This window comes from Deefgea rivuli DSM 18356, assembly GCF_000620145.1.
Lineage (GTDB): Bacteria > Pseudomonadota > Gammaproteobacteria > Burkholderiales > Chitinibacteraceae > Deefgea > Deefgea rivuli.
Genome location: NZ_KK211083.1, coordinates 114,597 through 170,461 on the forward strand (window position 1 = coordinate 114,597; position 55,865 = coordinate 170,461).

Consider the following 55,865-nt stretch of genomic DNA (forward strand, 5'->3'; position numbering starts at 1 on the left):
CTAGGCGAAGCCGGTCAAAAACAGTCTGAAACACGCGGTGAAGGTTTCGAGCTGCGCACCGATCAGCAAGGCGCAATTCGCGCTGGCAAAGGCTTGCTACTCACGACTGAGGCGAAAAGTGGTGCAAGCGGCCAGCAACTCGACCGCAACCCAGTCAACAGCCAGCTCGAAGCCGCATTTGAACTGGCCAACAGCCTCGGCGAAGTCGCCACCAAGCAACTCGCCGACAGCATAGAAACGGGGGATAAAGACCAAACCATCAAGCCGGATAATTCAACAGGCGAAAAGAATAAAACCGGCCACCTACACCAGCACGTTCACGCCAGCAAAAGCTGGAGTGCAGGTAGCAACACCGACCTTGAGAGCAAAACTAAATCTGAAGATCAAACCGGCCAGCAACAACTCTTGCTCATCCACGGCCAAGACGGCCTCGCACTGACGACGCCAAATAGTCTGACTCAAACCGCAGGCACAAACCTCGATCAAATCGCGCAGCGCGACAGCAACCAAACCACTGGCCGCCGCTGGATACACAATGTCGGCCAACACATCAGCCTATTTGTGAGCGGCACCAAAGACAAGATTACGATGAAGCTGATTGCGGCGAAAGGCAAGGTGCAAATGCAGGCGCAGAGTGATGACATCGAAATCACTGCCGATAAAAACGTCAAACTGACCGCCATCAAAGGCCAAAATCGCTTTAACGCCAAACAAGAAATCCTCCTCACCGCCGGCGGCGCGTATATCCGCATCAAAGGCGGAAAAATCGAACTGCACGCGCCGGGGAAAGTGAGTTTTAAGGGCGGTAAGCATGATTGGAGTGGGCCAGCCAGTATGAATCTGCCGTTCCCGCAGTTTCCAAATTCGGTTTGTAAAGAATGTTTGCTCAATGCCGCAAAGCAAGCGAATCCGCTGGTGGCTGCCAAATGAAAATACAGGCCGTTCTCGCACACGCAACACCCGAGCAATGTATTGATGTCTTAAATCAACAGTTGCAACAAATCGATTGCGTTTATGTGGATGCCATCATCGATCAAGCTCAGTTAGATGGTCGGCAAAAACGGCAATTGCTTAAGCATCCAGAATTACGGGCACACAGTGTCCTTTTGACTGATTCAGCGCATGCTGATGCGGCAGATATGGGGCCGATTTTGCTGCGCTATGTCGCCAGCACCTCGAGTTTAGAGTTATTAATTAACAGTCAATTTGAATCAAAAAATCTGCTGGTATTAGTGGGGACGGGTGACTTCTTTGAATTAGAAGCGCGTTTAAAAATTAGTTTGCATGCCGAGTGGAATAAAGGTGTAACAAAGGGAGTCTTGCGTTATTACGATCCTCGCGTCATTACTGCGGTCGCACACTGCCTTATGCCAAATTGCCAAGAGTTTCTCTTTGGCTGTGCAGAGACTTGGTATTGGATTGGTCGTGATCAACAGTTGATGTCCCTGTCTGAGTCATCTGGACGTGTTCGCCATGATTTGCTTGCCATTAGCTTGGATGAAGAGCAAGTGCAATACCTTTCCGCATGGCACTTGGCTGAGGTTTGGCGATTGGATGAAGCGTTGATTCCCGTTGATGTCGGTCTGCAAAGCCAAGAGGAAATGATGGCTAAGCTGGTGCAGGCTCATTTAAGCGCCGATCGAGCGCAATTGTGGCAACTTGAAGCGCGCCGTGAGCATATTTATCAACAGCTTAAAGACTTAGCTTAATAATGATGGGTATTGCCATGGATCTACTTAAATATATGCTCTCCAGAGCAATACAGGCTAAGTTGTGTCGGCATTCTTTTGTGCGATATAGCATGATCTCCGTGCTGATGCTAAGCGGGTGCAGCGCGACACCTAAAATTCAATACACCGGCGTGCCGACCGAAGTGGTGCAGACCGACACCAAAATTAGAATTTCAAGTGCAAGTTTTAATGGGGAAGGCATGAGTGCGGGTGGTGGACAAACGTGTTGTGTATGCATTCCAGCGCAATGGCAGGCGGGGCAAACAGTAGAAATTACATGGACGGTTGATCCTAGCCCAGGCCTCAATCCTGGTGGCGTGAAAAAACCGGCTTATAACGCAAATGGAACGAGCAACGACAAAGTCGACGATTGGTATCGGATTCACGAAGCGCAATACACCCAGCACAGGAAGACGATTACTTTGCCGAAGTATCAGGAAATTTGTACGATGCGTGTCGTTTTTTTACCTTGTACATGATGTGGCGGTGGTGATTGATTGTAATGAGGTCAATCAAATTGGAAGGAATTTACCAGGCGGCCAAGCGTGGGAAGTGGAGTATGCACATCGCGTCGGAGGGGATTTGTCATGTCTAAAACCATAAGTCGTGCGAGTGATCAGCTTGCCCCTACATTTTCATTCGAAGGCTATTTGCCGACTGATTTGAATGAGGTGCTGGCGCAACGTCGCAAACAGCAGGCAGAAGTTACTGGATCGTGTATGGCCAAAATTAACCTTTATTCTTGTGGGTATAGGCTTGTAGGCCAATTATTTAATTGGCTATGTATTGATACCCTAAGGTAAAGCTGTTTATCTTATTTAAGAAAACCACTTTTTAAATTTTCTGAGTCTTGTTATGAATATGTTCTCCCTGCGCGCAGTGTGTCTTGTGCCGATTTTAATTGTACTCAGCGCATGCAGCGCGACACCGAAAATCCAATACACCGGCGTGCCGACCGAAGTAGTTCAAACGGATACGAAAATTCGGATTACAGATGCGAGTTTTAATGGTGAAGGCCTGAGTGCGGGCGGTGGGCAAACGTGCTGCGTACGCATTCCAGCGCAATGGCAGGCGGGGCAAACAGCAGAAATTACATGGACGGTTGATCCTAGCCCAGGCCTCAATCCTGGTGGCGTGAAAAAACCGGCTTATAACGCAAATGGAACGAGCAACGATAAAGTTGATGATTGGTATCGGATTCACGAAGCGCAATACACCCAGCACAAGAAGACGATTGCTTTGCCGAAGTATCAGGAAATTTGTCTTGTGAAAGTAATTTTCTTACCTTGCAACGATGTCACTACCATTATTGATTGCAATGAACTCAATCGGATTGAAAATAATTTGCCGACGGGAGGTCCGAATAGAAAAGTCGAGTGGATCCGTGCCGCAGGGGGGGATTTATCATGTCTAAAACGATAGTTGCTTCTAGCGCACAGCTAGCGCCTGTATTCCCAGCTAAAGGCTATTTGCCGACTGATCTAGCTGAAGTACTGGCGCAGCGCCGTAAGCAGCAGGAAGAAATCAGCGAGTCGTGTATGGCCGCGCGGGCGGAAGGAAAGGCTGCGCCTTGTGATCAGGTGCTAAATATTAGTTTGTTTTTTGATGGGACAAATAATCATCAAGAGTCGGATAGTAAGGCGCAACCACGTAATACAAGTAATGTAGCGCGACTATTCCATTCCACGATTAACGATGATGACGCTGTTAAATGTGGCTATTTTACTTATTACGTGCAAGGCGTCGGCACTCAGTTTGTCGAGATTGATGAACAAAAACCTGATCCTGATGGCCTGAAATACGCCAGCGGAGGCGAGCGGCGGATCTTGTGGGGAATGACGCGTTTGATTGATGCGTTACGTCGAAGTGTGGGGCTAGGTATCTTTGATCTTCTTGCGGCAAAGGCCTTGATTCGCAAAATGGAAGTAACAGAAGTGCAAGCCAGAAGCCAGCGCGGCAATGTGAATGAATACCGCCGGGCCACGACAAAAGAACGCGTGGCAGCAATGACAGAGGCCTTGGCCCCCATCGAGGCACAATTGCAGAGTTATACGCCTAAGGTATTGAAAATTAAGTTATTTGTGTATGGATTTTCGCGTGGAGCTGCCGAAGCGCGGGCTTTTGTTGGGCGTTTGGCTGAGGTGTGTGGTAAGGGTTTGCTGGGTACGACTCAGATTCCAATTTCGATTCAATTTCTGGGTTTGTTTGATACGGTTGCGTCGGTTGGGCTTGCCAGTGTGGTTGGTGGTGCCGAAGGACATATGGATTGGGCCGATGACAGTATGCAGCTGCCCGATGATACTAACTTGCTACAAGTGCATTCGTGCGCGCATTTTGTGAGCGCGCACGAGCAGCGCCTGTGTTTTCCTGTTGATTCTGTGCGAAAAAAAGATGGCTCTTATCCTGCCTCGGTGATCGGTGAGTGGGTTTATCCGGGCGTGCATTCAGACGTTGGCGGTGGTTATCCGCCGGGCGATCAGGGTAAGGCGATGGGTGAGCAAGGTTTGCTCATCTCGCAATTGGGTTTGCATCACATGTATCGTCTGGCTTTTGCCGCAGGTGCGCCGCTGCAAATTAAACGGAATGATGCATTTAATGCTCATCCTGACAAATTGGCAGTGATAGAAAGTTGGCGATGGATGGATGACCACACAGAAAAAGAGTTTGACCTGAAAAATCAATTAATCAGTCGTTTTAATCGTTGGCGAGCGGTCGCTGGTGGTGATGCTTCAGTGGATGAGTTATTAATGCGCCAAACTGCACAACTGACTGCGTGGCGAATTTTGCGTTATGCCGGCGGTTTGCGTGATGCGAATAACCGCATTCAGCCGAATGGGCAAGGGCAAAGCCAGGCCGATTATTATCGCCAAGCCAAGGATGACCCAGAATGGCTGATTGAGCAGCAGAAGAAGGAATGGGAAAAACAGAGTAAAGCCCCATCAACTAATGCTGAACCGGTCGTTTTGAGGAATCCACAGGATCCAGAGCAAACCGCACCATATAAGCCCAATAAAGCCAAAACATTTGAGCCTGCACGCGATCAAACCCAGCTACGCGAGGCGGCGGATGAATTTGAAAAGCATTACCTAGGCCAGTACCGGCCACAATCATTTACCGGTGGGCTTGCCTCGTTTGCGCTGGGATTTACTCGCGTTTTTAGCGAAGATTGCGGGAGTGAATATGGCGACCTTAGGGAGGAAGGTGAGGAGCAGTATGCCGAGCTGATTAAGCCAGAAAACGCTGAGCTAGTCGCTTTTTATGACAACCATATCCATGATTCACGCGCATGGTTTATGCATTCTTCCTTAAAGGCGCGTGAGCCCAACGGCAGTTATTTCCGTTATCGAACGATCTTCTATTCGGACGGCAATACCAATAAAAAGGAAGTGATTTGTAAGGCGCCATCCCGCAAACAACAAGCGCAGAAATCAAATGCAACTCAACACGCGGAAGTAATGTAAAGGCTTAGTTGCTTCTCCACTTTGAGGTTCATTTTTCTGCTGTCGCTTGCAGGGGCAATTTATGGCATTTGGCGGTTGCCGAACAGTATTTGAATTTTATTTTCTGCGGGGAGCCAATAAGCATCGTGATCGGTATGCCTATGCCAACAAACAATACTGCATATCATTCGGATGATGGTCGATTTTGCCTAGCCAGCAGCTGCCGCCTAAGCGTAGGCCTTGTTCTGGTTTGAGCTGTGCGGTGGGGACGTCACGCTGATCGAGGATCAAGGTAACATCGCAAGCCAGACCGTGGCCGAGGGTGAATTTTAAAAAGGCTTGCAGCGCTTTTGCGCCGTCGCCGCCAGCTTGTAGCGCGTCAAATTGCGCCCAGCGTAGCGGGCCTAATTTTAAATTGAGTTTGGTTTGTCGATCCCACACGCGATCGCCCGCAAAGGCCGAAATGCCTAGCTCGCAAAATTGACCGCCGAGCTGGCTTTGTTCTGCGCTGGGTAATTTCATCCACTGCCCAGCAAATTGCGCTAGCTCGGCGCGAAAGCCAAAAAAGCCTTCGATTAAAGTGGTTAATGCTTGCGCCGAGATTGGTTTTTGGCTGAGCAGCCCTGCGTAATAAATAAACAAACTTTCATCTTGTTGCGCGCCTTGCCCCATTTGTGAGCGCAAGGCGGCCAGACCCATGCCGCCCAAATCGAGCAGATTGCGGCTAAATCCATCGGGTTCGCCGCTTTCGACATGCAGCCAAAAGCGATATTTCTTCCACGCGGCATAAAACAAAGCCACGGCGCGGTGGCTGAAAATATCTAGAAAAGCATGCAAAGTTGGATCGCGGAACTGCTGGCGTCGCTCGATTAATAGCTCGGTATAACTGGTCGGCAGCACGCCGCTGGGGCCGGTGAGGCCCATAAATGCAATTTCTAATTCATTCAGCGCGCCGTCTGTCGTCGCCACATTGCTGTAGCGCGTCATTTCGCTGGCGGGGAAGGCTAAATTGGCAATCGTCCGAAAGCGCAGGCGCTCAGGCAGCGGGCCGCGACGCTCGCCGCGCTTTTTGGCGGTGAGCCCTAAAATCCGTACCGCTTGAAAAAAGCGGTAGGACGTGGGATTGGCAAGCAGCTCTTCTTCTAAATGACGAGGGCTTCGCCGGCTCGGGCTGGCCATGTGGCTACGTCCTCATTTTGATGTTTGGTTTTCACGCGCAGGCGCGTAAAGCTATTGGGCGCGCAGTACAGCGCAAAGAAACGTTCTAACACGCTGGCAAATAAATACACGCTGCCGCCGACGTAATAACTTTCGTCGAGCGTTAAAACGATCTCGGTGCCGCGCACAAAGCCGGCAAAATCGCGCCCCAATACGCGAGTGACTGCGGGCGCGCTGGCGATTTCGCTGATGCCTTGAATTTGTTTGGTATTCACTGCTGAATCGGTTTGATTGTACAGAACCAGCATTTCTTGCAGCGCCGAGCGTCCAGATTCAATCAGCGATAAATAATTGAGCGATAGATGCGAAATCAAACGCCATTGCAGGCCGCGTTTTTGTGGTGGGCGCAAGCTGGCCGTCGGTTTACGCAGCAGGCGAACGCGCTTGACGACTGAATGCCCAGGCAAAGTGAAATCGGTATGCTGGCCTGATTGATTACCACCAAATGGGATCATTTCCGGTAAATCACGATTGCTACAGAGCATTTCAATACTTAATACTTCGGCACTCGGGCGCACCGGATCGAAATCTAAATCGACCAAATGCAGCTCTAAATCAGTGCCTTTATCATCTGGGCGAGGCGAGGCTTCGCGGCTGGCGTGCCAATAAAATTTAGGCCCCGCTTGATCCACTCCGTGGCGGATTGCGTAAAACGGCAACACTTCTTCGCTGCTTTCATTGCTGCCGGTTTTTTCGACGCGAACGACTTTACGTAGCTGCATCACTTCAAACGCTTGCTGTTTGCGCGCATCAGCGATGACGGGATAGCTGGCTTTTTGGTGCGTGACGCGGATCGGTTCGCCTTGGTGCACAAACAAATTCACAATCGGCGTGCAGCCTAATTTGAAATGCGTAGCCTGCAAATGGTGCAATAGTCGAGCGTGGCGTTCGGTATCGGGCCAACGTTTAATCAAGCACTGGATCACCAGTTTGCCACCACGAATGGCGCGCGTGACGGAGGCTAATTGCTGCAATTCAACGAATAAAAATTTATCGGGGAAACTAAAATATTCGGTCAGTAAACGATAGCCTAAGAACGAGCGCTCATCGTATTCCAGCATGCCTTCGTCGCGGCCAAAGCCGACGGGTTGCAAGGCCGATGCGGGCAAGGAGCGCGTGACGCTCGGATCATCACTGCCATCACCGACGCGCACGCTCAGCGTATCGGAGAGTAAAAGTTCATACACCAAGTGCATCAGTGCTGGTTCACCATCCAAGAAAAAGCGCAGCGATTGCAAATCAATATCCGCAATCGGCAGTCCCGCATGGGTATCTAGCTCAAACGTTAATATGGCTGCGGCATCGGGGGCAATACGTCGTAGGCGTGTTGAGCTACTACAGAGTTCGATTTTGGCGCTCGTGAGCGAGAGCGGATACAGATCGACTGGATAACACGAGCGAAATTTGCAGGTAATGCCCTGAATGGCGGGCGCATGCACCGCTTGGCCACGCGCAATCGTGTAGCGCTTGGTGATTTCTGGGCGGGCGGGATCGCACTCGTATTGCACAATGCTGGACGATGGAATTGGGCGTAAATAATGCGGATACAAGACATCCAAAAAGCTGGCTGCGACTTCTGGATATTCATCATCGAGTTTTTTGTGGATTCGCGACGCTAAAAAGGCAAACGATTCAATCAAACGCTCGGTGTGCGGATCTTCACATTGATCGCCTTCTAATTGCAGGCGGCCTGCAATTTTGGGGTAGCGGCGGGAAAATTCACCCGATAATTCGCGCAATAAGCTCAGCTCGCGCTCGTAATACGGTAGTAATGAATCTAGCATGCGGGCACAGCTTCCTCAGATAGAGCAACTTCCGTGCAATCAGGCTCATATTCGAGCCCGCAGCGTGTTGCATAAGGCTGACATTATCTGCTACTGCTGCGTAATTATGAAAGTTTTTGTTACCCTGAGTGAGTAATCTCACTCGCCTTGCACAATTGTGTGATTCACAATAAGGCGCTTGGGCCGCAAGCCAGACTTTTTGTTAGACAAGAGCTTTAATCGATATGAATATTCCAGAAAAATTAGCGCTACTTCTTGCACCGATTAGTGCCGATCAAGTCGCCGGCCAAGATCTTGGCTATTCGCCATTGTTTGACCAAATTCGCGAAGCGCGCCGTGCCGATGATCCAACGCTGTCGCAAGGCGAATGGGGGCAGCAGCTTAAAACGGCCGATTGGAACAAAGTCATTCAGCTGTGTGAACAAGGCCTCAGCCAGCAAAGTAAAGATTTGCAGCTCGCCGTTTGGTATGGCGAAGCCTTGGTTAAAACCCGTGGTTTTTCGGGCGCGCAATTGGCTTTGCAGCTGCTCGACGGCATGCTTGAACAATATTGGGAAACGTGCTATCCCGAATTTGATGCCGATGATTTAGACGAGCGCGTGGGCAAATTAGAGTGGTGCAATAGCCAGCTAGGCATGGCGTTACGTGAAGTGCCGCTCACTGATCCGCATCATGGCGGCTATCACTGGCACCACTGGCAGGAATCGCGCGATGTTGAAAATATCGGCCTGAAAGATTATCAAGCCAAAGAACACGCTATTGCTGAGGGCAAGCTGTCTGGCGATGTGTTTAATAAAAGCGTGAATGCCAGTGGCTCTGCGTGGTTTCATCAGCTGCACGCGCAGCTTGAGCAAGCACAAGCTGCTTATCAAGCTTTTGATGCACGGATAGACGCGCGCTTTGCGCATGCCGCGCCCGGCTTGGCCGAGCTACGCAATGCACTCAATGCCTGCCAAGAAGTCGTTAACCGCCTGCGCCTGCAATGGGGTGAGCCTGCTCCTGCCGCGCCAGTTGTACCAGTTGCTACGGGCAGCCTACTCACTGCACCAATCGCCTCTAAAGTAGTCGAGACTATGTCCAATCCTGCCGCCCCCGCACATCACGCCCCGCAAGCTGTTTATACAGCTGCTGTCGCCCATGGCCCAATTCAAAATCGCGCCGACGCAGTGCGCCAGCTGCAAGAAGTTGCCCGATATTTCCGTCAGCACGAACCGCACAGCCCAGTGGCACTACTGGCCGAGCGCGCGGCAAAATGGGCGGAAATGAGCTTGGAAGAATGGCTCAGCTCGGTGATTAAAGATGATTCGACTTTGGGTCAATTGAACGAGTTACTGGATATTCGGCGAGATGCTTAAGCGCAGGCGTGTCGCTGTGGCTAGTTATTTTCTAGTTATTGAATCCAATAAGCCTTGATGTTGGCTTTAAGGGTATATCTATCTAAACAATGTTGGATAAGCTCTGGGTAGATATACCTACAGCACTATTTTTGCATCAGCAAACGCGCTGCGTGTTGGCTACACGAACTTGGCGTAGTGTTAAGTTGATTCGGCAAGCTGCGGTGGCAGGGTGAATGCCGTCTTTGACCGTCAGTACGCCGTGATAGCGCAATCTGGATGCGCCGCCAAATACGATAACGTCGCTGTGAACGAGCGGGACTCGCATTGCTGGATCGCTGCGCTGCAGGCCGCCCCACAAAAAAATCGCGGGCAGGCCGAGTGAAATCGACACAATCGGCGCGCTAAAATTACCTTCGTTTTTATCCTGATGCAGCCCCATTTTTGCGCTTGGCGCATAGCGATTGATGAGGCAGGCGTTGGGGGAAAAATCCTTAAATCCCGCCTTCGCGGCTGCATTTTTCGCTAGATCAAGCAGCGCTATGGGTAGCGCTGGCCATGGCTGACCGCTGAGTGGGTCAAGCGCGCTGTAGCGATAGCCGTTCTGGTCGCTGATCCAGCCAAACTGGCCGCAATTACTCATCGCCACCGACATCACTCCACTGGGCGTGAGCATCTGCCTAAATGGTGCTGCGCGGGTAATGTCGTCAACACAGCCAAGTAAATTGCGCGCTGCATCCAGTGCAAAACCGCGCAGCAAGAGCGCGCCGTCGCTGAGTACCGTGTTGCGCATTGCCGCATCGTCGGCAAATAAATCATTCGTCATCGAGGGGGGGCATTGTTGAGTTCATGGCTTAAGGTTACAGTTGATGATGTTGCGCCATGCAAAATAATCCCCAAAGCAGGCCTTAGAGCTGAATGCCGCTTAGATTGATTGTTGTGGGTATTACTCTGTAGCCAATTATTAACAAGATCTATATTCACATACCTAATCAACAATATGAGCGGAGCCTTCATGTTTTGGCCTCGCATTCAAGTAGCGCGCGTTTGCGTTCGATTCCCCAACGATACCCTGATAAGCCACCGTCATTGCGCACCACGCGATGGCAGGGAATGGCGACTGCCAGTGGATTGGCGGCGCAGGCTTGTGCGACGGCGCGGGCTGATTTGGGCTGGCCGATTTGGCGTGCAATCTCGGAATAACTCGCCGTGCTGCCGACGGGGATTTCGCGTAGCGCTTGCCAAACGCGTTGCTGGAAGACGCTGCCGCTAATATCCAGCGGTAGATTTAGCCCCAGTTTAGGCATGTCAACGAAACCGACCACTTGCGCCACCCATTGCTCAAACGCGGTATCGCCACCGACGAAATCAGCTTTAGCGAAACGATTTTGCAAATCTTCAATCAGCATTTGTGCATCGTCGCCCATCAAAATCGCACAAATCCCGCGCTCGCTGGCAGCCACTAAAATCGCGCCCAGCGAGCATTCGCCAACGGCGAAATGAATTTGCATTTTGGTGCCGCCAGAGCGAAACGCAGCGGGTTTCATACCCAGCATTTGATCCGATTCGGCATAAAAGCGGCCGTTCGAGTTATAGCCCGCCGCATACATCGCCTCGGTGACATTGCTGCCGCTGCTTAATTGCTGCCGCACTTTGCTGGAACGATGCGCGGTGGCGTAGGCCTTGGGCGTGATGCCGGTGATCGCTTTGAAAATGCGGTGTAGATGAAAAGTGCTTAACTGCGCCAGTTCGGCTAATTGAGCCAAACTTGGCGGCGTGTCGGCTTGCTCGATATGGCGGCACAGGTCTGCGATGAGTTCGGCGTATTGCTCAGTCAGCGGCGCTTGCCTTGGGCGGCAGCGTTTGCAGGCGCGAAACCCTGCTTGTTCGGCGTCATCGGGCGTAGTAAAAAATTGTACGTTTTCCGGTCTAGGCGTACGTGCGCCGCAGGAAGGGCGGCAATACACGCCGGTCGTTTTGACCGCGTAATAAAAGTCACCATCGCGCGTTGCATCGCGCCCAGTCACCGCCAACCAGCGCGAGTCGCGGAGGGTGTCAGAAGCAAGTTGGGTCGTTTGCTTAGGCATTAAGTTATTCCCTGGCAGAGAGCGAAGTCATTAATCCCTACTTTACACCGCTAGCAATCGGCAAACACTCCGATTATTGCTTTTGAATTCACAAGTTTTTAAGCGCTGTTACAACGCGCTATTTAGCTGTCTGTGAAGTAAGCTTTATAATGGGTATCTCTATGTAATCCCTATAGAGTAATGGCTACGTGGTAATACATAGTTATGGTATTGATGTGTATTTAGGAGAGGAAATCAGGACGCAAAAAAACCTAAGCTTGAGGCTTAGGTTTTTTTATTGGTTGCGGGAGTAGGACTCGAACCTACGACCTTTGGGTTATGAGCCCAACGAGCTGCCAACTGCTCCATCCCGCGTCTGTACTGGGTTTCTGCTGAAAAATACAACGTGCAGAAACTAAAAAACCACCGATCCAATTAAGCATGAATCAGTGGCTTAGAGTGTTTGGTTGCGGGAGTAGGACTCGAACCTACGACCTTTGGGTTATGAGCCCAACGAGCTGCCAACTGCTCCATCCCGCGTCTGTACTGGGTTTCTGCTGAAAAATACAACGTGCAGAAACTAAAAAACCACCGATCCAATTAAGCATGAATCAGTGGCTTAGAGTGTTTGGTTGCGGGAGTAGGACTCGAACCTACGACCTTTGGGTTATGAGCCCAACGAGCTGCCAACTGCTCCATCCCGCGACTGTTTTGCTGCTCTACAAACTTCGACTTGGCTTGCGAAGTAGGTCTGGTTGCGGGAACAGGACTCGAACCTGTGACCTTCGGGTTATGAGCCCGACGAGCTGCCAACTGCTCCATCCCGCGACAGAGAGGCCGAACTATATAGTTGATACTGCGCTGCGTCAATGCTTTTCTGTATTTGCTTTGTCATGGACGGTGAAAAATAGATTAAATGACAAAGACTTAGCGCAACGGTGGCCTTAGATTGTTCCGATTTCCTCTACGCGGTGGCAGGCGATCATGCGGCCAGCAAACGGTCGCAATGCAGGAACTTCAGCCTTGCAATGCGCATTGGCATACGGGCAGCGTGTGTGGAAAGTACAGCCTTGTGGTGGATTGATCGGTGAAGGTAATTCGCCGATCAATTTCACTTTCTCACGCCGATTTTCGGCGCGGATCGCCGGTGTTGCCGACATTAAAGCGCGTGTATATGGATGCAAAGGCTGCTCGAAAATACTCGTTTTCGGGCCATATTCAACGGTGCTGCCAAAGTACATCACCATCACGTCGTCAGCGACGTGCTCAACGACGGCGAGATTATGGCTAACAAATACATAGGCCGTGCCGAGCTGATCTTGCAAATCCATAAACAGATTCAAAATCTGCGCTTGAATCGACACGTCGAGCGCCGAAGTTGGCTCGTCGGCAACGAGTACCGCCGGTTGCAACATCATCGCGCGCGCAATGGCGATCCGCTGGCGCTGGCCGCCAGAAAACATATGCGGGTAGCGATGATAATGTTCAGGGCGCAGACCAACCGTTTTGAGCATCTCGTGAACGCGGGTTTTGCGCTCTTCGGCGCTCAATTCGGTATTGAGTAGCAAAGGTTCGCTGAGCATATCGCCGATTGTTTTGCGCGGATTTAAGCTGGCAAATGGATTTTGAAACACCATTTGCACTTTTGGACGCAAAATTTTCAGCGCGCTTTTACCCGCTGTCGCGATATCGATGTCATCAATCATTAAATGACCCGATGACGGTTCTTCGATCAGCGTGAGTTGGCGCGCCAGCGTCGATTTTCCACAGCCCGATTCACCGACGACGGCGAGGGTTTTACCGGCAAAGAGTTCAAACGACACATCGTTCAGCGCTTTGACCGTGGCGGTGCCTTTTAAAAAACCGCGCCCGACGTGGTAATGCCGAGAGAGGTTTTTGGCAATCAGAATGGGCGTTCGAATAGTATCACTCATGGCTAGGTATACCGTCAGAGTCTAATGGTGTAAAGCAGCGCACGCTGGTACATGCTATGGGTACTAGCGGTGGCTTTTGCTCAATACAGGTTTGATTGGCGTATGGGCAGCGCGGGCTGAGTAAGCAGCCGACGGGTCTATCGTATTGCCCCGGCACAACACCGGCGAGCGTAGCTAAGCGGCGCGCGCCTTTGCTGTGCTCTGGAATCGAGCTGAGCAGCGCTTGTGTATACGGATGGCGCGGCGCTGCGAATAGCGCGTCGGTTTTGCTGGTTTCGACGACTTCACCGGCGTACATAACGACCATGCGCTCGGCGATTTCAGCGACGACGGCCAAATCATGGGTGATTAAAATCAGCGCCATATCATTCTGCTTTTGCAGATTAACCAGCAGCTCCATGATTTGTGCTTGCACTGTCACGTCGAGTGCGGTGGTCGGCTCGTCGGCGATCAACAGTTTGGGCTTACAGGCAATCGCCATCGCAATCATCACGCGTTGGCTCATGCCGCCGGAGAGTTGATGTGGATAAGCATTCAGGCGTGATTTGGCGTCAGGGATTTCAACTTGCTCTAGCAATTCCAAAGCGCGTGCGGTTAATGCGGCACCGCGCAGTGGGGTATGTTGCTTGAGGGTTTCCATTAGCTGGTAGCCAACGGTATACGCTGGATTTAAGCTAGTCAGTGCATCTTGGAAAATCATCGCAATATCACGGCCAATGATTTGGCGTTTTTGCGACGCTTTCATCCCGATGAGATCTTGCCCTGCAAACGTCAGCGCGTCGGCAGTAACAATGCCGGGCGCGTCAATCAAGCCCATCATCGCCAGCATCGTGACCGATTTTCCTGAACCTGATTCGCCGACAATCCCGATGATTTCGCCAGTATTGATGCTTAAATCAAGGCCAGAAACCGCACGGAAAGGATTGCTGCCACTGCTGATGTTGCCGAATGTCACATTCAGATTGCGGATGTCTAATAAACTCATCTTATTGACCTCACGCCAGTTTTTTCAGTTTCGGGTCGAGCGCATCACGCAGCCCGTCGCCCATCAAATTAAGTGCGATGACGGTAATCAAAATCGCAATACCGGGCATGGTCACCACCCACCATGCGCTTTCGATGTAATCCCGAGCTGATGCCAGCATCGTGCCCCATTCAGGTAGCGGCGGCTGTGCGCCCAAACCCAAAAAGCCCAGTGCGGCGGCATCCAAAATCGCCGCAGAAAATCCCAGCGTGGCTTGCACAATTAAAGGCGCCATGCAGTTAGGTAATACGGTATTGAACATCAGGCGCAATTGGCCCGCACCCGCCAAACGACTGGCAATCACATAGTCTTTGTGCAATTCAGTCATCGCCGATGCGCGCGCTAAACGTACGTAAGAGGGTAGCGATACAATCGCAATCGCCAACATCGTATTGGTGAGGCCTGGGCCTAAAATCGCAACAATCGCCACCGCTAAGAGCAAAGACGGTAAGGCCAGCATCACGTCCATCAGCCGCATGATCGCATCGCCAATTTTGCCCGGATAAAACGCGGCGATTAGGCCGAGAATCACGCCGGGAATCAGTGACAGCAAAACCGAGACCAAACCAATGGTGAGTGATAATTGCGAGCCATGCATAAGGCGCGACAAAATATCGCGGCCCACTTCATCGGTGCCGAGAATAAATTTCCAAGAGCCGCCTTCTAACCACGCTGGCGGAGTTAGAAAAGCATCACGGTATTGCTCGATAGGGCTGTGTGGCGCTAGCACAGAGGCAAATACTGCCACTAAAACTAAACAGGAAAAATACAGCAAGGCGATGAGTGCGCCGCGATTGGCGCGAAACGATTGCCAAAATTCAGCTAGTGGCGATGGATGTGAGAATTGAACTTCAGTAGTAGGTGTAGAGGCTATGGTTTGCATTTCACCTTACCTCGCGTGACGAATGCGCGGATTGATAACGCCATACAGGATATCAACCAGCAAGTTAACAAAAATAATCATCGTGGCGATGAGCAAAATACCACCTTGGACGACGGGATAATCACGGCGCGCAATCGAATCGATCAGCCATTTACCAATGCCGGGCCAAGAGAAAATGGTTTCGGTGAGTACCGCGCCAGCCAATAGCGTGCCGACTTGCAGGCCAATGACGGTAACGACAGGCATCAACGCGTTGCGTAGTGCGTGAACAATAATAATGCGCGAACGCGAAAGACCCTTCGCGCGTGCCGTACGGATATAGTCTTCGCGCAGCACTTCCAGCATCGATGAGCGTGTCATGCGAGCGATGACGGCCATCGGGATCGTTCCTAAGACAATCGATGGCAAAATTAAATGCATCACTGCTGATTTGAACGCGCCTTCTTCACCTGATAGCAAAGTATCAATCAACATAAAGCCCGTGACGGGCGGGATGTCATATTCCAATGCAAGGCGGCCTGAAACAGGTGTCCAGCCCAGATGTACTGAAAACAGCATAATTAGGATTAGGCCCCACCAGAAAATCGGCATCGAATAACCGGTGAGCGCTGCGCCCATCACGGTATGGTCAATAATCGTGCCGCGTTTCGTTGCCGCCAGCATGCCAGCGGCCAAGCCACAGACGACGGCAAATAGCATCGCACAGACTGAAAGCTCAACCGTGGCGGGGAATAATTTGAGAAATTCGGCAAAAACCGGTTCGTGCGTGACGATGGATTCGCCCAGATTGCCATGCAATAACTTGACGAGATAATCCCAATATTGCACGTACAAGGGTTGATCCAGCCCCATGCGTTGCATCGCGGCGCGGTAGAACTCGGGATCAAGTCGGCGCTCGCCGACTAAGAGCAAGACGGGATCACCCGGAATCATATGAATCAGCGCAAAGGCCAGTAGCGTAATACCCAAAAAGGTAGGAATTGCGACTGAGATGCGCTTGAAGATAAAACTAAACATAAGCACTCTCCCCGTGAAAAGTGGCACGGGCTTAGATAAGGTTTAAGTCAAAGTATTGCGCCTTTGCCGTACTGAATGTACTGCTTGTGGCTTAACTTAGTACTTAAAAGGTGGGAATAGCCCAGCCTGTGAAAGGCTGGGCGGAACTGCTGGTTACGTTAAAGTTTTTGCAGCGCGACTTATTTTACTGTGACGCCATAAAATGAATTTAAACCAAACGGACTCACTTTAAAACCTTCCACTGATTTGCTCACGGGTTGATACACCGTTGAATGGGCGATCGTCGTAAATGGCAATTCACGTTTGAAGACTTCTTGCGCCTTTTCGTACAGCTTGGTGCGCTCGGCTTGATTGGTTAGCGTGCGGGCTTTGACAACAGAATCATCGAATTCTTTATTGCACCAACGTGAGTAATTGTTACCACCCACAGCTTCACAGCCCAGATTTACGCCCAGCCAGTTATCAGGATCACCATTGTCGCCAGTCCAGCCAATCATCAAGGTGTCGTGCTCGCCGGCTTTAGCGCGCTTGATGTATTCGCCCCATTCGTAGCTAACGATTTTGGCTTTAATGCCCACTTTGGCCCAATCGGCTTGAATCATTTCGGCCATTAATTTGGCGTTTGGATTGTAAGGGCGTTGCACTGGCATTGCCCAAAGCGTGATTTCAGTGCCTTCAGCGACGCCCGCTTTTTTCAGCAAGGCTTTCGCTTTGACTGGATCGTAAGGCGCGTCTTTCAATTTTTTATTGTAAGACCATTGCGTTGGCGGCATTGGATTGGTCGCTGGCTGGCCTGCGCCTTGGTAGACTGCGGCCAAAATCGCTGGTTTATTGATCGCCATATCAAGCGCTTGGCGAACTTCCAATTTATCCATTGGTTTGTGCTGCACGTTGTAGCTAAGCCAACCGAGGTTAAAGCCTGCTTGTTGCAGTAAGTTTAATTTTGGATTGGCTTGAATCGCTTTCAAATCCGCAGGGCGCGGGTAAGCCATCACTTGGCATTCATTTTTTTGCAATTTTTGGTAACGAACTGAAGGATCTGTCGTGATGGCAAAAATCAGTTTATCCAACTGGACTTCGCCTTTGCGCCAGTAATCAGGATTACCGTCATAACGAATGCTGGCGTCTTTTTGGTACGATTTGAAAACAAATGGGCCAGTACCAATCGGCTGCGTATTGATCTGGTTGGCTTTGCCGGTTTTGAGTAATTGATTTGCGTATTCTGCGGAGTGGATAGACGCAAATGACATCGCCAAGTTTTGCAAGAAAGCGGCATCAACGGTTTTGAGTTTGATGCGAACAGTATGCGCATCGACTTTTTCGATGGCGACAATATTGCTATCCAGACTCATGTCAGAAACATAAGGGAAATCAGCGGGCGCGGCTTTATTAAACGGATGATTTTTATCAATCATGCGCTGGAAAGTGAAGACAACGTCTTCGGCATTAAATTCGCGCGTTGGTTTGAAATACGGCGTGGTGTGGAACTTCACGCCTTTACGCAAATTAAATGTATATGTCAGACCATCAGCCGATACATCCCATTTTTCTGCTAAGCCAGGGCGAATTTGCGTTGAGCCGCGCTCGAATTCAGTTAGGCGGTTAAAAATCGTTTCGGCAGAAGCATCAAAATCGCCACCAGTCACTTGGCGAGTTGGATCAAAACCGGAGGGACTTGCTTCGGAGCAATAAATCAAAGTCTTATTGGCAGCGAGCGTCGTGCCAGCAAGCAAGGCTAGCGTGGTGGCTAGCATCAATTTGCGCAGTTCAAAATGCATTGAATATTCTCCGAAATAATAAAAAAGGCCGTTAAATGTTTTTAATTTAACGGCCATGCTAAAGGCTAAGGGGCAGTGCCCAAATCGGGAATATCCCGCACACGCTCAGTATTTATGACTTACGTCAAGATGCAGAGCTACGGTTTTTTCACTCAATCAGTTCCTTGTAAGCATACCAAGTTGCATGACCAAGCAGCGGGAAAATGACAATTAAGCCAATTAAGTAGCTGGCAAAACCAATTGCGGTCAGTCCCACTAAAATCGCTGCCCACACGGCCATTGCTGGGATATTTTCGGTGACTGCGCGCAAACTCGTCATCATCGCGGTGACGCTGTCGATTTCTCGATCAGCCAATAATGGAATGGACACGGCGGTTAGCGCAAAAACTAAGCAGGCCAAAACAAAGCCTGCTGCTGCCCAGATTAATGTAAATGGCAGCATTTCGCCAAGCAGTGTGCCGATAATTGAGCTTGAGCCGATTGGCTGACCAGAGAACATTAGCGCAAATAAAATCGCAGATGCACGCTCCCAAGCAATTGCAATCATGGCCAAGATAACCCCTAAAAAGGCCAATTGACCGCCGTTTTTATACAGGTCATGAAGTGATTGTGAAAATGAAGTTTCACGCCCTTCATCTCGCTCGCTAGTGAGTTCATAAATCCCAGCAGCACCTAGCGGAGCCATCAATAAAAAACCAGTGATCGCGGTGGTTAAAAGATGAGCATTGTTACCTGAAAGTAGCAGTAGCATTGCTCCTATAAACGCAATCAATAAGCCATACATTAGGCTGGGTAATGGGTGTTTGATCATATCGGCATAGCCCATTTTGAGCCACATTAAGGGGCGATCGGCGGTGATTTTCCGTGTCACTGGTAGTGTGAAATGCTGATCGAGTTCGTTTAAGTGTAAGTCCATGATGAGCCCTCCCAAAGGCTGCACGCACTGCGTGCGATTTATTTTTGATAGCTGGACTTGGTCTGAATTTCTATATTTTCAGATAAGCGGCCATTGCTGCGGTGCAGCAACTTGCCAATTAATTCAATGACTTGCGTGTTGGGAAAACTCGGCTACTGTGAAAGCACAAGTCAGCTGGGGGATTTGAATGCGCTGGAGTCGATTGGGAGTAGGGGCTGTACTTGCGGCACAAGAGGCTTGGGCCGGGGCTATTTGGACTTTTCAGCCGCCAGTAACGGGGATCGCGCGGCAAATTGAATCACTACACACTTGGTTAATGCTGGTTATTTTTGTGGTTTTTTTCTTAGTGTTTGGCTTTATGTTTTATGCCATTTTGCGCCATAGAAAATCGCTAGGGCATGAAGCCAAACCTTTTCATGAAAATACATGGGTTGAAATCCTGTGGACCTTGATCCCCGCCATTATTTTACTCGGCATGGCGTGGCCTGCCGCCAGCGTGATACTGGCGCAAAAAAACACCCGCGACGCCGATTTCACCATTAAAGCCACCGGATTTCAGTGGTTTTGGTCGTATGACTATCTAGATCATGGTTTTGGTTTCAAAAGCAAACTTGCTACGCCACGCGAGCAGATTGAGAATTTTAGAGGGACTGCTGAAGAGAAAAATAGGCATTACTTGCTGGAAGTGGATGCGCCGCTGGTGGTTCCCGTTGGCAAGAAAATTCGCATTCTAACGACGAGTAATGACGTTATTCATAGCTGGGGAATTCCTGCGTTTGGCGTTAAACAAGACGCGATTCCTGGTTTTATTCGAGACACTTGGTTTAAAGCTGAAAAAATCGGTACTTACCGTGGCCAGTGCGTTGAATTATGCGGCAAAGATCATGCTTTTATGCCGATTGTGGTCAATGTGGTTTCTCAAGCCGATTTTGCCAAATGGACCGCACAGCAGCAGGCGCTCGCTAAGGCCGCCAAAGATGATCCCAATAAAGTCTGGTCGCGTGATGAGCTGATTGTGCGCGGCAAGCAAGTTTACGAGGCCAATTGTGCGGCGTGCCATAAATCGAATGGCGTGGGCGGCGGAGCGTATCCCGCGATTGCGGGCTCTAAAATTGCCACAGGCGCTAAAGCTGCTCATATCGAACTGGTGTTGGTGGGCAAAAATGCCATGCCAAGTTGGGTGGCATTGTCAGACGTGGAGTTGGCGGCTGTGCTGACCTATCAGCGAACCAGCTGGGGCAATCAGGCCGATATCGTGATGCCAGCAGAAATTCGTGCGGCGAGAAAATAAGGACGGATGATGAGCTCAGAGACTTTGCAGCATTCCGATCACGAACCGCATGCCGAAGCCCATCATGGCGGATGGCGGCGCTGGCTGTATGCAACCAATCATAAAGACATTGGCACACTGTATTTGTGGTTTGCTTTTACGATGTTTATTACCGGTGGCGTGATGGCGCTGGGAATTCGTGCTGAGCTATTCCAGCCTGGATTACAGTTTTGGCAGCCCGAGTTTTTCAATCAGCTCACCACGTTGCACGGCATCATTATGGTGTTCGGCGCGATTATGCCTGCGTTTACTGGGTTGGCTAATTGGATGTTGCCGCTGATGATCGGTGCGCCGGATATGGCATTTGCGCGAATGAATAACTGGAGTTTTTGGTTGCTGCCGCCGGCTGCCGCGCTACTCATTATTTCATTATTTGTACCGGGCGGCGCGGCGGCGGGCGGCTGGACTTTGTATCCACCGCTGTCGATTCAAAGCGGCATGGGTATGGATTTGGCGATCTTTAGCATTCATTTGCTGGGATTGTCGTCGATTATGGGCTCAATTAACATCATCACGACGGTGCTCAATATGCGTGCGCCGGGGATGACTTTGCTGAAAATGCCATTGTTCGCGTGGACTTCGCTGGTCACGGCGTATTTGCTGATTGCCGTTGCGCCGGTATTGGCCGGCGCGGTGACGATGCTGCTGACGGATCGGCATTTTGATACGCATTTCTTTAAAGCCGCTGGTGGCGGCGATCCGGTTTTATTTCAACATATTTTCTGGTTTTTCGGTCACCCCGAAGTCTACATTATGGCCTTGCCTGCGTTTGGGATTGTCAGCCAAATCATCCCAGTATTCTCTCGTAAGCCGCTGTTTGGCTACGTTTCAATGGTATACGCCACCTGCTCGATTGCGATTCTGTCGTTTATGGTGTGGGGGCATCATATGTTCGCCGTGGGGATGCCAGCGACGGCGCAGCTATTTTTTATGTTTTTGACGATGCTGATTGCCGTGCCAACCGGTGTGAAAGTGTTTAACTGGATTGCAACGATGTGGCAGGGCAGTTTGACGTTTGAAACGCCGATGCTGTTTGCGATTGGTTTTGTGTGTCTGTTTACCGTTGGAGGCTTCTCGGGGCTGATTTTATCGATTGCGCCTGTCGATACACAAATGCATGACACTTATTATGTGGTGGCGCATTTTCACTATGTATTGGTCGCTGGCGCTCTATTTAGCTTGTTTGCAGCCGTATACTACTGGCTGCCAAAATGGACCGGCTATATGTATCACGAAGGTCGCGGCCAGTTTCATTTCTGGTGGTCAATGATTTGGTTCAACGTCACTTTTTTCCCAATGCATTTCTTAGGTCTGGCCGGCATGCCGCGCCGGATTCCCGATTATGCACTGCAATTCACCGATTTTAATGCTATCGCCAGCGTGGGCGCGTTCTGTTTTGGGATCGGGCAAATCTTCTTTCTATTCAATGTAATTCATACCATTCGGGGCGGCGTCGGCCCCGCACCGGCCTCGCCATGGGAAGGCGGCAATACTTTGGAGTGGGAGGTGGCCTCGCCAGCGCCGCATCATACTTGGGAAACGCCGCCTGATTTAGCAACAGTTCAGCGCGGATTGCGTTCGCAAGCAGTGGAGCATTAAGCATGAGTAGCAATCAAAAAACCGCATTAAAACTGGTTTTACTGGCCGCTGTATTTTTTGCGCTGGTGATTGTTAGGCAGATTATTTTGAATGGGTAATTGGCTCTATTCGTTAAAAATAGTTGCCTAGCTGAATATACCTTTAGAGAACACATGACTAATTTGGCGCTACGTAATCAGAAATTGGCGATTAGATTGGCGGTCATTGCGCTGCTGATGTTTGGTTTTGGCTATGCTTTATCGCCGATGTATGGGGCTTTTTGTAAGGCATTAGGCATTGATCAAGCGCAGGCGTCGATTACGCAATCGGGCGCGGCATTGCGGCTGGAGTTTGATACCAATGTCGCCAGTGGTGTACCGGCGACGATTCAGGCTTTAGATGCTGTGCAAATGGCAAAAGCCGGTGGTGTGGTGAAGGCGCGATTTTTGCTGGTGAATACGTCGGATCAGCCACTTAAATTACGCGCGATTCCTAGCTTTGCGCCTGTTCGTGCAGCAGGGTTGCTGCAAAAACTGGAATGCTTTTGTTTTGATGAATTAGTTTTACAAGCCAATGAGCGGCGGGAAGTCACTGTGGTGTTGCTGGTGGCTGATCAGCTTCCTGCCGAAATGGGCGCAGCGACTTTGTCGTATAGCTTGCAAGCGGTCGAGGGCACGTCATGAGTTCGCCTTTGGCTGCAATCAAAGCCGTTTTGGCTGGATTTTTTGGCGTACAAAGCCGTCGCAATGCAGAGAAAACACCGATTAAACCGATTTATTTTATCGTTGCTGGTGTGATGTGTGCGGTTATTTTGGCCTTGTTAATCATGAGTTTGGCGCAGTATCTCGTGGCGCACGGAGGTGGGCAATGAATGTAGAGAATGGCGTTCACGATGCACATTATTATGTGCCAGCCCCATCGCGCTGGCCAGTGGTGGGGGCAATCGCTTTATTTTTTCTTGGATTGGGCGCTGCATTTAGTATTAATCAGATGAGCATCGGTAATTGGAGCTTGTTGTTCGGTTTTGCGATTTTGTTGTGGATGCTGTTTGGCTGGTTTGGCGATGTGATTCGTGAATCTGAAAGCGGCAGTTATGGTCAGCAAGTCGATTATTCATTTCGTTGGGGAATGAGCTGGTTTATTTTTTCTGAGATTATGTTTTTTGCCGCATTTTTTGGTGCTTTATTTTATACGCGGCTAATTTCAGTGCCTGAGCTGGGCTTTTTTAGCGATACGCAAAGTTTGCTCTGGCCGCAATTTCATTCTGATTGGCCGCTAGCGACTGGCCCGAAAACGTCAAGCTATCAAACGATGGCGGCAATGGGGCTGCCTGCGATTAATACGGCGATTTTACTGACGTCGGGAGCGACCTTAACATGGGCGCATTGGGCGCTCATAAATGAAAAACGTGGGCAATTGAGCGCAGGCCTTGGCATTACGGTGCTGTTGGGAACGCTGTTTTTAAGTCTGCAAATGTATGAATACCATCATGCATGGAGCGAGCTGCACCTGACTTTGTCATCAGGCGCGTATGGCGCGACGTTTTATCTGCTGACGGGTTTTCATGGAATGCACGTGTTAGTCGGCACGCTGATTCTGGCTGTGATGTGGTTCCGCGTGCAAAAAGGGCATTTCACACCGCAGCATCATTTTGGTTTTGAAGCCGCGGCGTGGTATTGGCACTTTGTGGATGTGGTGTGGTTGCTGCTGTTTATTTTAGTGTATTGGCTGTAAGAGCATGTTTTAAAAGTGCTGCGCATCCCGTGATAACGAGTCGGGCGGTACTCGGAATCCTCATGTACAAGGCGTACATTCCGGTTCCTGCGCTCCGGCCTCGTCGTTCTGACGGGCGCTCGCTACTTTTAAAGCATGCTCTAAGAATCAAAAGTTAATAAACCGTAATTACGCTTAAAGCAAGATATTCACCGCTCAGGCATTTGGTCGAATCCAGCCCATAAAGCCAGCTAGTATAAGAAATAGAAACAGCGCGATGGATAATCCTACGCGCCAAGTTAATGCTAGTAACAGGCCATGCGAAGCACCGCGGATCAGCCGAGTTAAGGCTTGTCCCATCAGCAAGATGATGGCAAGGAGCACAATGATGACGACGATTTTCATATCTAACCCTCCAGCTCATCAGACTAGGCCAAGTCGCCAGATTTTGCGCAAGCGTCAATACGCGGCTTTATTTTTCTTGGCGGCTTTGGTGGCGCTCACTGCGGTGCTTGGTGTTTGGCAATTGTGGCGTGCGCAGCAAAAACAGACCTTGCTCAGTGAAGTTGCCGCGCAGCAAGCCTTGCCAGAATTACGCTGGTCGCAAGGTATTCCGCCGCCTTGGCGCTTATTACAGCTCGAAGGTCAATGGCTTCCTCAGGCCGAAATCATGCTTGATCAGCGCGTATTGGATGGCAAAGTGGGTTATCACTTGATTACGCCGTTTCAGCTTAAAGACGGCCGCATTGTGATGGTGAACCGTGGCTGGTGGTCGCCTAGTGAACGTTTAACGCCGCCACCCGCTGTCGGCACGCCACGGATTGTGGCTCAGCCTTGGCCACGTTATATCGAATTGGGAGATACACCGATTCAAGGGCGAGTGTTCCAGAATCTAGATTTAGGCCGCTTTGCCGCGTGGGCGCATTTAGCGGTGCCGACTGTCTACGGCATTGCCAGAGACGCGCCGCTGGGTGTACGGCCGTTGAAAATGGATCAACCTTTTGTTGTCGAGCGCCATTTGGCGTATGCGCTAAGCTGGTGGTTGATGAGCGCGTTTGGCGTGTTTTTGTGGTTGCGTTTTTATCGTGCGACAAAGGCGGGGTATGCTACTAAAGACTAAATCTAGATTGATCTTGCTGGCAATACTTGGCTTATGTATTGCGCCTATCGTGTTAGCGCAATGGCTATGGAGCAATGGGCAGGTACAAGGAGGGCAGAGCTATGGGCAGTTGCTGGCGCAGCCTGCACTCAGCCGCGATGCACAATGGCGTTTGGTCGCGCACGATCCAGCGGGCTGCACGGCGAGCTTGCACAGTTTGGCGCAAAGCGCGCAGCAGTTGCAAATCGCACAAGGCAAAGAGCGTGAGCGTATTCGCAGCGTCGCCGCCTGCGACAGCACCTTGCCGCAGCAATTCTCAGTGGGGCTGTATTTAATTGATCCGCATGGCAATGCGGTTATTTTTTATCCGCCAGAGCAATTAGCGCAAGTCCTTGGGCGGCAAAAAGTGATCCGTGAGATCGGCAAAATTCTGAAAAATAACCGTGGTTTAGGCTAGTTGATTCCTGCTAATTCTTAGGCAGGAAATCCGCTGCATCGTTTTTGAAACCTAATTTGAATGCACGGTGATTAAATGCAAATTAAATGGCTGTTTGCAGTGGTGATTGCTTGGACTTTTGGTCTTTTGATGCTCGGCGCGTATGTGCGTTTATCCGATGCAGGCTTGGGTTGTCCGGATTGGCCAGGATGCTACGGACAGCTGACAGCGCCGGATGAAGCGCATGAAATCCATCAAGCGCAGCAGCAATTTGGTGGCGAAATTGTCCCGCATAAAGGCTGGAAAGAAATGATTCATCGCTATGCGGCGGGTATCTTGGGTGTGCTGGTGCTGGCGCTCACTGTTGTTTTGTGGCGGCAGCGGCAACGTTTGGGCTTAGCGCCGTGGCTAATTGTTTTGCCATTGGTGGTGGTTGTGTTTCAAGCCCTACTGGGAATGTGGACGGTGACCTTGAAGCTGATGCCTGGCGTGGTGACGGCGCATTTGATTGGTGGGATGACTTTGCTGGCGCTTTTGATTGCGCTGGCAGCGCGCTACTTGGGACGCCCAATATCTGTGTTAGCCAATTTACGGCCTTGGTTTTTTGTTGCTTTATTGGCGGTCATAGTACAAATCATCATCGGCGGTTGGGTTTCGACCAATTACGCGGGTTTAGCGTGCAATGATTTTCCGCTTTGCCAAGGCCAAATCACCGCTCCGCAAGGTTTGCTGGCCGCGCTACGACCCGATAGAGAACTTGGCCGTGATGTGGCAGGTGAACTGCTAACTATTGAGCATTTGGCGGCGATCCATTGGCTGCACCGCGTCGGCGCTATGCTGGTGCTGGCCTTGGTCGGCGTTCTAATTTATCGCTTGCGTAATGTGCAACCTCGCTTGGCTTGGGCATTAGCTGGCGCATTATTGCTGCAAGTGAGCTTAGGGATTGCGAATGTGTTGGCCTCATTGCCGCTGTCTTTGGCGGTGGCGCATAACGGCGGTGCGGCACTGCTGCTGGGCATCCTTATTTATGGGCTTACGTTGACACCGCGTAGCGCACGCTCTAATCAATCAGCACCTCATTTTCAGCCTGAAATCGCTAGGAGCACACCATGAGTAGTTTTGCGCTGATTGCATCCAATTGCGGTGCTGATTTATATCGGCTAGGCAAGCCGCGCGTTGTCGCTTTGATTGTGTTTTGCGCCTTAATCGGCATGCTGCTGGCCGTACCCGATGTGGCACGCTGGCAAGTGATGATCGCAGCGAGTTTGGGAATTGGTTTGGTGGCGAGCGGCGCGGCGGCGGCCAATTGCGTGTTTGAGCGTAAGCGCGATGCTTTGATGGTGAGAACGCACCTACGCCCTTTGCCGCAAGGAACGATTTCATGGCAACTGGCTGCGGCGTACTCGATATTTTGTACGGTAGTCGGTCTGCTGATTTTGGCGGCATTCGTCAATACACTGACTATGTATCTAACGCTAGCCACTTTCCTTGCTTATTCTGTGGTCTATACCCAGTGGTTAAAGCCAAGAACGCCGCAGAATATTGTGATTGGTGGCGCGGCAGGTGCAATGCCACCGGTGCTGGGCTGGGCGGCGATGACGAACACGGTACCACCTGAAGCCGCTGTATTGTTTTTGATTATTTACGCGTGGACGCCGCCGCACTTTTGGGCGCTAGCGCTGTATCGGCTGGACGATTATCGCCGCGCGGGTTTGCCGATGTTGCCTGTGACGCATGGCGCGCCGTTTACGCGTTTGGCGATTTGGCTGTACTCATGGATTTTAGCGGCGACGACGCTGCTGCCGCTGGCTTTGGGATTTTCATCGTGGCTGTATTTATGTGCCGTGTTGGTGCTTAATTTCGGCTTTTTACGCCGAGCTTGGCAGTTGTATCGAAGCCCGAGTGATGCATTGGCTAAAGCTTTGTTTCGTTATTCGATTAGTTATCTCTCATGGCTGTTTGCTGCTTTGCTGGTCGATCATTATGTGCAAATATTGCGATAGTCCATCATTGATCTTTATGAACCTTTGGGAAAATTTCGGATGAAAATTGATTCGCGGCGTTCATTTTTGCAAGCCAGTGTTTTAACGGGCTTTGCCTTAGCAGTGCAGCCTGTTGCGGCTTCAACGATGCAAACTGACAGTGCCGGTTTGACGACGGGTTGGGTTCAAATTGGCGATTTGCCCGCTTTTCGCGCTCAACCTGAAAATGCGACAAGCGCATTGCCGACGGTGATTGTGATTCAAGAAATCTTTGGTGTGCATGAGCATATTCAAGATTTATGCCGTCGCTTGGCGAAGTTGGGATTTTTGGCGATTGCGCCTGAGTTTTATTTCCGCCAAGGTGATCCTCGGCAATTTGCCGATGTGAGTACGCTAATTAAAGAAATCGTCAGTCAAGTTCCTGATGCGCAAGTTTTGCGTGATTTGGATGCGACTGTCGCTTGGGCTGCGCAGAACGGTGGCGATCCGGCGCGTTTGGCGGTGACTGGATTTTGCTGGGGTGGGCGCATTACGTGGTTATATGCAGCGCACAATCCAAAAGTGAAAGCCAGTGCTGCGTGGTATGGCCGTGTGGTTGGCGCTAAAAGTGCGATGAACCCACAGCAGCCAATTGATATTGCGAAGCAATTAAAATCGCCTGTATTGGGTATTTTTGGTGGCCAGGACCAAGGTATTAGCCTTGAGTCCGTTGAGCAGATGCGCGAAGCCCTAAAGCGCCAACAGCAGCCGTTTCAGCTGGTGATTTATGATGAAGCGGGGCATGGCTTTAATGCCGACTACCGTCCTAGCTTTCATGCCGCCGCGGCAGAGGATGGTTGGCAAACGATGTTGGCGTGGTTTAAGCGCTTTGGCGTGTAGAGAAAAAACCACTGCGCGGCATTAAGCCGCGTCGTGGTTTTCTTGCGCTAAGCGCGTCACTAGCAGTTGGTCGATTTTGTAATGGTCAATATCGACCACTTCAAATTTAAACCCGGCATGAATCACGCAGTCGGTGCGTTTCGGGACTTTGCGTAGCACATACATCATAAATCCGGCGATGGTTTCGTACTGGTCATCATCGGGGAATTCATCGATTTGCAGTACACGCTCCAAATCGCCAATCGCGGTAATTCCATCAACTAGCCAAGAATTAGCATCGCGCTGCACGATTTGCTCTTCATCCGGCGCGATATATTGGTCACCCATCAGCATACCGGTGATGTCATTCATTGTGATCAGGCCAACGACCAGCGCGTATTCATTAATAATCAGCGCAAAATCTTCGCGCGCTGCTTTGAAATGCGCCATGATTTCGGCCAAGGTCAGCGATTCGGGCAAGATCAGCGCATTGCGCAGCAGGCCATCGCCACGTAAAGAAATACTCTCGCCGCGCAGCACATTACTCAAAATATCTTGCGAATCGACATAGCCAATGACTTGGTCGATATTCCCCATGCAAACCGGAAATTTGGCGTGCGGATGGGCGAGAATTTTGTTTTTAATCAGCTCATCGCTTTCAAGTCTATCAATCCAAACGATATTTTCGCGCGCGGTCATGCTCGACGGCGCGGTGCGCTCTTCCAGCTCAAATACATTTTCAATCAGTTGATGCTCTTGCTTGGCGACGACACCCGCTAAAGCGCCAGCATTGGCGAGCGCTAAAATATCATCGGTGGTGATGTCGTTTAGACGCGCGGCAGGCAGGCCAAGGCGGTCGATGACTAAATTGGCTAATCCATTAAAGAACCAAACCAAAGGACGCAGGCAAGTGACGCAAATGAGGATGGGTTTCACAATCCGTACCGCAACCGCTTCTGAGGCCGCCATACCGATGCGTTTTGGAATTAAGTCGGCGACCAAAATAAACATCGCAGTGACAAAAATAAATGAAGCCACTGAGCCTAGATTTTGCGCTGTTTCGGCTTCGACATACTGGCGGGAAAACGTTGTAAAAGTACGTGAATACACGCTTTCGCCGAGTACCCCTGCCAGAATCGCCACGGCGTTGATGCCGATTTGTACCGCAGTAAAAAAATGCCCAGGCTGTGCTTGCAGCCCCAAAACCAAGCCTGCGCGCGCATCGCCTTCATCGCGCATTTGCTCTAATTTGAGCTTGCGGCTCGCAGCGAGGGAAATTTCTGAAATTGATAAAAAGGCACTGATCGCAATCAGTAAGGCAATCAGCAGCGTGCTACTGAGTAAATTCATCTGATTCATCCGCGTTTGCTAACGTTATCAGCATAACGATTTCTAGCTTAAATCGACAGTAAAAAATCAGTTTTATCCACTAGGGATAGGCTGTAGAGACTTGATTTGACAATTAAAGCGCAGCAGCCTGTGTCAAGATCTGCGCCTGCGCCGAGGGTTGCTTTGAATGACGCGTGATTTGATTGAGCTGATCTTCGTAGCTTTTACGCAGCACGGGATTCTGGCCGCTTCGCGCAATCAAATGGCATAACTCTCTGATATAGCTTTCAGTATCGAGTTCCAGCACTTCAATCGCATGATCGTCGCCATCAGGGCTGGCTGGAAACGTCACCGTAACAGGGCCTTCCAGTTCCTTTTTCTTATCCCAATGCACTAACTTATCGAATAAATCTCGCATGCATATTTCCTTTTAAGATCAACAGTGAATACATTGATCTTATCGGGATGGGCGATTTGATTCTGCGAAAAATACCCAATTTGCATGGGTATTTTTACGAGAACTTTATTCGATAGTGCCGGAACTAAGCGGAAATTGCCCTTAAATTAGCGCGATTTCAGCGTAGTTTATTTTGGAAAATACGCTTTAAGTGGCTGTTTCAAATTCAGCAACCATAAATCACTACTTTCACCGCTGGCGCTGACGACAATCCGATCGCCATCAGGTAATTGGCCGTCTTTAATTAAGTGGTCATCAATGTCTTTGCCGCTGGCCAAATCGGTTTTAAGGCCAAAATCGTTATCATTGATGACGGCAATGCCATTCTCAAACAAGGCCAGACCTTCGGCTTTTTCAGCTTTCCAGCCCAAATCTCGTAAATCAACGACGCGCTGTTTGCGTATCATTTTGATATTCGCTTGCGCATCTTTGCTGGCGAACTCAGGCTCTTTGCCATCGATTTGGTTTAGATTATCCGCGCCGCTAATGTCGATGACATACAGCACATTGCGCAGTTTTTTATCCTTGCCTTTGCCTTGCTCAATGAGCGCAAAATGCGTGTCGTCAATCGCCACTAGATCCCCGATTTTGGCATCCCCGGCTTTTTTATACACGTCCACATCCAGCGGATACGCCAATGTACGTGTTGCGCCAGTCGCCGGATCTAGTTCAACTAAGCGGATAAATTGCGCGTTCGATTTGGTTTCGCCATCGATATTGAGCGTCGATTGCAGCATTGCATACACTTTGCCATTCGGCGCAACGGCAACCGCTTCAAAGCCACGATTGGGTTGGCGGTGCTTGAGTACCTCTGGTAAGCCTTTGCCTGGAGCGAGTTGCTTGAGCACTTTTCCGCTGGCGGCATCCACTTGCATTAAGAATGGGCCGTATTCATCAACGACCCACAATTTGCCATTTTTATCGCTGACAATGCCTTCCGGATCAATACCACGTGGGCTAAATGCCAGTGTTTTCAGCGCATCGCTTAGCGGTGTTTCACCCGTCGCGCCGACGCTGCCTTTGGGTAGTGGCAAGCCACTGGCGGCTTGGCCGTCGATGAGGAAGGGCTTGCTTGAAATCACATCGGCAGATTGTTGGCGGCTGACTTTGATTTCGGCAAAGCGCGGTGCGAAATCGGGCGTCAGGAAGATTTTTGCTTCGCGCTTTTTATCACCATCTTGCACTTTAGGCGCGTCGCCATTGGGGCCACGATCACTCGTTGCCCAGAAATACAGATTGCCAGCGGAATCCATTTTTTTGAACGCCAAACCTGAACCCGGCGCAAACGGCAAACCTTGCGGGAAGGCCGCTGCAAACTCGCCACGATATGGAATATTTTCTTTGGCAGGGCTTTGCAAGGTATAACGTTCAATCGATTTAATCGCCGCATGATCGACCGATTGCATCTCAAAGCGCGGCGTCGCGTTGGCAAAGCCAGCGAGCAGTAAAATCATCGGTAGTAACTTCAGCATGCGAGAATTCCTGTCAAGAAAGTATCAATGTGGGAGCGGCTGATATTAAGTCAATTTAATGACAAGTCGATGACAGTGGTAGTGGATTAAATAATGCTTTTGTATTGCCATCTAGACCTTATAAATATTGGTCTGCATCTATATACATATAGGTAGTTACTTTATTACGTAGTCATCATCATGCTCGTCGCGTAATCTGGCGAGTTGGCGGTATTTTTATTTTGGAGCTGTTCTGAATGTTGCGGTCCATTTTTAGATCTCGTATTGCACTGTGCTTGCTGCTGATCGTCATTGCTGGCGGTGGCTATTATTTCTTTGGGCGCGAGAAAGTCGATCCAACGAGCCAAGTGATTAGCAGCCCTGTGAAGCGCGGCGATGTTGAAGTAACGGTGCTGGCGACGGGTAAAGTTGAAGCGGCGAAAACTGTGGATGTCGGTGCGCAGGCTTCGGGGCAGATTCAGCGTTTGCTGGTCAAACTCGGTGATCGCGTTAAAAAAGGCGATTTACTCGCCGAGATTGATCCTAGCGTGTCGCAAAATGATTTTGACGAAGCGCAAATGTCGATTGAAGGCTTAGAAGCGCAAAGAACGATCAAACAACTGGCGCTCGACGACGCGCAAAAAGAACTGGCGCGGCAAAAAACGATGATGGAAGGCGATGCAACACCGCGCAAAGAGCTGGAATCAGCCGCCAACGCGGTCAAAATGCGCGAAGCCGAAATCAAGCAACTCGCGGCGCAATTGCGCCAAGCCCAAATTAAATTGGCGACCGCGAAAACCAATTTGGGCTTTACGCGAATTCTCGCGCCTATGGATGGCATAGTTGCGTCGATTGCGGTCAAAGAAGGCCAAACGGTGAACGCAATCCAGTCTGCGCCAACGATTTTGACTTTGGCCGATATGGATACGATGAAAATTCAGGCGCAAGTGGCCGAGGCCGATGTGGTGCGGCTGAAAGTCGGTACACCGCTGTATTTCTCGGTACTGGGTGCGCCAGAAACGCGAATTAACGCGGTGGTTGCTGGCGTTGAGCCGACGCCGCAAGTGATTAATAATGCGATTTTTTACAACGCGCATTTTTTCGTTCCGAACTTGAAAGGCTTGCTGCGCCTGCAAATGACGGCGCAAGTGACGTTTATTTTGGCCGAGGCACGTAATGTGCTGACGATTCCGGTCGGCGCGATTAATAGTAAAAATCAAGTCAAAGTGATTGATGCTAAGGGGCAAATTAGCGAGCGCAAAGTGGAGTTGGGCTTGCGCGGCAATATTGTTGCTGAAGTGAAATCAGGCCTCAAAGAAGGTGAAAAAGTCGTGATCGGCAGCGCGATGAATAGTGGCGCTGACGGCGGCGAAGCGAAGACGAGCAAACGACCAGGGCCACGCTAATGGCGACGCCAGTGATTGAGCTACGCGGTATTGGCCGCACATTTGCGGCGGGCGATCAGCAAATCCGCATTCTGGACGACGTTAATATCGTCATCGAAGCGGGGGAAATGATCGCGATCATCGGGCAATCGGGATCGGGTAAATCGACGCTAATGAATTTGCTCGGTGGTTTGGATAGCCCGACTGAGGGCTCGTATCGCTTTAATGGCCGTGAAGTCGGCGAGCTGAATGCCGACGAGTTGGCGGCATTACGCCGCGACCATTTTGGCTTTATTTTCCAGCGCTATCATTTACTGGGCGCATTAAGCGCGACTGAAAACGTCGCGATGCCGGCGATTTATGCTGGAACGCCCGTCGCCGAGCGACAAAAACGCGCTGCGATGTTGCTGAGCCGTTTGGGCTTGGCCGAGCGTTTGAATTATCGCCCACGCCAATTGTCTGGCGGCCAGCAGCAGCGCGTCTCGATTGCGCGCGCTTTGATGAATGGCGGTGAAGTCATTCTGGCCGACGAGCCAACTGGTGCACTGGATTCGCATAGCGGCGCGGATGTATTGCAGATTTTGAAAGAGCTGCATGAGCAAGGCCATACCGTCATTCTAGTGACGCACGACGCCCACGTTGCGGCGCAAGCGGATCGGATTATCGAAATTCGCGATGGAAAGATTGTGTCAGATGCGCCTAATCCGACACGCGACGATGTCAAACTCCCCGCTGATACGCCCGCACCACTGCCGCAAGCCACCACACCGCAAGCGTTGATGGGGCGCTGGCGTGAGGCGTTTGCGATGGCATTTCGTGCGCTATTGGCAAACCGAATGCGTAGCTTGCTGACGATGCTGGGGATTATTATTGGTATCGCGTCGGTGGTGTCTATTGTTGCTCTGGGCGAGGGCATGGAGCAATCCGTGCTGAAAAATTTCGCGAGTTTAGGTGCGAGTAATTTAGATATTTTGCCCGGTTCAGGCTTGGGCGACGATAAAGCGATGAGCGTGCAATCGCTGCGCGAAACAGATTTGGCGCTGCTGGCCACCGAGCCCTATGTGCTGGCGGTGACGCCGATCACTTCGCAGGGTATGCGCACGCGATACAAGAGTAATGACGCCGCCACGGTCATACAGGGGGTATCGCCGGCGTATTTCACGGTGCGAGATCAGGCGATGCAGTTTGGCGTCGCGTTTTCTGACGACGATGTACGGCGGCAATCGCAAGTGGCGGTGATTGGCGAAGACACACGCAAAGCGTTGTTTGGCGACGAAACGGGGATTGGTGAAGTGATTTTGCTCGGCAACATGCCGGTGCAAGTGATCGGCGTGGCCGAGAAAAAATCCAGCGGTTTTGGCGGCGATAGTTTGGAAGTGTGGGTGCCTTACACGACGGCGGGCAGTCGGATGTTTGGGCAGCAGCACTTTAGCCGGATTACGGTGCAGATTAAGCCAGGGGTGTCGCTCGACGCCGCCGAGCAAGCGCTGCTGGCGCGAATGGAACAATGGCACGGCAAGAAAGATATTTACACGCGCAATATGCAAGATTTTGTGAAATCGTTTCAAAGCACGGCCACGAGCATCAAGCTATTTTTGCTGCTCATTGGCGTGATTTCGCTGCTGGTGGGCGGCATTGGCGTGATGAATATTATGTTGGTGTCGGTCACCGAGCGCACGCATGAAATCGGCATTCGCATGGCCGTCGGCGCGCGGCAATCGGATATTCGGATTCAATTTTTGATCGAATCGATTGTGGTGTGTTTGCTCGGTGGCGCGATTGGCATTGCGCTGTCGGCTTTACTGGGACTGGCGATCAATCAATTAATCAAAGATTTTCAGATGATTTTCTCGATGGGATCGATCATCACGGCGGTCATGTGCGCAACGGTGGTCGGCGTTGTCTTTGGATTTTTACCGGCGCGCCGTGCAGCACAGCTCGCGCCGATTGAGGCGCTGGCTCGCGAATGATGACTCAAAATATGACTCAATTTTTATTTCGTCTCTCCCCGCTTTGTGTTGCGCTGCTGACCGCCTGCGCGTCGCCGCAATGGCAAGCGCCGCCCGTTGATTTACCGCAGCAATGGCAAGCGACTGCCGCGAACGCAGCGACTGCCGCGAAATCGGATCAGGCGTTTTGGCTAGGTTTTGCCGATGAGCAATTACTAGCTTTGCAAAAGACGGCAAGTGAACGCAATGCGGATATTGCCGTGGCGGCAATTCGCTTGCGCAAAGCGGGTTTTGTGGTGACGCAGCGCGGGCTAGATCGCACACCGAATGTATCGGCCAACGCCAATGGCAGCGCGGCGTGGGAGCTAGATCCTAGCCGCTATCGTGGCGACAATTATGGCGCGAATGTGGGCGTGTCTTGGGAAATCGATTTGTGGGGCAAGCTCGCCGATCAGCAGCAGGCCGCACGTTGGCGCGAACGCGCCAGCGCGGCGGATTTGGCGGCGATGCAGCAAAGCATTATGACCAGTGTTGCCAGTACGTATTGGACGATTGCGCGTGAGCAAGATGGTTTAAAACTCGCGCAAAATGAATTGCAACGCGCTAAAGACACGCAGACCATCGTCGAGCGCCGCTATAGCGCGGGCGTGGTGTCGGGTTTGGATTTAACGCAAGCGCGCAGCAGCACTTTGCAGCAAGAAAATCAACTCAGCCAAGCGCAACTCACGTTGGCGAAAAGCCAGTGGCAATTGGGTTTATTACTCGATCAGCCACCGCAATCTACGCTCGGCGCTGCGGCGGTGTTGCCGAGTTTGTACCCAGAAATTCCGGCAGGTGTACCGGCCGATATATTGAATCGTCGCCCCGATTTGGCGGCGGCAACGGCTAAGCTGCAAGCGAGCTTTACCGATCAGCAAGTGGTGCGTAAAAACTGGTATCCGACTTTGTCGCTCACAGGCGGTTTGGGAACGAGCAGCCAAGATTTGATTAATTTGTTGAGTAATCCAGTCGCGACCTTGGGCGCGGGCTTAAGTTTGCCGTTTATTCAATTTAATGAAATGGAATTAGCCAACAAAACCAGCGCCGCCGATTACGAGCAAGCGGTGATTGAATACCGACAAAAGCTCTACGTTTCATTGCAAGAAGTCGAAACCGCGCTGGCGAATGTTGCGCACTTAAAAGCCGAGTTGCCACGCATGCAGGCTTTGGCTGATGAAACGAAAAAGGCGGAGCAGCAAACTCAGTTGCGCTATCAAGCGGGCTCAATGGCGTTTGATTCGGTGCTCAACGCGCGAACTCGCCGCCAAGCGGCTGACCATGCGCTATTACTCCACCGCTATCAGCTGGCAGTGGCGAGTGTTGAGGTTTACAAAGTTTTGGGTGGTGCGCCGCTGGTGTTGAGATAGGTAGGTATTTAATTCTTAGTCTTATTATTTAAGGCTTAAATTAATATACCCATCAAATCTACTGAAAATGACAACTAGTGAAAAAGCACTGGATATCTTCGCGGGTAAATCCTCTTCTACGAATGACAAAACGATTTGGTCGAATTGTCATTAAAAAAATGCTACAGCCTGCTAGAGTTGTATTTTTACTTTCTAGCGTACAAAGGATGTGCATGATGTTGAAGAAAAAATTACTACTGACCTTCGTATTGAGTTTTGGCTTATCTGCGGCGGCTGTGGCTCAGGTGAATTGTTCTGATGTGAAGAATAAAAATCAGGATGAGTGCGTTCGTGCGAAGGTGAATAACAACAACGGAAATATCAATTGCAGCGATGTAAAAAACAAGAACAGGGACGAATGCGTCCGGGCAAAGGCGAATAACAACGGCAATATGAATAATGTCGATTGTAAAAATGCGAATGACGCGGATGTTCGCCAAGCTTGTCGCAAAGCGAAATATTAACGATCAAGCAATCAATTTGGCGTCGCACGGGGTAGAGGATAAGTCTACCGTCTACCCCATCGCGTCGATCTTTAGGCGGGGTTCGCCGTGCTAAGGCGTTTCATCCGTATCCCCGCATACGCAACCGCCACCGTCAGTAGCGGGCTGATAAAGCAGAAGAAAGCAAATGGCGCATAGCTCCATGTCGCCACGCCCAAAGTGGCGGCCATGTAGGCGCCGCAGCTATTCCAAGGGATTAGTGCCGAGGTTGGCGTTGCCGTGTCGCCTACAGCACGGGACAGCACTACAGGCGCAAGGCCACGTTTGGCAAAAGCGCTTTTGAACATGCGGCCGGGCAGTACAATCGCAATGTATTGGTCGGCAGTAATTACGTTAGTCGCAAAAATTGATCCCGCCAGCGAAGCAACCAATGCACCGTCGGACTTGGCTTTTTCGATAATCGGCGTGATTAAACGATCCAGCACCCCCGCTTTTTCTACAACGCCACCAAATGCCAGCGCCGTGACAATCAACCAGATGGTGTTCAGCATGCTATCCATCCCGCCGCGTGTCGCGAGCAAATCCATAGGCTCAAAGCCGCTGGTTGAGGTGTAGCCGCTGGCTAATGCTAGCCAAACGCCTTTAAATAGCGCCAGTGCGGTGGGTAAATTGCCCGCATCAGCAAAGGTAATCACACGTTCGGGCGCGACAAAAACGGCGAGTATCCCGCCTGCAAGTGCGCCAAGAAATATCGCTGTAAATGCAGGGACGCGAAACAGCGCGAGCACAATCACAACAAGCAGCGGTAAAAACAGCACTGGCGTAATGTGAAAGGCATTACTGATGGCGGTCATTTTTTCGGTGGCATCAAAGTCTCCGGGCCGACCCAATAAGAAAAACACGCCCAGCGTTAAAGACAGTGCGACGATTGAAGTGAGAAACGTCTCGCGGATATGTTCATACAAAGGCACGTTAGCCGCCGCCGCCGAGAGATTGGCTGAATCGGAAAGCGGTGACGATTTATCGCCAAAATAAGCGCCCGAAATTACTGCACCTGCAGCAATCGCTGGGTTAAGTCCCATGCTGATCGCAATCCCCATAAAGCCCACGCCTATCGTGCCAACGACCGTCCACGAGCTACCAATACTAAGTGACACAATGGCCGTGATCGCACAGGCGGTCACAAAGAAATAATTGGGGCTCAAGAGCTGCAAGCCGTAATACACCATTGCGACCAAAGTACCGCTCAACGCCCAAGTGCCAATCAAAGCACCGACGGCAAATAGGATAAAAATGGCACCGATACCGGTCGCCACGCTTTCGGTCGCCGCTTTGCCGAGCGAATCGAGCGAGTGGCCATGGCGTTGGCCGATAAACACCGCAATCATCGTTGCGACGACCAAGGCCACCTGATTGGGCCCCGATGCACCTGCATCACCAAAAAGAAAATAAGATAAACCAACCAATAAAATCAGCGCGGCAACAGGAATAACAGCCTCGGTCAGCGTGAGCGGCTGGGGGGAATCTGGGTGGTTCATGATGGGCTCTCTTTGGTATCAGGCTTGAGGTAAGGTATCGACTGCCAATTCACAGCTTACAGTGTGCTGCAGTGATTGCTAACGGTGAAGTAAATTGTAGCTTAGATTTTACGGCAGACTAGTGCTGAATTTGTATGGCAGTTGCGCGGTTGGTGTTGGCAACTTAAGCGAGTGCTACTGGAGAGCGCATAATAAAAAACCGCAATGAGTGGCTTTACTCATTGCGGTTTTTATGGGTATACATTCCTAGCCTTTGTTTATTAATGACTAGATTAATATACCTATTGTTTTTTACTGGTTTCTTGAGCCGCTACTAAAGTGCCATTCAAACTGGCCATTTGGTTTCATCATTGAGCCGATTGGATCTTGGTGAAAGTGAAATACCACGATCGCACCCAGTAAGAGTACGGCGGCAGTCGCTGCGGGGATAAGCCATTTGCGCATTATAAAATCCTCGAATCAATTAAGCGGTCACACCGCGTTGGCGTTGCCAAACGAGTGCGGCAAATAAAACCGCAGTCCAGACTAGCGCTTGCAGGAAATGGCCGTTGGCGACGTAGAGCACCAAGTTGCTCAGCTCTTGCCCTGAAAATGCCAAGTGCTCAAAGCTTGCACCATTAAACGGGAAAATCAGCTGTTTGATCGCGCTGAAGCTCAGGCCAATTTGATCGCCAATCGGTTCGTGGCCGATGACATTGCTCATCACATTATCGAGCATGAAAACGCCAACAATTACGAGCAACATGCCCCAACGACGTATAAAACTATTGCCCAGAGTTAAAAGCATCACGAGTGGCAAAAACCAAACCAAGCCCAATAACGCACCCAATACCACGCGGTTAAAAACCAGAATCAAATCGCGTGCTGCGGCAAAGTGAAAGTCATATAACCATAGCGGCGCAGAGAGCAGTAAACCCATCGCAAATGCGAGGGTGATTGCCATTAATGGCAATACGAGGGCGTTCATTAGCAAGGGCGCGGCAACGGCTTTGACATCGCTAATCGGTAAGGAGCGCCAAAACGCTAATGATTTATCGTCTTGATCTCGGTAAGGCAGACCGGGGATATTAATCAGCACGCCGACCAAAGTGACGATGCCGATTAAGGACGATTGGCCGATTAAGCCCAAGCTCGCCATATTGAGTAAGGGTGTACCGCCATGGCTAAATCCAGGTGGAAACCCCGCTTTCAAAACGAATAAATAAAATAATGCCCAGCCAATGAGTGGCGTGAATAGCGCGATGCTGAGCCACGAACGATGTTGTTGTAGCCATTCGCGTTGCAGTAAAGATTTAAACTGTTGCATGAGCGATCTCCTGCGCGGTGTGTGGTGTAGCTTGGGCGAGGGCGACGAAGAGATCGGCGAGTTCAACGCGGAAGGTTTGGCCAAGCTCGGTAATGTTGGCGGGCGCATTGCCGGCGAAAATCGCGCATTCGCCGCCCATTTGCCGGAAACGATGCAGCGGGGCTGCGGCTTCGATCTGTGCCGCCGCTTCAAGGCCGTAACGTACGCCGATAAAGCGCTCTTCTAGATTGCTGATGCTGTCGTGCAAAACTAATTCGCCGTGATTAATCATCATCACGTCCGACAGTAGATTTTCAATTTCATCGACCTGATGCGTCGCAATCAACACCGTGCGCTCATCCGTGCACCAATCGTTGACCAACATATCGTAAAACGCTTTGCGCGCCGGAATATCTAAACCCAGCGTAGGTTCGTCTAAAATCATCAACTTGGCGTCAATGGCGCTGATAATCGCCAAATGGAGCTGAACAATCATGCCGCGCGACAATTGTTTGACCTTGGCATCGAGCGGAATAATCGTACGGGCGAGCTTTTGCTGCGCCAGTTCGAGTTTAAATTTCGGATGTAGGCCGACCATCAATTTCAACAAATCGGCAACGACAATCCACGGCGGCAAAATGGCCACGTCGGGGATGTAGCACACGTGTTCTAGCATCGCTTCGCGCTGGGTTTTCGGGTCAAAGCCTAAAATATCGATGCGACCACGGAAAGGAATCAGCCCCATCATCGCCTGCATCAGCGACGTTTTCCCCGCACCATTGCTGCCCAGCAAGCCAATAATTCGTCCCGCAGGCAATTCAAAGCTGATGTTTTTAACGGCAGTTTTTGTGCCGTATTGAATGCTTAAATCACTGACACTCACTAAATGGCTCATAAGGAATCCTTTGTTGTGTTCAAATCGGGCCAAGTTAAATCGGCGGCGTTAATGCCTAGGCGCTTAAGTTTTGCTACGAGTAGCGGCCATTCACTTTGCAAAAATCGCTCGCGTTCTGATGCGCGCAGTCGCTCGCTCGCTTGCGGCAAAACAAACATGCCCAAGCCGCGACGGCTTTCTAATAGCCCTGCATCGACCATCGCCTGCAAAGCGCGGTTGACGGTTAGAGGATTGAGCCCGAATTCAGCAGCGAGCACGCGAACGGAAGGCATAGACGCGCCTTCGGGTGGTTGCCCATCGAGTAAGTTTTGGCTCAAGCGATCTGCCAGCTGCAGATAGATTGGCGATTGATTGTTCCAGTCGGCCATAGTCTGTGCTTGTGTGTTGGTTATGTAGCACACTATATCTTTGGCTTTCGAGATTGGCAAGCGGTGATTATGGGGATTATTTGTAGTGGGGAATTTCTGGTGCGGGATGGTAAAGCATTATGGCATTACTGGTTTGGGTCGGGTGCTGTAGGGTTTGCTTGTTTGGGTATATTGTGAAAAGCTTTATTTAATGAGGCTTTGAGGTTGATACATCTAATACTTAGGTTTGCCTTGCGGTAAATATGAAGCCATTTCGCCCAGCTGTTCACCTGCGACGCGTGTTCATTGATTTGGGCGTGATACGATGTGGTCGGCTGTTATCGGCCAACAGCGGAAGTAATCCATTGGGAGCGTGCCTCTCGTTTCCTACTTATTGTTAGGGCAAATACCTTCATGGATGCAATTGAAAAAATCCAAGAGTTAGCCAGAGATGCTGATATTGCAATCACAGAAAGTGCAAATGTTGCAACCGCTATCCCATTCTGCATTGAAGCTCTCACAATTATTAATGGGCACCCACATTTACGTACTCAATTCGTGGGTGCACTAACGCAAATTAATTACCCAGAGTTTCCTAGTATATGTATACACGCATTACGCTGGCCAGAATTAAAGGTTGCTTTTGAAGAAAAATACAGCAAGGCTGTCTCGATGAATGACTGGCGAGGAGAGTCCGCCATTCGACCTATTCTTGAGGCTTTTGACGACGATTGGTCAGATGCAAAAGATTTTTATTGTGAGCTTTTTAGTAAAACAACGCTCTAGCGTTTGAGTAAACGGCACTTAGATAAATATGGGCTCTACTATCTGCCGCCTTAGGAGTCGAATCATGAGTGTCAGCAGTGGGTCGAGAGCCGCCTGTTGAATTCACAGTATCAATACTGAATATATCCTGGGCTTACTGAAGTAAAAAACGCGCTGCTGAGCAATTCATCGCGGCGGCGTATGCTTGATTGAGCCGCTATTCCGCCTGAAACCCAATCACCACGCTACTGCTTTGGCCGACTTCGCTGTGGATATGGTAGCGCCAGCCCATGCGATTGCAGATTGCGGCGACAATCGCCAAGCCGAGGCCGTGGCCTCCGGTGACGTCGCTGGCGCGGCGAAATGGCTCGAACACATGCGGCAGCGCGGCGGGATCAATGCCGCAGCCGGTGTCGCTCAGTGTTAATTCCCCTTGTGTGTACGTCGCGGTGACGCTGCCTTGCTCGGTATAGCGCCACGCGTTGCTAAGTAAATTATCCAATAGTAGCGCGAGCAATTCGGCGTCGGCTTCCACTATGACGTCGGTGGCGACTTCATTGCGCCAGTACAGCGCGCGTTTGGTTTCGGGTAGGCGCTGCTCGGCGGCGTTGAGCGCTGCAGCGAGTGACAAGGTCGCAGTCTGCCCCAGCGCCACGCCGCGTGCCAGTAGCAATAGGCCGCGTAATTTGCCTTCGATTTCATCGACCGAGCTGATGATTTTATCGATGCGGCCATGCATTGGCGGTGGGCTAGTATCGAGGATGGTGTCGAATAGTAGCTCGGCGCTGGTGCGGATTCGCGTGAGTGGGGTGCGGATTTCATGGCTGAGGTGCGCGGTAAATTGGCGTTCCCGCGTGAGGAGCTGAGTTTGCGCGTCGCGTGATTGCGCGATGCATTGCGCCAGAATCGCGACTTCTTCATCCATCGCATCGCTCAATTCGGTGGGTGTATTGTTTTGCACCGATTGCGTCAGCCGTGCCAACTGCGCCAGCAAAGTATTGGCGAGGTAATGGCCGCAAATCCACGCCAGCGCAATCACGCCCAGCGCGGTCATCAAGAGCCAGAGGTGCAAATTGCTCAAGCGCCGCTCGTGTTCTTCGGTGTTGTACAGCACGTACCAGCGCTCGCCATTTTTTTCGCGCACGCCGACATGAAACTCCAAATCGTCTTGGTACCACTCGGCATTCCCAATCGGAAACGACAGCAGCTCAGGCGGCAATTGCGCCGGTGTTTGCCCCAGCGGCGCGTGAAATAATTGCAAATGCTTAGGCAGGAGTAACTGCTTGGCGAAGGGGCTAGGCGCGGTCGCAGATTGAGCAATGATGCCATCGAGCGCGGTATTGACGACTTCGTTGATTAAATCTTCTTCGCGCTCTTCGGCCGCCATCGATAGCGCAAGCGCAAACACGATAATTGCTGCGCTAGTGAGCGCGCTCATTGCCCAAGCGAGGCGTTTTTGTAGGCTGAGTTTTCGCTTCATTGTGGGCTTGGTTCAGAGAGGGCGAGCAATTTATAGCCACGGCCATGCACGGTTTGCAGCGGGCAACGGCCGTCAAGCAGAGTCAGCGCGCGGCGTAATTGCGATAAATGATGGCGCAGCGTGTCGCTGGTTTCTTGGGCTTCGCCCCAAACCGCGATTTCCAAGCTTTCGCGCGTGACGAGTTGCCCGCTTTGCGCCAATAGCGCCGCCAGCAATTGCAGCGTTTTCGGTGGTAATTTTAAAGCTTGGCCTTGCCAATGCGCTTCGCCCGAGCGCGGATCGTAGCTCAGCTCGCCGCAACGCAAAATCGTTTCTAGCACTTGGCCTTGGCTGCGTTTGAGCAGCGCTTGAATGCGTAATTCTAATTCTTTGAGCGCAAATGGTTTGACCAAATAATCATCCGCGCCAGCGCCAAAACCGGCGACTTTGTCATCCAAAGTATCCCGGGCGGTGAGCAGTAAAATTGGCGTGTTGAGCTTGAGTTGCGTGCGGGTGCGTTGTGCCACTTCAAGGCCAGAAATGCCCGGCAGGCCAATATCAAATACCAACACATCGAATGCATGTTGCTCCAGCAAATGCAGCGCCACCGCGCCATTGAGCGCCGCATCGACCTGATAATCGCGCGCGCTCAAATAGTCATACACATTCGCCGCGATGTCGGCATCGTCTTCCAGCAGCAAAATTCGGGCGGACATGGGCAAGCCTCAAACAAGTTAGCGGCCAATTATGCCGCTTTGTATGGTGAAGAACTAGTTTTGTGCCGTGGCTGTCTGAGGGTTGTGATTAGTGTGAGTTGCTTTGTTGTCATAGGTATTGCTGTCTAGCTATTATTTTTCAAAGTATAGATGGCAATACCTACGATTTATTTCTTCTCTGGTGCTGAGGCTTTTCGCTCGTTTTTCTCGCTTAAGAGACGGATTTCTTCTTTCAGCCATAGTTCATCTTCTGAGCCGGGTTCGAGCAGGCTGAGTAGCTGATTCCACCATTTGGTCGCCCCAGCAATGTCACCGCGCTCGACGGCGGCGCTGCCGGCGAGCATTAGCGCGTCGGGCTCGGATGGATTGATCGCAAGTGATTTGACCAGTAGTTCAGTCGGCCAGCCTTTGAAGCTGGTATTTTCAATCGCCAATACACCAGCAAAACGCGCTAATTCACCTGCGTCTTTTTGCAATTCGGGCCACGCTTTTTCATAGGCTTTAATCGCTTCGGCGTAGCGAGCTTGTGCGCGATAGCTGCGTGCCAGCATCAGCCAGCCTTTCGTATCGTTCGGTTCTAGCGCCATGCGTGCTTCGAGTTTTTTGACCATGCCAGCAATTTCATTTGGGCCAATATCGGGGCGTTGATGCGTGCTCGGATCGAGCGCGGTCGGCGTACCGAGTTTGAAATACAAGCCGCCAGCGGCCAGCGGAATCAAGACCAATAAACTAATCGCCAGCTTGTGCATCGGCAGATCGACGTGCCGCGCATTGAGCGAGTCGGCGCTGCCGATTTCGCCAATCAGGCGCGCTTCGGCTTCTTGGCGCGCGATGTGATGGTCGGCCGTGCTTAGACGGCCATCGCGTAAATCGTCATCCAGTTCGGTCAAAATCCGTTCGTGCAGCGCATAGCGGGCGCGGCGAATATCACCGGCCGGCGAGCGAGAGCGCATGAGCGGCCACACCAACATCAGCAGCGTGACGACGATCATGATCGCGCAAAATAAAGTAAATAAGCCGAAGTTAGACGTACTCATTTGAGTTTTCCTTCAAATTCATCATGCAGCGCTTTTAACGCTGCGGGGTCGGCTGCGATTGGCTGCGCTGCGCGGCGGCGGATACGGCGTAGCAAAAATCCCAGCCCAAGAATCAATAAGCTCGGCGGCAGCAGCCACAGCAACAGCGTACGCGCTTTGAACGGCGGGCGATAAGTAACAAAATCGCCGTAGCGCTCAGTGAGGTAGCTGATGATTTGCGGATTCGTATTGCCAGCGGCAATCCGTGCCCGTACTTCGCGGCGCAAATCCTCAGCCAACGGCGCGTGCGAGCTGGCGAGGCTTTCGTTCTGGCAAACCAGACAACGCAGCTCGGTTGAAAGCTCAATTAAACGCGCTTCGGCGGCTGGATTACTCGCGGCGGGCGCAGCAGTTTTGGCTTGAATTGGAGCAGCTAAAATCAACAACAGAATCAGAACACGAAAGGCACGAAAAAAATGCAAAAAGCTAACTTTGCTCGCGTTAATGAGTTTTGTGGGAGCGTGCTCGAAATAACTTCCCGAAATACCACTCTCAATAAAATCGTCATCCCCGAGTGCTTTTATCGGGGATCCAGCCGCGCAGCTGGATTCCCGCCACAGGCACGCGGGAATGACGATGCTTTGTAGTGAGAAGTTAATCTGATCCACATTTTTAATGAATTTCGTGGTTTTTTTCGGCCTTTTTTCGCACCCCAAGGGTATTTCCTGCGGGGCATGTCTTTCGTGGACAACTGGGTTTGGTGTGAATTTCATCACTGTGCCTTTTGTAGCTCGGGCAGGATTTTGTTTTTGAACACCTCGGGCGTGATCGGGCCGATGTGTTTATAGGCAATGCGGCCCGCTTTATCGATGACAAAGGTTTCCGGCACGCCGTACACGCCATAATCAATACCAACACGGCCATCGCGGTCGGCGACGACCACCGCATACGGATTACCACGCGTTTGCAGCCAAGCTTTTGCATCAGCGTCTTGGTCTTTGTACGCGAGGCCGACCAGCGTCACCTTGTACGATTGAGCAATATCATTCAGCACCGGATGCTCTTGAATACATGCGCCACACCACGACGCCCAGACGTTAAGCAAATAGGCTTGGCCTTTGAGTTCCGACGGTGAAAACTGCCCTGGCGCATCGAGTCGATCAAGCTTAAACGCAGGCGCAGGCTTGCCTATCATCACCGACGGAATTTCACGCGGATTGAGCGTCAGCCCCACCGCCAGCAAAATCACCAGTGCCGCAAAAATTAATAATGGCGCGTAGCGTTTCATGCTGTTGTTCCTGATGCAGTTTCAGCGGATTTTCCAAAGCGTTTCTGCCGATATCGGCGATCAGACAGTGCAATCGCGCCGCCTAGCGCCATCAATAAGCAGCCATACCAAATCCAGCCCACCAGCGGTTTGTAATGCACGCGCACCAGCCAGTCGCCGGTGAATGGATCACTACCGATGGGTTCCCCGAGTGCGACGTAAATATCTTTGAGCGGCGTATGGTGAATCGCCGCTTCGGTCATCGGCATTTGGCTAGAGAAATACTGGCGTTTTTCTGGATGCATCACGCTAATGGCGCGGCCATTTTGGCTGAGTGCGAGATGCCCGACCAAACTGGCGTAATTGCTGGCGCGTTCGGGTTTTACCGCATCAAAGCGCAGCGTATAGCCCGCAACTTGATGCGTATCGCCAAACGCCATGCGTAAATCAGCCTCACTTTCGTAGCTCGACACCACCGTTACGCCAGCAACAAATACGGCAATGCCAATGTGCGCGATATGCATGCCAGAAAACGCCGCTGGAACTTTGCGCAATGCTTGCCACCATGAGGGGCTGGTTTTGCGATAGCTCAGCAGGCGAGTGCTCCAATCGCGAACCGCCATCAGCGTGATCCACAGCGCCGCAGCGAGTGCGAGCGCCACGCCCCAGCGCCACTCGCCCCAAGATAATGGCAATAATGCGCCGCCGACCAATGCCAAAATCATCGGCACTTTGCTCGCCAACCAGATGCCGTGGCCGTCTTGATGCTTCCAGCGTATCGTGCCGCTCAGCCCCATCAGCAATAACGCGGGCATCATCAATGGGATAAATACGCTATTAAAGTAGGGCGGCCCGACCGACAATTTGCCTTGGCCGAGTGCGTCGATTAGTAGCGGATACAGCGTGCCGATAAACACCGTCGCACAGGCGACGACCAGCAAGACATTATTCGCCAGCAGTAGTGATTCACGCGAACACCAATTAAACGCACCTCCGCCCTCCAACATCGGTGCGCGCCACGCGTACAGCGCTAGCGACGTACCAATCACCAAGCAAAGGAAAATCAAAATAAACGTCCCACGCGCTGGATCCGTCGCAAACGCATGCACTGAGGTCAATACGCCTGAGCGCACGAGGAAAGTCCCGAGCAGCGAGAGGGAAAATGTCGCAATCGCCAGCAAAACCGTCCAATGCTTAAACGCATTGCGTTTTTCGGCCACCGCCAGCGAATGAATTAGCGCAGTACCCGCCAGCCACGGCATAAAGGATGCGTTTTCGACCGGATCCCAAAACCACCAGCCGCCCCAGCCCAGCTCGTAATACGCCCAAGCGCTGCCGAGCATAATCCCTAGCGTTAAGCACACCCACGCGGCGGTCGTCCAAGGTCGGCTCCAGCGCGCCCAAGTCGCATCCAGCCGCCCTGAAATCAGCGCGGCGACGGCAAACGCAAACGCGACTGAAAATCCGACATAACCCATATACAGTAGCGGCGGGTGGAAAATCAGCCCCAAATCTTGCAGCAAAGGATTTAAATCTGCGCCATCGCTGGCGGCTGGTAATTGCCGAGTAAAGGGGCTGGACGTTAGCAAAATAAACAAATACAAGCCGCTACCCACAAAGCCCAACACGCCGCCGACCAAAGACTGTACCGACAGCGGCAAATTGCGGCCAAACACAGCTACCGCCGCGCCCCAGCCAGCCAGCATCAACACCCACAGCAATAGCGAGCCTTCATGCCCGCCCCAAACGGCAGCGAATTTATAAAATATCGGCAGCAAGCTATTGGATTGCCGCACCACATAGCGAATCGAAAAATCGTCCTGCAAAAACGCCGTCGCCAACAGGCCAAACGCAGTGGCGGTGAGGAGCAGTTGCAACACGGCTGCGGGGCGCGCGACGCGCATTAGCGGCAGATTATTGTGAATTCCACCCCAAATCCCAAAGCCCGCCTGAATCAGCGCGACCAACAGCGCCAAAATCAGCGCAAAAGTACCGAGTTCACCGATCATTGTGTTTCCTATACAAAATCTGAATCGTGGGATCGCTAAATCGTAGGATCACGAAAGGCACGAAAGAAAAAGCGAAATACACGAAAAAAAGCGAAAAAAGACCGAACAGTGCAATCTAGTAGGTCGGCCTTTAGGCCGATGATTCAGTTGCGTAGTTGGATTTCCTCCGCGCTGTTTTCGAATTTTTTTTTGCCTTTTTTTTCGTGCCTTTCGTGATCTAAGGTTTTGCCTTTTCCGCTGCTTTTTGATGTGCTTTATTCACTGCGTCTTGCGCTTCGGGTGGCATATAGTTTTCATCATGTTTGGCGAGTACTTCGCTGGCGGTAAACACGCCGTTTTCCCAGCGGCCTTCGGCGACCACGCCTTTTCCTTCTTTAAACAAATCCGGCAAGATGCCGCGATATTGTACGGGGATGACTTTGTCGGTGTCGGTGACGTCAAAGCGAATTGTGACGCCATCGGCGGCGCGTTGTAGGCTTTTATCGACCACCATGCCGCCAATGCGGAAAGCCCGACCTTGCGGCGCTTCACCAGCGGCGATTTGCGTTGGGGTGTAAAAAAACACCAAATTTTGCCGAAACGCGTTGACGACAAAAAAAGTCACCAAAGCCAGCGCGATCAATGCGCCAATAATCCAGGCTGCGCGTTTGCGTCTGGGGGTCATATTGCTCCTTAAATCCATCAATTCGTCATTCCGGCGAAGGCCGGAATCCAGCTGCAAGGCTGGTTTTACCTTCGCTCTGGATACCGGCCTATGCCGGTATGACGATTTAAATGAATGTTTTATTGGTGTCCGATAGTTGTGCTATCACGAGGTGCAGAACTGAAAACCATTAGATGCTTATCCATCTTGGCTTTCAGCCAAAGCCATACGGCGTAATTGCTTTAATACATTTTTTCTATGCTGCTTTATTAATACCCACTCTAGGCATAGCCCCGCAGCGCAGATCCAAAAAGAGCCCCAGACATATACGCCATAGCCACCCATGGCGAAAAATTCATTCCACGATTGCCAAGCCATTATGCTTTTCCTCCTGCAATCAATTCCTGCACCCAGCGGGTACGGCCCTCGCGCAGCAAAATCAGCGTGCGAACGCGGGATAGCGCAGTCGCGATGCTGTACATCCACGCCGCCAGCGACATCAACAGCATCGCAATCAACATCGTCGCGACCATGGTGCTGCCTTTTTCCATCGAAATCGACGCGCCTTGATGCAGCGTATTCCACCATTTCACCGAGAAATAAATCACCGGCACATTAAACACACCCACAATCGCCAACACCGAACCCGCTTTGTCGGCACGATCGGGCTCGTCGATGCTGCGCGTTAGCGCGATAAAGCCCAGATAGAGGAAAAACAGCAGCAACATCGACGTCAGCCGCGCATCCCACACCCACCAAGTGCCCCACATCGGCTTGCCCCACAGCGCGCCAGTGAACAGCGATAAAAACGCCATCAGCGCACCCGTCGGCGCGAGCGCTTGCGCCATCATTGCGGATAGCCGAGTGCGCCACACCAAATGCATAATCGACCAAAACGCCATGACGATATAAATGAACATCGCCATCCAGCTGGTTGGCACATGCAGGAAAATAATCCGATAGCCTTCGCCTTGCTGCGCGTCGGCGGGGGCAATCGCAAAGCCTAGCCATAGACCCACAATCGCCAGCAGCGCTGCGAGCACGGCAAAAATCGGCACTAGTTTGCCCGCCAGTGGGTAAAACTGGAGGGGTGAAGCGAAGTGAAAAATGTTTAGCCAGCGTGGGCCGTCATGGTTCAGTTTCATCGTTATTCCGAAAGTAAAAACAGTCGCTTCGGGTGGCTATACCCATTGAAAATATGTGAATCCGTGCGCTGCCGTGGTGTTGTAGGGTGGGTTAGGCCACCGCATTGCATTTACAAACCGCCGATGCTCATTGGCCGCGTACCCACCATGGCAATGCCAAAATGAGCACATGGCGTTCTTATTCATAGCGTAATGGTGGGTTACGGCCGCATAGCCCTTGCTCCATAAATTTACATTACTGGCGGCCTAACCCACCCTACAAAACCACAGGTATTTCCTTGTAGGCATTTAAAATCAATGGCTATATGGCAATACATGTTAAAAATTAGTATTAGATCGGATAAGCTGTTGATCTTATCCGGCGGATGTTTAAAATCCCACTATTCCACCGCCAGCCTTACCGCCATCGCCGCCAACCACGGCGCTAAAAATAGCGTTCCGCACAGTATCGCCGCTAGTAATGACAGCTCGGCATAACCCGTTAATCCACTACTGACCGCCGCCACCGCGCCGCTGCCGAAAATGAGCACGGGTGCGTATAGCGGTAAAGCGAGCAAGGCCAGCAGCATTTCGCCTTGGCGCACGCCCAAGGTCAGCGCTGCACCGATGCTGCCCAGCGCGCTCAGTGTTGGTGTGCCGATGAGCAGCGTCGCCATCAGCATCCATAAAGCGTCGGCTTCCAGCCCATATTGAATGCCGAGTAGCGGCGCGATCAGCGTCAGCGGCAAGCCGGTGGTGAGCCAGTGGGCGACGAGTTTTCCGGCGACCATGACGCTGGCTGGTGCTGGCGCGAGTAGCAATTGTTCGAGTGTGCCGTCTTGCCAATCGGCGTGAAAGAGCCGTGGCAATGCGAGTAAATTCGCCAAAATCGCCGCGACCCACAACACGCCGGGGCCGATGCGCGCCAAGAGTTGCGGCTCCGGGCCGACGGCGAGCGGGAATAGGCTGGCGACCAGCACAAAAAACACCAAGCCGACCAGCAAATCACCACGCTGTTGCCACGCGAGCAGTAGGTCGCGCTGAATGACGGAAAGAAAAAAACGGCTCGCGTTCATTTAAAATCCACGAACGTCAAAAGCGAGAGTCCACGAAAGGCACGAAAAACACGAAAAATAAACCCACTAAAAAAGATGCTTGGGGTGCGATAAATAGTTGGCGAAGTAAGCTTGTTTTGGAGAAGCATTATTTGGATTCCGCCATAGAAGCCTTCAGCTGTTTTAGGTGTTGTTCGTGCCTTTCGTTGACTAATGTTTTTGAACTTAAATCCAGCTCGATAATATGATGTATTGCCTCAGGAAGCTTCTGGTGCGATGTGAAGATGGCAATACCCCCATTAGCGCAGTGTTCAGCAATCCAGCCACCAAGCTGTTCCTGTGCCGTGGCATCCAGCGCCACAAACGGCTCGTCGAGCAGCCACAGCGGGCGGGGAGTCACGAGTAATCTGGCGAGCGCGGCGCGGCGGGCTTGGCCTTGCGACAAGCTCCGCACCGGTAAATCGCATTGCCGTGCCAAACCGACTTGTGCCAATGCGTTCAAAATCGCGGCTTCAGAGAGCGGATTACCCGCTAACTTCGCCGCCAAATGCAGATTATCAAACGGGCTGAGCAGCGCTTTCAGTGCGTCTTTGTGGCCGAGGTAATGCAATTGCGCATAATAATCATCACCCCGCGCCGCAATATTTTGCTCTTGCCAGCAGATTTCGCCCTGCTGCGGCTGCGTGAGGCCAGCGAGTAATTTAAGTAAGGTCGTTTTACCCACGCCATTTTCGCCGCGTAAATGCACGCAATCACCCGCTTGCAGTGTCAGCGACAGCGCAGAAAACAGCGGGCGATCCCCGCGTTGTGCGGCAAGATGGGTGATTGAAAGCATGCTTGTCAGTATACGGTGCGAGCCACAGCGACGGCGGGTATTTGGTTCTAGCTGTGGCTAACTAAAAAGAGGTAGTCCTTAATGCAACAGGCATGAAGGGGGATTTCTTTTATAGTGGGAGGTGCTGTCTTATTCCAGTAGCCGCGCAGTGCATTGCGTCGGATGTGGCCTCGATGCTGTTAGATTTGCTTGTAGAGTACGACTAAGCTTGCATAGATCCGTTAAATTGAGTGCTAAAAACAGTTTTTGGGCGTCCGCCCGTAGTTGCACAAGGAAGCCATGTTCACCTCCACCGCTAAGCCACCAGATCGGGTTTTAGAAGATAGATACGGCCGCGCCATTCGCTATTTGCGGCTGTCGGTGACCGATCGCTGCGATTTGCGTTGCAGCTATTGCCTGCCCAAAGGCTTTGACGGTTACGAAGAACCTAAAAACTGGCTTAACTTCGATGAAATGACGCGATTAGTCGGCATTTTCGCGAAAGCTGGTGTGTCACGCGTGCGTTTGACCGGCGGTGAGCCTTTATTGCGCAAAAACCTGCCCGAACTCGCAGCGCGTTTGGCCGCTCTGCCCGGTATTGAAGACCTTTCCTTATCGACCAATGCCACGCAGCTGGTTAAGCACGCGCCTGCGCTCAAAGCCGCTGGCGTAAAACGTATCAATGTTAGCCTCGATTCGCTGGATAAAGGCTGTATCACCACCATCACCGGCCGCGATAGTTTTGACGCGATTATGGCTGGCATTATGGCCGGTAAAGCCGCAGGATTTGCACCGATTAAACTGAATATGGTCGCCATGCGCGGCGTGAACGAGCACGAAATCAACCGTATGGTCGCCTTCTGCCTCGAAAATGACTTTATCTTGCGCCTGATCGAAGCGATGCCGATGGGCGATACCGGCCGCAATACGCAGTATCTCGATTTAAATCCGGTGCGCGAGCAATTGGTGCAGCAATTTGGCCTGATCCCCGAAGTGCTCGAACTTGGCGGCGGCCCAGCGCGCTATTGGCAAACGGCGGATGGCAGCGGCCGAGTTGGCTTTATTACGCCAATTTCGCAGCATTTCTGCGCAACGTGCAACCGCGTGCGCTTGGCCGTTGATGGCACTTTGTATATGTGTCTCGGCCAAGAAGAAAAATTCGAATTTGCGCCTTTATTGCGAGGAGGGGCTTCGGATTCTGAAATCCTTGCCGCGTTGAAAGAAGCGATTGAGCTGAAACCCGAAAGGCACGAATTTAAAGAGCAACCGGGCAAGATTATTCGGTTTATGTCGCAGACGGGTGGCTAGGTATTGGCGTCCTCGTCATTCCGGCGAAGGCCGGAATCCAGTGGCGATGGTGATTCAGGTACGTAGGGTGCAATAAGCAAAGCGCATTGCACCGGTTGAGTTGTGCGTAGGTCGGATGAGCCGAAGGCGTTATCCGACTCAAAATTGATAAGTGTTTAATCAGTAGTGATTTGATGATGCGGGGTCGCGCTAATGCCGCGCGGCACTTACTTTTCTTGAACGGCCAAGAAAAGTAAGCAAAAGAAGGCCGCCCCAGTATTTCGTCGTCGCTACGCGCCGATGCCCTCGCTGTGGACAATCGAGGCGGTTGCGCTCAAAACTCGTTCGGCCTCAAAGACAAAAGCATCGGCCTCGCTCAAACATTGATCGCAAAAACCCCGCCCCGCTTGTTCCTCACTCGGCGAAATACGGGGGATTTTGCGTAGATCGACGATGTTTGTTCTGATTGAACATCGTGCTGTTTATTGTTGTGTAGGGCGGGTTAGTTTTATCAACCCGCGTGGATTTTGCTTGTTGATATCGGACTCAAATTGGCGGCTTACGCTTTTGGCTGATTAGTCCTACGATGTTAATGTATTTGATTGTAGCCCTTTGTTTCTAATACTTATAAGGCAATACATCGACTTTATTTGAAACGTCGTTGAGCTACGCGAGATCCCTTGCATCGCGCCGAGCGAGGTGACGCCAAAGCTTAGCGGGATGTTTTTCCCCGCTTAGCGACGCGGGATCCCATTTTCGGGGAACAAGCGGCAAGGGGGTTTCGGCGGGGTCTGTTTTGTTAAACCCCGCCGCCTTGCCGATTGTCCGTAGCGCAGCCCATGGCCTTAGGCCAGAATCCGGCGTAGCCGGAGGCAGATGCGGGGTCGACAACTTAATTTCCTTGATGAGCTAGTAAGTTCTGCGGAGCAGAGTCGCTGACGATGCGTTAGTATATAAATTAAATTAGTATTTTAGATTTTGCATTCGAGTCAGATTTTACAATCCTTAATGCGGAATCAGATTATTTTTCAAGGATTTGTAGTGATAAAGTTTACGCTTATAGAGAATGCACTAGATTCAATTGAACTTGGTATGGAGTATTTGACAAAAGCAGGCGTTGATGGGAACGCAAGTGCTTACAAACATGCTCTTTTGTGTTTGTTTCAAGGTGCTGAGCTTCTATTAAAAGAGACACTAGTTATTGTAGATCCAATAATAATCTTTGACAAAAACTCTTTGTTTAAGTATTGCAAGTCACCTTTGAGGCCAGAGATCGAAGAACTATATAATTGCCGTTCTATTGATACTTCTGGAGTTTGTGAGGAGTTAAGGAAATATCATCCAAATTGCTTTTCAAATTCTAGTATTACCACCTTGAAATCTGTTGCCAAAGAAAGAAACAAAATTCAGCATTTTGCCATTCAGATAAATCTATCTGATTTAATGGAAAAATTGTTGAGACTATATTTCCTATTGATGAAGCCTGCATTTTCTATTGTGATCGAGAATAGAAAAAATGGTTTAGAAACTAATCGCCTTGATTTCGAAGTTGTGTGCGAAAGAATTTCGTCATTTGAGAGGAAGTTTCTTCACTCAAAAATGAAAGATGAATTTACTACAGGTTGTTGTGCAAAATGCGGGAAATTTAGTTTCTTTATTTTGTATGATGGTGAAAGTTTCCCTACTCATTGTTATTGTACTTCATGTGGATATGAAGTACGGGATAAAGAGCCATGGGAGTATGAAACTTGTCCTGATTGCGGTATAGGATCTTTATATTATGATGAGGAATTAAAAGGCGGTGTATGTGTTTGCCATAAATGTGCGAATTCATTATAGGGTGTTGTCGTTGAAATGGCTCCGTGTGTAACTTGTAGTGGCTATAAAATTGAAGATTTTTGTTCTGAATGCGATTCCAAAGATGCATAGGGCATATGATTAATAAGTTTGAATAAAACAGATATAAAATAATTTAAATTAAAAATGACTCACATCCTCGCCATCACCGGCTATTCCGGGTCCGGTAAAACCACCCTCATCGAAGCATTACTCCCTGAGTTAAATAAACTTGGTTGGCGGGTGAATGTGATTAAGCATTCGCACCACGATTTGGAGCTAGAGCCGCCGCGTAAAGATAGTGCTCGGTTTCGCGCTGCGGGTGCAGGCGAGGTGATGGTGGTTTCTCCGTTTCGCTATGCGATTGTGCATGAATTGCGCGGCGCGGCGGAGCCTACGCTGGCAGAGCAGATTGCGCGGCTGGCACCGGCGGATTTGACCTTGCTGGAAGGCTTTAAATCGGCAGAAATTCCTAAGATTGAAATCTGGCGCGCAGCGAATGGTAAGCCGCTGTTGTATCCAGATGATGCCAGTATTATCGCCATAGCTACAGATAGCATGGCTCAGCAAGCAATACCCTTTCTGGATCTAAATGATGTGCCAGCGCTGGCGCGGTTTGTTTATGATTTTTTTGCTAAAAAACCGTAGTCCACGAAAAACACGAAAAACACGAAAAACACGAAAAACACGAAAGGTACGAAAATTTTCTTATTCGGCGACGAGTTTGGCGTATAGGATTTGGTGCATATTAACTTCCCAATATTGGCGTCATTCCCGCGAAGGCGGGAATCCAGCGGCGTTGCTGGATCCCCGATAAAAGCATTCGGGGATGACGGTTTTGTTGAGCTTGGCATTTCGGAAGCTTATTTCTAGCCTGATTTTTATTGCCTTTGTTCGTGTTTTTCGTGCCTTTCGTGGACTTCGGTTTTGATTTTATTGACTTCATTTTTTTGTAAGGCTCGCATGCTTGATTTTGATACCGCGCTGGCTCATCTGTTGGCTGCCGCACGCCGAATTACTGATGTTGAAACCGTGCCGCTGCTCTCCGCTAACGGTCGGGTGTTGGCTGCCGATGTGATCGCGCCGATTGATGTTCCCGGTTTTGATAACAGCGCGATGGATGGTTACGCGCTGCATATCGCTGATTTTGCCGCGCCACCGACGGATTTCATCATTAGCCAGCGGATTGCGGCGGGCGAGGTGGGTACAAGTTTGGCTGCGGGTGAAGCG

General features: G+C 51.0%; 56 protein-coding genes, 4 tRNA genes and 1 other RNA gene (2 of these 61 cut by a window edge). 27 read left to right on the forward strand and 34 right to left on the reverse strand.

The window, feature by feature from the left end; translation table 11 throughout:
* From Q320_RS20195 to Q320_RS20200, 6 genes are all read left to right on the forward strand, one after another.
* On the forward strand, positions 1 to 930 hold the final stretch of the coding sequence (locus Q320_RS20195) for a type VI secretion system Vgr family protein (protein ID WP_035853988.1). Its footprint begins 1,848 nt before the window's first position; the window shows 930 of its 2,778 coding nt (coding positions 1,849-2,778); the start codon falls outside the window, past its left edge; the stop codon is at positions 928 to 930.
* On the forward strand, positions 927 to 1,709 hold the full coding sequence (tla1, locus tag Q320_RS0115450; protein WP_027469743.1) for a toxin Tle1 chaperone Tla1: 783 nt from the start codon (positions 927 to 929) through the stop codon (positions 1,707 to 1,709). The genes Q320_RS20195 and tla1 overlap by 4 nt, the downstream gene beginning before the upstream one ends.
* A 107-nt stretch (positions 1,710 to 1,816) precedes the next feature.
* The gene (locus Q320_RS0115455) at positions 1,817 to 2,209 is read left to right on the forward strand and encodes a DUF3304 domain-containing protein (RefSeq protein WP_245591037.1); all 393 of its coding nucleotides are present in this window, start codon (positions 1,817 to 1,819) and stop codon (positions 2,207 to 2,209) included.
* A 108-nt stretch (positions 2,210 to 2,317) separates the two neighbouring features.
* Entirely contained in the window at positions 2,318 to 2,533 is a 216-nt protein-coding gene (locus tag Q320_RS21665) for a hypothetical protein (protein WP_156939088.1), read from the forward strand.
* A gap of 52 nt (positions 2,534 to 2,585) precedes the next feature.
* A complete protein-coding gene (locus Q320_RS0115460) occupies positions 2,586 to 3,152 on the forward strand; it encodes a DUF3304 domain-containing protein (RefSeq protein WP_027469745.1) in 567 nt (188 codons plus the stop codon).
* Positions 3,137 to 5,191 (forward strand): T6SS phospholipase effector Tle1-like catalytic domain-containing protein, encoded by a 2,055-nt coding sequence (locus Q320_RS20200; RefSeq protein WP_084282695.1) that lies wholly within the window; start codon positions 3,137 to 3,139, stop codon positions 5,189 to 5,191. Before Q320_RS0115460 ends, Q320_RS20200 begins: the two co-directional genes overlap by 16 nt.
* A gap of 138 nt (positions 5,192 to 5,329) precedes the next feature.
* Here Q320_RS20200 and tssG read toward each other — a convergent pair whose 3' ends face one another.
* Complete coding sequence (gene tssG, locus Q320_RS0115470) at positions 5,330 to 6,349, reverse strand: type VI secretion system baseplate subunit TssG (protein ID WP_027469746.1); 1,020 nt, start codon at positions 6,347 to 6,349, stop codon at positions 5,330 to 5,332.
* A complete protein-coding gene (gene tssF / locus Q320_RS0115475) occupies positions 6,313 to 8,172 on the reverse strand; it encodes a type VI secretion system baseplate subunit TssF (RefSeq protein WP_027469747.1) in 1,860 nt (619 codons plus the stop codon). The genes tssG and tssF overlap by 37 nt, the downstream gene beginning before the upstream one ends.
* Before the next feature lie 224 nt (positions 8,173 to 8,396).
* Between tssF and tssA the strand changes: the two genes are divergently transcribed.
* Positions 8,397 to 9,527, forward strand: coding sequence for a type VI secretion system protein TssA (tssA, locus tag Q320_RS0115480; protein ID WP_035853994.1), 1,131 nt, complete (start codon positions 8,397 to 8,399; stop codon positions 9,525 to 9,527).
* A 136-nt stretch (positions 9,528 to 9,663) separates the two neighbouring features.
* On the opposite strand, the gene alkB is transcribed toward tssA, so the two are convergent.
* From alkB to Q320_RS0115540, 12 genes are all read right to left on the reverse strand, one after another.
* Positions 9,664 to 10,332 (reverse strand): DNA oxidative demethylase AlkB, encoded by a 669-nt coding sequence (alkB, locus tag Q320_RS0115485; protein ID WP_027469749.1) that lies wholly within the window; start codon positions 10,330 to 10,332, stop codon positions 9,664 to 9,666.
* 187 nt (positions 10,333 to 10,519) lie between these two features.
* Positions 10,520 to 11,593, reverse strand: a complete 1,074-nt coding sequence (gene ada, locus Q320_RS0115490) for a bifunctional DNA-binding transcriptional regulator/O6-methylguanine-DNA methyltransferase Ada (RefSeq protein ID WP_027469750.1) — start codon at positions 11,591 to 11,593, stop codon at positions 10,520 to 10,522.
* Positions 11,594 to 11,871: 278 nt separating this feature from the next.
* Positions 11,872 to 11,947, reverse strand: a tRNA-Met gene (locus Q320_RS0115495).
* A gap of 89 nt (positions 11,948 to 12,036) precedes the next feature.
* Positions 12,037 to 12,112 (reverse strand) — tRNA-Met (locus Q320_RS0115500).
* Positions 12,113 to 12,201: 89 nt separating this feature from the next.
* Positions 12,202 to 12,277: transfer RNA gene (locus Q320_RS0115505), tRNA-Met, on the reverse strand.
* Positions 12,278 to 12,324: 47 nt separating this feature from the next.
* Positions 12,325 to 12,400: transfer RNA gene (locus Q320_RS0115510), tRNA-Met, on the reverse strand.
* A 116-nt stretch (positions 12,401 to 12,516) separates the two neighbouring features.
* Entirely contained in the window at positions 12,517 to 13,506 is a 990-nt protein-coding gene (locus tag Q320_RS0115515; RefSeq protein ID WP_027469751.1) for a peptide ABC transporter ATP-binding protein, read from the reverse strand.
* A complete protein-coding gene (locus tag Q320_RS0115520; RefSeq protein ID WP_027469752.1) occupies positions 13,499 to 14,491 on the reverse strand; it encodes an ABC transporter ATP-binding protein in 993 nt (330 codons plus the stop codon). Before Q320_RS0115520 ends, Q320_RS0115515 begins: the two co-directional genes overlap by 8 nt.
* Before the next feature lie 10 nt (positions 14,492 to 14,501).
* Positions 14,502 to 15,413: an ABC transporter permease subunit gene (locus tag Q320_RS0115525; protein WP_027469753.1), complete on the reverse strand. Its 912-nt coding sequence runs from the start codon at positions 15,411 to 15,413 to the stop codon at positions 14,502 to 14,504.
* 6 nt (positions 15,414 to 15,419) lie between these two features.
* Positions 15,420 to 16,430 carry an ABC transporter permease subunit gene (locus Q320_RS0115530; RefSeq protein ID WP_027469754.1) on the reverse strand — a complete coding sequence of 337 codons (1,011 nt, stop codon included), beginning with the start codon at positions 16,428 to 16,430 and terminating at the stop codon, positions 15,420 to 15,422.
* Positions 16,431 to 16,609: 179 nt separating this feature from the next.
* Positions 16,610 to 18,208, reverse strand: a complete 1,599-nt coding sequence (locus Q320_RS0115535) for an ABC transporter substrate-binding protein (protein WP_035853997.1) — start codon at positions 18,206 to 18,208, stop codon at positions 16,610 to 16,612.
* A gap of 148 nt (positions 18,209 to 18,356) precedes the next feature.
* Positions 18,357 to 19,124, reverse strand: a complete 768-nt coding sequence (locus Q320_RS0115540) for a DUF2189 domain-containing protein (protein WP_027469756.1) — start codon at positions 19,122 to 19,124, stop codon at positions 18,357 to 18,359.
* Between the two features lie 187 nt (positions 19,125 to 19,311).
* Here Q320_RS0115540 and coxB point away from each other — a divergent pair, with 187 nt between their 5' ends.
* The 6 genes from coxB (at position 19,312) to Q320_RS21395 (ending at position 23,902) form a co-directional block, all read left to right on the forward strand.
* The gene (gene coxB / locus Q320_RS0115545; protein WP_084282697.1) at positions 19,312 to 20,415 is read left to right on the forward strand and encodes a cytochrome c oxidase subunit II; all 1,104 of its coding nucleotides are present in this window, start codon (positions 19,312 to 19,314) and stop codon (positions 20,413 to 20,415) included.
* A 9-nt stretch (positions 20,416 to 20,424) separates the two neighbouring features.
* Positions 20,425 to 22,053: a cytochrome c oxidase subunit I gene (gene ctaD, locus Q320_RS0115550; protein ID WP_035854000.1), complete on the forward strand. Its 1,629-nt coding sequence runs from the start codon at positions 20,425 to 20,427 to the stop codon at positions 22,051 to 22,053.
* A 152-nt stretch (positions 22,054 to 22,205) separates the two neighbouring features.
* A complete protein-coding gene (locus tag Q320_RS21055; protein WP_051534817.1) occupies positions 22,206 to 22,715 on the forward strand; it encodes a cytochrome c oxidase assembly protein in 510 nt (169 codons plus the stop codon).
* The gene (locus Q320_RS0115565; RefSeq protein WP_027469759.1) at positions 22,712 to 22,903 is read left to right on the forward strand and encodes a DUF2970 domain-containing protein; all 192 of its coding nucleotides are present in this window, start codon (positions 22,712 to 22,714) and stop codon (positions 22,901 to 22,903) included. Before Q320_RS21055 ends, Q320_RS0115565 begins: the two co-directional genes overlap by 4 nt.
* On the forward strand, positions 22,900 to 23,766 hold the full coding sequence (locus Q320_RS0115570; RefSeq protein WP_027469760.1) for a cytochrome c oxidase subunit 3: 867 nt from the start codon (positions 22,900 to 22,902) through the stop codon (positions 23,764 to 23,766). Before Q320_RS0115565 ends, Q320_RS0115570 begins: the two co-directional genes overlap by 4 nt.
* 62 nt (positions 23,767 to 23,828) lie before the next feature.
* Positions 23,829 to 23,902, forward strand: a non-coding RNA gene (locus tag Q320_RS21395) — sX9 sRNA.
* Between the two features lie 59 nt (positions 23,903 to 23,961).
* Here Q320_RS21395 and Q320_RS0115575 read toward each other — a convergent pair.
* Positions 23,962 to 24,150 (reverse strand): DUF2909 family protein, encoded by a 189-nt coding sequence (locus Q320_RS0115575; RefSeq protein ID WP_027469761.1) that lies wholly within the window; start codon positions 24,148 to 24,150, stop codon positions 23,962 to 23,964.
* Here Q320_RS0115575 and Q320_RS21060 point away from each other — a divergent pair.
* The 5 genes from Q320_RS21060 to Q320_RS0115600 all read left to right on the forward strand — a co-directional run bounded on the left by Q320_RS21060 (position 24,131) and on the right by Q320_RS0115600 (position 28,141).
* On the forward strand, positions 24,131 to 24,865 hold the full coding sequence (locus Q320_RS21060) for an SURF1 family protein (RefSeq protein ID WP_169734467.1): 735 nt from the start codon (positions 24,131 to 24,133) through the stop codon (positions 24,863 to 24,865). The two genes, Q320_RS0115575 and Q320_RS21060, sit on opposite strands and share 20 nt — an antisense overlap.
* Positions 24,849 to 25,301, forward strand: a complete 453-nt coding sequence (locus Q320_RS0115585; RefSeq protein WP_156939089.1) for a hypothetical protein — start codon at positions 24,849 to 24,851, stop codon at positions 25,299 to 25,301. The genes Q320_RS21060 and Q320_RS0115585 overlap by 17 nt, the downstream gene beginning before the upstream one ends.
* A gap of 75 nt (positions 25,302 to 25,376) precedes the next feature.
* Positions 25,377 to 26,393 (forward strand): COX15/CtaA family protein, encoded by a 1,017-nt coding sequence (locus Q320_RS20215; protein ID WP_084282701.1) that lies wholly within the window; start codon positions 25,377 to 25,379, stop codon positions 26,391 to 26,393.
* Complete coding sequence (gene cyoE, locus Q320_RS0115595) at positions 26,390 to 27,283, forward strand: heme o synthase (protein ID WP_027469763.1); 894 nt, start codon at positions 26,390 to 26,392, stop codon at positions 27,281 to 27,283. Before Q320_RS20215 ends, cyoE begins: the two co-directional genes overlap by 4 nt.
* Positions 27,284 to 27,322: 39 nt before the next feature.
* The gene (locus Q320_RS0115600; RefSeq protein WP_035854003.1) at positions 27,323 to 28,141 is read left to right on the forward strand and encodes a dienelactone hydrolase family protein; all 819 of its coding nucleotides are present in this window, start codon (positions 27,323 to 27,325) and stop codon (positions 28,139 to 28,141) included.
* 21 nt (positions 28,142 to 28,162) lie between these two features.
* Here Q320_RS0115600 and paeA read toward each other — a convergent pair whose 3' ends face one another.
* From paeA to Q320_RS20220, 3 genes are all read right to left on the reverse strand, one after another.
* On the reverse strand, positions 28,163 to 29,470 hold the full coding sequence (gene paeA / locus Q320_RS0115605; protein WP_035854094.1) for a polyamine export protein PaeA: 1,308 nt from the start codon (positions 29,468 to 29,470) through the stop codon (positions 28,163 to 28,165).
* Between the two features lie 112 nt (positions 29,471 to 29,582).
* The gene (locus Q320_RS0115610) at positions 29,583 to 29,867 is read right to left on the reverse strand and encodes a hypothetical protein (RefSeq protein ID WP_027469766.1); all 285 of its coding nucleotides are present in this window, start codon (positions 29,865 to 29,867) and stop codon (positions 29,583 to 29,585) included.
* 167 nt (positions 29,868 to 30,034) lie between these two features.
* A complete protein-coding gene (locus tag Q320_RS20220) occupies positions 30,035 to 31,378 on the reverse strand; it encodes an esterase-like activity of phytase family protein (protein ID WP_051534819.1) in 1,344 nt (447 codons plus the stop codon).
* A gap of 236 nt (positions 31,379 to 31,614) precedes the next feature.
* Here Q320_RS20220 and macA point away from each other — a divergent pair, with 236 nt between their 5' ends.
* The 4 genes from macA to Q320_RS0115635 all read left to right on the forward strand — a co-directional run bounded on the left by macA (position 31,615) and on the right by Q320_RS0115635 (position 36,600).
* Positions 31,615 to 32,763: a macrolide transporter subunit MacA gene (gene macA, locus Q320_RS20225; RefSeq protein WP_035854005.1), complete on the forward strand. Its 1,149-nt coding sequence runs from the start codon at positions 31,615 to 31,617 to the stop codon at positions 32,761 to 32,763.
* Positions 32,763 to 34,712 carry a MacB family efflux pump subunit gene (locus Q320_RS0115625; protein WP_027469767.1) on the forward strand — a complete coding sequence of 650 codons (1,950 nt, stop codon included), beginning with the start codon at positions 32,763 to 32,765 and terminating at the stop codon, positions 34,710 to 34,712. The genes macA and Q320_RS0115625 overlap by 1 nt, the downstream gene beginning before the upstream one ends.
* Positions 34,709 to 36,097, forward strand: coding sequence for a TolC family protein (locus Q320_RS20230; RefSeq protein WP_051534820.1), 1,389 nt, complete (start codon positions 34,709 to 34,711; stop codon positions 36,095 to 36,097). Before Q320_RS0115625 ends, Q320_RS20230 begins: the two co-directional genes overlap by 4 nt.
* Positions 36,098 to 36,309: 212 nt before the next feature.
* The gene (locus Q320_RS0115635; protein ID WP_156939090.1) at positions 36,310 to 36,600 is read left to right on the forward strand and encodes a hypothetical protein; all 291 of its coding nucleotides are present in this window, start codon (positions 36,310 to 36,312) and stop codon (positions 36,598 to 36,600) included.
* Between the two features lie 71 nt (positions 36,601 to 36,671).
* Here Q320_RS0115635 and nhaC read toward each other — a convergent pair whose 3' ends face one another.
* The 5 genes from nhaC to Q320_RS20240 all read right to left on the reverse strand — a co-directional run bounded on the left by nhaC (position 36,672) and on the right by Q320_RS20240 (position 40,665).
* On the reverse strand, positions 36,672 to 38,117 hold the full coding sequence (gene nhaC, locus Q320_RS0115640; RefSeq protein WP_027469769.1) for a Na+/H+ antiporter NhaC: 1,446 nt from the start codon (positions 38,115 to 38,117) through the stop codon (positions 36,672 to 36,674).
* Between the two features lie 291 nt (positions 38,118 to 38,408).
* The gene (locus tag Q320_RS21670) at positions 38,409 to 38,561 is read right to left on the reverse strand and encodes a hypothetical protein (RefSeq protein WP_156939091.1); all 153 of its coding nucleotides are present in this window, start codon (positions 38,559 to 38,561) and stop codon (positions 38,409 to 38,411) included.
* Between the two features lie 19 nt (positions 38,562 to 38,580).
* On the reverse strand, positions 38,581 to 39,423 hold the full coding sequence (locus tag Q320_RS0115650; RefSeq protein WP_027469770.1) for a hypothetical protein: 843 nt from the start codon (positions 39,421 to 39,423) through the stop codon (positions 38,581 to 38,583).
* Positions 39,410 to 40,297 (reverse strand): ABC transporter ATP-binding protein, encoded by an 888-nt coding sequence (locus Q320_RS20235; RefSeq protein WP_051534821.1) that lies wholly within the window; start codon positions 40,295 to 40,297, stop codon positions 39,410 to 39,412. Before Q320_RS20235 ends, Q320_RS0115650 begins: the two co-directional genes overlap by 14 nt.
* Entirely contained in the window at positions 40,294 to 40,665 is a 372-nt protein-coding gene (locus Q320_RS20240; RefSeq protein WP_051534822.1) for a GntR family transcriptional regulator, read from the reverse strand. The genes Q320_RS20235 and Q320_RS20240 overlap by 4 nt, the downstream gene beginning before the upstream one ends.
* A gap of 393 nt (positions 40,666 to 41,058) precedes the next feature.
* Here Q320_RS20240 and Q320_RS0115665 point away from each other — a divergent pair, with 393 nt between their 5' ends.
* A complete protein-coding gene (locus Q320_RS0115665; protein ID WP_027469771.1) occupies positions 41,059 to 41,430 on the forward strand; it encodes a hypothetical protein in 372 nt (123 codons plus the stop codon).
* 196 nt (positions 41,431 to 41,626) lie between these two features.
* On the opposite strand, the gene Q320_RS0115670 is transcribed toward Q320_RS0115665, so the two are convergent.
* The 11 genes from Q320_RS0115670 to ccmA form a co-directional block, all read right to left on the reverse strand.
* Complete coding sequence (locus tag Q320_RS0115670; protein WP_027469772.1) at positions 41,627 to 42,889, reverse strand: sensor histidine kinase; 1,263 nt, start codon at positions 42,887 to 42,889, stop codon at positions 41,627 to 41,629.
* Positions 42,886 to 43,584, reverse strand: a complete 699-nt coding sequence (locus Q320_RS0115675) for a response regulator transcription factor (RefSeq protein WP_035854007.1) — start codon at positions 43,582 to 43,584, stop codon at positions 42,886 to 42,888. Before Q320_RS0115675 ends, Q320_RS0115670 begins: the two co-directional genes overlap by 4 nt.
* 167 nt (positions 43,585 to 43,751) lie before the next feature.
* Positions 43,752 to 44,621 (reverse strand): c-type cytochrome biogenesis protein CcmI, encoded by an 870-nt coding sequence (gene ccmI, locus Q320_RS0115680; protein WP_027469774.1) that lies wholly within the window; start codon positions 44,619 to 44,621, stop codon positions 43,752 to 43,754.
* Entirely contained in the window at positions 44,618 to 45,043 is a 426-nt protein-coding gene (locus Q320_RS21880; protein WP_211251245.1) for a cytochrome c-type biogenesis protein, read from the reverse strand. Before Q320_RS21880 ends, ccmI begins: the two co-directional genes overlap by 4 nt.
* 329 nt (positions 45,044 to 45,372) lie before the next feature.
* On the reverse strand, positions 45,373 to 45,888 hold the full coding sequence (locus Q320_RS0115690; protein ID WP_027469775.1) for a DsbE family thiol:disulfide interchange protein: 516 nt from the start codon (positions 45,886 to 45,888) through the stop codon (positions 45,373 to 45,375).
* Positions 45,885 to 47,876: a heme lyase CcmF/NrfE family subunit gene (locus tag Q320_RS0115695; RefSeq protein ID WP_027469776.1), complete on the reverse strand. Its 1,992-nt coding sequence runs from the start codon at positions 47,874 to 47,876 to the stop codon at positions 45,885 to 45,887. Before Q320_RS0115695 ends, Q320_RS0115690 begins: the two co-directional genes overlap by 4 nt.
* A gap of 217 nt (positions 47,877 to 48,093) precedes the next feature.
* Entirely contained in the window at positions 48,094 to 48,540 is a 447-nt protein-coding gene (ccmE, locus tag Q320_RS0115700; protein ID WP_027469777.1) for a cytochrome c maturation protein CcmE, read from the reverse strand.
* A gap of 177 nt (positions 48,541 to 48,717) precedes the next feature.
* Entirely contained in the window at positions 48,718 to 48,897 is a 180-nt protein-coding gene (gene ccmD / locus Q320_RS0115705; protein WP_027469778.1) for a heme exporter protein CcmD, read from the reverse strand.
* Complete coding sequence (gene ccmC / locus Q320_RS0115710; RefSeq protein WP_035854010.1) at positions 48,897 to 49,664, reverse strand: heme ABC transporter permease CcmC; 768 nt, start codon at positions 49,662 to 49,664, stop codon at positions 48,897 to 48,899. The genes ccmD and ccmC overlap by 1 nt, the downstream gene beginning before the upstream one ends.
* Before the next feature lie 380 nt (positions 49,665 to 50,044).
* Positions 50,045 to 50,719, reverse strand: a complete 675-nt coding sequence (ccmB, locus tag Q320_RS0115715; RefSeq protein WP_027469780.1) for a heme exporter protein CcmB — start codon at positions 50,717 to 50,719, stop codon at positions 50,045 to 50,047.
* Between the two features lie 127 nt (positions 50,720 to 50,846).
* Positions 50,847 to 51,533: a cytochrome c biogenesis heme-transporting ATPase CcmA gene (gene ccmA / locus Q320_RS20250; protein ID WP_084282703.1), complete on the reverse strand. Its 687-nt coding sequence runs from the start codon at positions 51,531 to 51,533 to the stop codon at positions 50,847 to 50,849.
* 279 nt (positions 51,534 to 51,812) lie between these two features.
* Between ccmA and moaA the strand changes: the two genes are divergently transcribed.
* The 4 genes from moaA to Q320_RS0115740 form a co-directional block, all read left to right on the forward strand.
* Positions 51,813 to 52,820 carry a GTP 3',8-cyclase MoaA gene (gene moaA / locus Q320_RS0115725; protein ID WP_027469781.1) on the forward strand — a complete coding sequence of 336 codons (1,008 nt, stop codon included), beginning with the start codon at positions 51,813 to 51,815 and terminating at the stop codon, positions 52,818 to 52,820.
* Between the two features lie 1,020 nt (positions 52,821 to 53,840).
* A complete protein-coding gene (locus Q320_RS0115730) occupies positions 53,841 to 54,638 on the forward strand; it encodes a hypothetical protein (protein ID WP_156939092.1) in 798 nt (265 codons plus the stop codon).
* A gap of 144 nt (positions 54,639 to 54,782) precedes the next feature.
* Positions 54,783 to 55,283: a molybdopterin-guanine dinucleotide biosynthesis protein B gene (gene mobB / locus Q320_RS0115735; protein ID WP_027469783.1), complete on the forward strand. Its 501-nt coding sequence runs from the start codon at positions 54,783 to 54,785 to the stop codon at positions 55,281 to 55,283.
* A 315-nt stretch (positions 55,284 to 55,598) separates the two neighbouring features.
* Positions 55,599 to 55,865: the start of a molybdopterin molybdotransferase MoeA gene (locus tag Q320_RS0115740; RefSeq protein ID WP_027469784.1), read on the forward strand. It continues 984 nt past the right edge of the window; only the first 267 of its 1,251 coding nucleotides appear in the window; its start codon is at positions 55,599 to 55,601; its stop codon lies off the right edge, out of view.

What these genes read in the sequence shown, in the direction of transcription:
- Q320_RS0115675 (WP_035854007.1), bottom strand. Translation starts at nt 43,584, where the DNA reads ATGTCCGCCCGAATTTTGCTGCTGGAAGACGATGCCGACATCGCGGCG.
- cyoE (WP_027469763.1), top strand. Translation starts at nt 26,390, where the DNA reads ATGAGTAGTTTTGCGCTGATTGCATCCAATTGCGGTGCTGATTTATAT.
- Q320_RS0115515 (WP_027469751.1), bottom strand. Translation starts at nt 13,506, where the DNA reads ATGAGTGATACTATTCGAACGCCCATTCTGATTGCCAAAAACCTCTCT.
- tssA (WP_035853994.1), top strand. Translation starts at nt 8,397, where the DNA reads ATGAATATTCCAGAAAAATTAGCGCTACTTCTTGCACCGATTAGTGCC.
- ctaD (WP_035854000.1), top strand. Translation starts at nt 20,425, where the DNA reads ATGAGCTCAGAGACTTTGCAGCATTCCGATCACGAACCGCATGCCGAA.
- ccmB (WP_027469780.1), bottom strand. Translation starts at nt 50,719, where the DNA reads ATGAACGCGAGCCGTTTTTTTCTTTCCGTCATTCAGCGCGACCTACTG.
- ccmA (WP_084282703.1), bottom strand. Translation starts at nt 51,533, where the DNA reads ATGCTTTCAATCACCCATCTTGCCGCACAACGCGGGGATCGCCCGCTG.
- paeA (WP_035854094.1), bottom strand. Translation starts at nt 29,470, where the DNA reads ATGAATTTACTCAGTAGCACGCTGCTGATTGCCTTACTGATTGCGATC.
- coxB (WP_084282697.1), top strand. Translation starts at nt 19,312, where the DNA reads ATGCGCTGGAGTCGATTGGGAGTAGGGGCTGTACTTGCGGCACAAGAG.
- Q320_RS0115530 (WP_027469754.1), bottom strand. Translation starts at nt 16,430, where the DNA reads ATGTTTAGTTTTATCTTCAAGCGCATCTCAGTCGCAATTCCTACCTTT.
- Q320_RS0115650 (WP_027469770.1), bottom strand. Translation starts at nt 39,423, where the DNA reads ATGCAACAGTTTAAATCTTTACTGCAACGCGAATGGCTACAACAACAT.
- Q320_RS0115535 (WP_035853997.1), bottom strand. Translation starts at nt 18,208, where the DNA reads ATGCATTTTGAACTGCGCAAATTGATGCTAGCCACCACGCTAGCCTTG.
- Q320_RS0115460 (WP_027469745.1), top strand. Translation starts at nt 2,586, where the DNA reads ATGAATATGTTCTCCCTGCGCGCAGTGTGTCTTGTGCCGATTTTAATT.
- Q320_RS0115570 (WP_027469760.1), top strand. Translation starts at nt 22,900, where the DNA reads ATGAATGTAGAGAATGGCGTTCACGATGCACATTATTATGTGCCAGCC.
- Q320_RS21670 (WP_156939091.1), bottom strand. Translation starts at nt 38,561, where the DNA reads ATGCGCAAATGGCTTATCCCCGCAGCGACTGCCGCCGTACTCTTACTG.
- nhaC (WP_027469769.1), bottom strand. Translation starts at nt 38,117, where the DNA reads ATGAACCACCCAGATTCCCCCCAGCCGCTCACGCTGACCGAGGCTGTT.
- Q320_RS0115455 (WP_245591037.1), top strand. Translation starts at nt 1,817, where the DNA reads ATGCTAAGCGGGTGCAGCGCGACACCTAAAATTCAATACACCGGCGTG.
- macA (WP_035854005.1), top strand. Translation starts at nt 31,615, where the DNA reads ATGTTGCGGTCCATTTTTAGATCTCGTATTGCACTGTGCTTGCTGCTG.
- Q320_RS20235 (WP_051534821.1), bottom strand. Translation starts at nt 40,297, where the DNA reads ATGAGCCATTTAGTGAGTGTCAGTGATTTAAGCATTCAATACGGCACA.
- Q320_RS21060 (WP_169734467.1), top strand. Translation starts at nt 24,131, where the DNA reads ATGATGACGACGATTTTCATATCTAACCCTCCAGCTCATCAGACTAGG.
- Q320_RS0115635 (WP_156939090.1), top strand. Translation starts at nt 36,310, where the DNA reads ATGATGTTGAAGAAAAAATTACTACTGACCTTCGTATTGAGTTTTGGC.
- ccmD (WP_027469778.1), bottom strand. Translation starts at nt 48,897, where the DNA reads ATGGCTTGGCAATCGTGGAATGAATTTTTCGCCATGGGTGGCTATGGC.
- Q320_RS21055 (WP_051534817.1), top strand. Translation starts at nt 22,206, where the DNA reads ATGACTAATTTGGCGCTACGTAATCAGAAATTGGCGATTAGATTGGCG.
- Q320_RS20220 (WP_051534819.1), bottom strand. Translation starts at nt 31,378, where the DNA reads ATGCTGAAGTTACTACCGATGATTTTACTGCTCGCTGGCTTTGCCAAC.
- Q320_RS0115625 (WP_027469767.1), top strand. Translation starts at nt 32,763, where the DNA reads ATGGCGACGCCAGTGATTGAGCTACGCGGTATTGGCCGCACATTTGCG.
- Q320_RS0115690 (WP_027469775.1), bottom strand. Translation starts at nt 45,888, where the DNA reads ATGAAACGCTACGCGCCATTATTAATTTTTGCGGCACTGGTGATTTTG.
- Q320_RS0115520 (WP_027469752.1), bottom strand. Translation starts at nt 14,491, where the DNA reads ATGAGTTTATTAGACATCCGCAATCTGAATGTGACATTCGGCAACATC.
- Q320_RS0115610 (WP_027469766.1), bottom strand. Translation starts at nt 29,867, where the DNA reads ATGCGAGATTTATTCGATAAGTTAGTGCATTGGGATAAGAAAAAGGAA.
- Q320_RS0115670 (WP_027469772.1), bottom strand. Translation starts at nt 42,889, where the DNA reads ATGAAGCGAAAACTCAGCCTACAAAAACGCCTCGCTTGGGCAATGAGC.
- ada (WP_027469750.1), bottom strand. Translation starts at nt 11,593, where the DNA reads ATGCCTAAGCAAACGACCCAACTTGCTTCTGACACCCTCCGCGACTCG.
- Q320_RS0115665 (WP_027469771.1), top strand. Translation starts at nt 41,059, where the DNA reads ATGGATGCAATTGAAAAAATCCAAGAGTTAGCCAGAGATGCTGATATT.
- Q320_RS0115565 (WP_027469759.1), top strand. Translation starts at nt 22,712, where the DNA reads ATGAGTTCGCCTTTGGCTGCAATCAAAGCCGTTTTGGCTGGATTTTTT.
- mobB (WP_027469783.1), top strand. Translation starts at nt 54,783, where the DNA reads ATGACTCACATCCTCGCCATCACCGGCTATTCCGGGTCCGGTAAAACC.
- Q320_RS20230 (WP_051534820.1), top strand. Translation starts at nt 34,709, where the DNA reads ATGATGACTCAAAATATGACTCAATTTTTATTTCGTCTCTCCCCGCTT.
- Q320_RS20200 (WP_084282695.1), top strand. Translation starts at nt 3,137, where the DNA reads ATGTCTAAAACGATAGTTGCTTCTAGCGCACAGCTAGCGCCTGTATTC.
- Q320_RS0115600 (WP_035854003.1), top strand. Translation starts at nt 27,323, where the DNA reads ATGAAAATTGATTCGCGGCGTTCATTTTTGCAAGCCAGTGTTTTAACG.
- Q320_RS0115575 (WP_027469761.1), bottom strand. Translation starts at nt 24,150, where the DNA reads ATGAAAATCGTCGTCATCATTGTGCTCCTTGCCATCATCTTGCTGATG.
- alkB (WP_027469749.1), bottom strand. Translation starts at nt 10,332, where the DNA reads ATGACGAATGATTTATTTGCCGACGATGCGGCAATGCGCAACACGGTA.
- Q320_RS0115585 (WP_156939089.1), top strand. Translation starts at nt 24,849, where the DNA reads ATGCTACTAAAGACTAAATCTAGATTGATCTTGCTGGCAATACTTGGC.
- Q320_RS20240 (WP_051534822.1), bottom strand. Translation starts at nt 40,665, where the DNA reads ATGGCCGACTGGAACAATCAATCGCCAATCTATCTGCAGCTGGCAGAT.
- tla1 (WP_027469743.1), top strand. Translation starts at nt 927, where the DNA reads ATGAAAATACAGGCCGTTCTCGCACACGCAACACCCGAGCAATGTATT.
- Q320_RS0115695 (WP_027469776.1), bottom strand. Translation starts at nt 47,876, where the DNA reads ATGATCGGTGAACTCGGTACTTTTGCGCTGATTTTGGCGCTGTTGGTC.
- Q320_RS0115525 (WP_027469753.1), bottom strand. Translation starts at nt 15,413, where the DNA reads ATGCAAACCATAGCCTCTACACCTACTACTGAAGTTCAATTCTCACAT.
- tssF (WP_027469747.1), bottom strand. Translation starts at nt 8,172, where the DNA reads ATGCTAGATTCATTACTACCGTATTACGAGCGCGAGCTGAGCTTATTG.
- moaA (WP_027469781.1), top strand. Translation starts at nt 51,813, where the DNA reads ATGTTCACCTCCACCGCTAAGCCACCAGATCGGGTTTTAGAAGATAGA.
- ccmI (WP_027469774.1), bottom strand. Translation starts at nt 44,621, where the DNA reads ATGAGTACGTCTAACTTCGGCTTATTTACTTTATTTTGCGCGATCATG.
- Q320_RS20215 (WP_084282701.1), top strand. Translation starts at nt 25,377, where the DNA reads ATGCAAATTAAATGGCTGTTTGCAGTGGTGATTGCTTGGACTTTTGGT.
- ccmC (WP_035854010.1), bottom strand. Translation starts at nt 49,664, where the DNA reads ATGAAACTGAACCATGACGGCCCACGCTGGCTAAACATTTTTCACTTC.
- Q320_RS21665 (WP_156939088.1), top strand. Translation starts at nt 2,318, where the DNA reads ATGTCTAAAACCATAAGTCGTGCGAGTGATCAGCTTGCCCCTACATTT.
- Q320_RS0115540 (WP_027469756.1), bottom strand. Translation starts at nt 19,124, where the DNA reads ATGGACTTACACTTAAACGAACTCGATCAGCATTTCACACTACCAGTG.
- tssG (WP_027469746.1), bottom strand. Translation starts at nt 6,349, where the DNA reads ATGGCCAGCCCGAGCCGGCGAAGCCCTCGTCATTTAGAAGAAGAGCTG.
- ccmE (WP_027469777.1), bottom strand. Translation starts at nt 48,540, where the DNA reads ATGACCCCCAGACGCAAACGCGCAGCCTGGATTATTGGCGCATTGATC.